The sequence below is a fragment of the Streptomyces sp. NPDC050418 genome (genome assembly GCF_044458745.1).
Taxonomy (GTDB): domain Bacteria; phylum Actinomycetota; class Actinomycetes; order Streptomycetales; family Streptomycetaceae; genus Streptomyces.
In genome coordinates, this window is the sequence record NZ_JBITIG010000007.1 from 461,542 (window position 1) to 519,212 (window position 57,671).

The following is a 57,671-nucleotide window of genomic DNA, read 5'->3' on the forward strand; positions in this document are numbered from 1 at the left end:
CCCGCCGCCACCCCACCACAGCCCACACCGCCAGCCACAGCACCAGCGCCGTGCCCAGCCCGATGGCCACCGCCGCCACGACCTGCATCCCGCCGTCGCGTGCCGTGCCGTCCCCCGTACCGCCCGCCTGGCCGTCCGCAGCGTCGACCTGGAAGATCCCGGGGTCGCCGGCGTACGCGGGCCCGTCCTGGGCCTCACCGTCCACGCCCACCCGCAGCGTCACGTCGAGCGGCCCGTCCCCGTACTGCTCGGCCAGTTCGGGGCTGAGCGTCAGCTGCAGGTAGTACGCGCCGGGGAACCGCATCCCCGTCACCTCGGACGCCGACGCCTGCCGGTTCCCGTACGCCACCGCCGGTGTCGCGTCGAGCACCGCGGAGACCCGCGATCCGCTCAACTGCGGCTGCTCCGCGGCCACTTCGGTCCGCGCGGGGTTGTGCAGCCCGAGCCGCAGCGCCGCCCGCACGACCCCCTTGCCGCCGGCCCCCGAGAACTCCGCACCGGCCACGAGCCGCTGTCCCCAGTCGACGGGCACCTTGTAGAAGAGCGTCCGCCCGGGCGCGACCCGCCCCTTCCACACTCCGGCCCCGACGGCGGCCGCGTCATGGAAGCTCGTCCCGCCCGCCCGCTCCTCACCCGCACCGTCCGGCAGACCACCGGCCCCAGCGCCGCCGCCCGCCTCACCGGCCCCGGGCGTCTCACTGGGCGCGGCCCCCTTCAGCGCGGGTTCGTTGACGAAGTCCAGCTCCAGGTCCCAGGGCGCACGCGAGGCGGTCCTGCCGCCCTCCGCCCGCTCCACGACCACGGTGTACGTCCCCGCCGCCCGGCACCGCGCGGGTCCGTCGTCCGCGAGCCGCTCCACGGAGGCAACCAGCGGCCGCGGATAGTCGGCGCTGCCGAACCCGCTGCTGTCCGACGCGCACCGCCCGCCGTCGGCGCTCTGCAGACGCACGTCGATCCCGTCCCCGAACGCCACCCGGTCATCGAGCGCGGGCAGCGCCACCACGGAGACGTACGCGGACGAGGCGCCGTCGAGCTCGACGCGGTAGTGCAGCTTCTGCCCGGGCCGGATCGTGCTGCGGTACGTGGTGTCGACGGCGAGCTCGGACGCCCCGCCCGGCCCGCTCGCGCCCTCCACCTCGCTCGTCCCGTCGGGGAACCCGTACGGATAGGGCTCGGCGGCCGCCACCGGGGTCTGCAGGACGACGGCGGCGATCACGGCCACCCCGGTCATCGCCGTACGCCCTCTGCCGCGCCGCATCGTCACAGTGCTCCTCGCCTTCGCCCGGGCCGCTCTCATCCTGCCGCGACGGCCGAGGCACTGTCAGCGCATCGGCACAGCACCGCCCCACTTCACATCCGCAACCCCGGGATTCCCGGAAGCGAACAAAACGGACGGTCCGTGACGAGAAAGGAACGGCTCGTAGTCACACTGGGCACACAAGTGCACCCCACGCAACACAAAGCCCCGGTCGCCAGCTGCGACCGGGGCAAGTGCAAAGAGACGCAATCGGACTCACGAACCGCTGGGCACGGAGTCAGTCGCCTCCGTCCACAGATCCTGCTCGGCGCGATCCGCCTGGATCTGGCGGTACACGAGGAGCCCGCCGATGGCGGCCAGTGCGACCAGGAGAAGCTTCTTCACCGCGCTACCTCGTCTTTCCTTGACGTAGAGGGACCTCTGGCGCCCGACTATACACACCGTCGATGGCCGCCCGGCGCCCTCGTGATGCACCCAACTCCCGCCCCGCGCACCGCAGTCGACCTGCACGGCAGCGCTTTCCGGGGCACTCGCGCGTCACCTCTACGGCCCTGTGATGTTCGACGCTTTCACCCCTCGTACGGGCAAAACGGGGCCCTCCAGGGCGAAAAGGGGCGACTCCGGGGCCGAACGGGTGGTGTTCATCTGAAGATCGGCGAATCACGGCGGCAGCTCCCCCACTTCAAGACCTGCGTACACATCATGAGGAAAGTACGCAAATCGTCCGACCCAAATGGGGCGGACGAACACTGGAACGACCGATCCGAAAGGGAGAGATCATGGCTGCCACCAAGGCCACGCGTCTGTGGTCCGCGCTCGTCAGCGCGCTTCTCGCGTTCTTCGCCTCACTGGGGCTCATCACCCCCCAGGCCGCCGCTGCCGTACCGCAGCAGACCGACGCCGGCAACCCGGCGACGACCGCACCGGCCACGCACACCGTGCCGGCGCCGCGCTCCGCGCGACCCTACGACCAGTCGAGACCGCCGACGATGAAGCAGCGCATCCGCGCCGAGGCGCACAACAGCTCGCCGTCGTCCCGCAGCCCGAAGATCCCGCGTGCCGAGGCCCGCTACCGCGCCGACGCCCGTGAGCACCACAGCGATGAGAAAAGCCCGGCAACTCTGTGAGCTACCGGGCTTCTTGACCCAAAGGGTCGGGCTGTGGGGCTAACAGGATTTGAACCTGTGGCCTCATCCTTATCAGGGATGCGCTCTAACCAACTGAGCTATAGCCCCGCCGCGCTTTACCGGGTGTGTCCCGCGCGCTGACCTCTGAAGATTAGCGCACGACGTGCCCAGTCCCAAAATCGATAGAACCGGCCACATCAGATGCGGCTACTCATCCTCCGCGAGCGTGAGCTCGATACCGCCCACGAAACCGGCGGAGAGGTTGTAGATGAACGCACCGAGCGTGGCAAGTGCCGTGGCGAGGACCACATCGATCACCGCAATGATCGAGGTGAACATCAGGACCCGCGGCAGCGAAAGAAACGACTGAAGATCAAAACCATTCGACTCGTTGGACCCCGTGGCCTCCGAGATCGTCCCGCCGACCGTGGAGAAGACGCCCATGGCGTCCATGACCATCCACAGGACGGCCGCAGCGACGATCGTGCAGATGCCCAGGGCGATGGAGAGCAGGAAGCTGACCTTCATGACCGACCACGGATCGGCCTTCGCGACCCGCAGCCGCGCCTTGCGCGTGCGCGGGGTCGTACGTGCGCCGGTCCGCGCACGACGTACAGCGCCCTCGGGAGGTGCGGGGTAGGCCTGCGGCGGGTGATAGGGACCGGTCTGCTGGCTCGGCTGACGTTCACCGGGCAGGGGCCCGGCAGCGTAATCGGCCTGAGCCGCGCCCTCGGAGGCGTACGCCTGAGGCCCTCGGGTGTCCGTCACTGTTCCCCCCTGCGCTGCATGTACAGACTCGGCGGGGCCACGGCCGCCTTCCGGTCCGGGTCCGTTCGTTCCGGCGCCCGTGGCTCCACTCACGTCCTGTACTCCTTGCGCTACTCGGTCTCGGGCGCCGTGCCCTCGTCCGTGCCTGCGGTCGTCTGACCCTCGGCCGGCTCGTCGACGTCTGCGTCGACTTCCTCGGCCTCGCGTCCTGCCTCGGCGTTGCGCGCGATACCGACCACGGCGTCGCGCTTGCCCAGGTTGATCAGCTGGACGCCCATGGTGTCACGGCCCGTCTCCCTGACCTCGTTGACTCGCGTACGAATCACACCGCCGCCCAGCGTGATGGCGAGGATCTCGTCGGTGTCCTCGACCACCAGCGCACCGACGAGCGAACCACGGTCCTCGACGATCTTGGCGGCCTTGATTCCGAGGCCGCCACGGCCCTGGACGCGGTACTCGTCGACGGCGGTCCGCTTCGCGTACCCACCGTCGGTTGCGGTGAACACGAACGTACCGGGCCTGACGACATTCATCGAGAGGAGTTCATCGCCTTCGCGGAAGCTCATGCCCTTGACGCCCGAGGTCGCACGGCCCATCGGGCGCAGCGCATCGTCCGTTGCGGTGAACCTGATCGACTGGGCCTTCTTGCTGATGAGCAGCAGATCGTCCTCGGCGGAGATCAGCTCGGCGCCGATCAGTTCGTCGTCCGAACCGTCCTGCGTCTCGCGCAAGTTGATGGCGATGACACCGCCCGAGCGGGGCGAGTCGTAGTCCTTCAGCGCGGTCTTCTTGACCAGGCCCGACTTGGTCGCGAGGACCAGGTAGGGGGCCACCTCATAGTCGCGGATCGCCAGGATCTCGGCGATCTGCTCGTCCGGCTGGAAGGCCAGAAGATTTGCCACATGCTGACCGCGGGCGTCGCGTCCGGCATCGGGCAGTTCGTACGCCTTCGCCCGGTACACCCGGCCCTTGTTCGTGAAGAACAGCAGCCAGTGGTGCGTGGTGGAGACGAAGAAGTGGTCGACGATGTCGTCTTCCTTGAGCTTCGCTCCGCGGACGCCCTTGCCGCCGCGCTTCTGCGAGCGGTAGTCCTCGGTCTTGGTGCGCTTGACGTAGCCGCCGCGGGTGACCGTGACGACGATGTCCTCCTCGGCGATCAGGTCCTCGATGGACATGTCGCCGTCGAAGGGCACGAGCGCGGAGCGGCGGTCGTCGCCGAACTTCTCGACGATCGCAGCCAGTTCCTCGCTGATGATCTGGCGCTGGCGCTCGGGCGAGGCGAGGATCGCGTTGTACTCGTTGATCTTCGCCTGGAGCTCGTCGTGCTCCTGCACGATCTTCTGGCGCTCGAGAGCGGCCAGGCGGCGCAGCTGCATCTCGAGGATGGCGTTGGCCTGGATCTCGTCGATCGAGAGCAGGTCCATCAGGCCGGTGCGGGCGACGTCGACCGTCTCGCTGCGCCGGATGAGCGCGATGACCTCGTCGATGGCGTCCAGGGCCTTGAGCAGACCGCGCAGGATGTGGGCGCGCTCCTCGGCCTTGCGCAGCCGGAACCTGGTGCGCCGGACGATGACCTCGACCTGGTGGTTCACCCAGTGCCGGATGAACGCGTCGAGGGAGAGCGTGCGCGGGACGCCGTCGACCAGGGCCAGCATGTTGGCGCCGAAGTTGGTCTGCAGGTCCGTGTGCTTGTACAGGTTGTTGAGGACGACCTTGGCGACCGCGTCGCGCTTGAGCACGATCACGAGGCGCTGGCCCGTCCGCGACGAGGTCTCGTCGCGGACGTCGGCGATGCCGCCGACCTTGCCGTCCTTCACGAGGTCGGCGATCTTCTGCGCAAGGTTGTCCGGGTTGACCTGGTACGGAAGCTCCGTGACGACCAGGCACTGGCGGCCCTGGATCTCCTCGACCGCGACGACCGCGCGCATCGTGATGGAGCCACGGCCCGTGCGGTACGCCTCCTCGATGCCCTTGCGGCCGACGACGAGCGCGCCGCTGGGGAAGTCGGGGCCCTTGATGCGCTCGATCAGCGCGTCCAGGAGCTCCTCGTGGGAGGCCTCCGGGTTCTCCAGGTACCACTGGGCCCCGGCCGCGACCTCGCGCAGGTTGTGCGGCGGGATGTTGGTGGCCATGCCGACCGCGATACCGGCGGAGCCGTTGATCAGCAGGTTCGGGAAGCGCGCCGGCAGGACCGTCGGCTCCTGGTTGCGGCCGTCGTAGTTGTCCGTGAAGTCGACGGTCTCCTCGTCGATGTCACGGACCATCTCCATGGACAGCGGCTTCATCCGGCACTCGGTGTACCGCATGGCGGCGGCCGGGTCGTTGCCCGGGGAGCCGAAGTTGCCGTTGGAGTCCACGAGCGGCATCCGCATCGACCACGGCTGGGCCAGGCGGACCAGGGCGTCGTAGATGGAGGAGTCGCCGTGCGGGTGGTACGTACCCATGACGTCACCGACGACGCGGGCGCACTTGTAGAAGCCCTTCTCGGGCCGGTAGCCGCCGTCGTACATCGCGTACAGGACGCGGCGGTGCACGGGCTTGAGGCCGTCCCGTACGTCGGGCAGCGCACGCGACACGATGACGGACATCGCGTAGTCGAGATACGAGCGCTGCATCTCGGTCTCGAGCCCGACGGGCTCGATGCGCAGGGTCTGGCCCGCGTCGCCCTCAGGGGTCACGGCGGGAGTGTTCTCGTCGGCCATTGCTGGTCAAAGTCCTTTCGGTGCGGTCAGCTGAGACCGACTCAGATGTCGAGGAACCGGACGTCCTTGGCGTTGCGCTGGATGAACGAGCGCCGGGCCTCGACGTCCTCGCCCATCAGCACCGAGAACAGGTCGTCCGCCTGCGCGGCGTCGTCCAGGGTGACCAGTCCGAGCACGCGGTGCTCGACGTCCATCGTGGTGACGCGCAGCTCCTCGGCGTTCATCTCGCCGAGGCCCTTGAAGCGCTGGATGGTGTCGTCGCGGAACCGCTTGCCGGCCTGCTTGCCGAGCTCGACCAGGGCATCGCGCTCACGGTCCGAGTACGCGTACTCGAAGTCGTCGCGCGACCACTTGATCTTGAACAGCGGCGGGCGCGACAGATACACGTGCCCGGCCTCGACCAGCGGCCGCATGAAGCGGAACAGGAAGGTCAGGAGCAGCGTGTTGATGTGCTGGCCGTCGACGTCGGCGTCCGCCATCAGGATGATCTTGTGATAGCGGAGCTTCTCGATGTCGAAGTCCTCGTGGACCCCGGTACCGAAGGCCGAGATCAGCGCCTGGATCTCCTGGTTCTGCAGGATCTTGTCGACGCGGGCCTTCTCGACGTTCAGGATCTTGCCGCGGATCGGCAGGATGGCCTGGTACTGCGGGTTGCGGCCCGACTTGGCGGAGCCACCGGCGGAGTCACCCTCGACGATGAAGATCTCGCACTTGGTGGGGTCGTTCGACTGGCAGTCGGAGAGCTTGCCCGGCAGCGAGGCGGACTCCAGGAGCCCCTTGCGGCGGGTGAGGTCGCGCGCCTTGCGGGCCGCCACGCGCGCGGTGGCCGCGGCGATGGACTTGCGGACGATGTCCGCGGCCTCGTTGGGGTTGCGGTCCAGCCAGTCGGCCAGGTGCTCGTAGACCGCCTTCTGCACGAAGGTCTTGGCCTCGGTGTTGCCCAGCTTGGTCTTGGTCTGGCCCTCGAACTGCGGCTCGGACAGCTTGACCGAGATGATCGCGGTCAGACCCTCGCGGATGTCGTCACCCGTGAGGTTGTCGTCCTTCTCGCGGAGCAGCTTCTTGTCGCGCGCGTACTTGTTGACCAGCGAGGTCAGCGCGGCGCGGAAGCCCTCCTCGTGCGTACCGCCCTCATGGGTGTGGATGATGTTGGCGAACGAGTAGACACCTTCGCTGTACTGCGAGTTCCACTGCATCGCCACTTCGAGCGAGAGCGCCTTGTCGGTGTCCTCGGCCTCAAGATCGATCACCGTGGGGTGAATGACCTCGCCCTTGCGGGAGTTGAGGTACTTCACGAAGTCGACGATGCCGCCTTCGTAGTGGTACGTGACCGACATGGCCTTGTCGTCGTCCGCGGAGTCCGCGGTGTCCGCACCGACCACGGCCTTCGCCGACTCACGCTCGTCCGTGAGCCTGATCGTCAGGCCCTTGTTGAGGAAGGCCATCTCCTGGAAGCGCCGCGAGAGCGTCTCGAAGGAGTACTCGGTGGTCTCGAAGATGTCCGGGTCGGCCCAGAACGTGACCGTGGTGCCGGTCTCGGTGGTGGCCTCGTGCCGCTCCAGGGGAGCGGTGGGGGCGCCCGACTTGTACTCCTGCGTCCAGCGGTAGCCGTCGGTGCGGATGTCGACCGCGAGCTTGTACGACAGGGCGTTCACCACGGAGACGCCGACGCCGTGCAGACCACCGGAGACGGCATAGCCGCCGCCGCCGAACTTGCCGCCCGCGTGCAGCACGGTGAGCACGACCTCGACGGCCGGCTTCTTCTCCACGGGGTGGATGCCCACCGGGATGCCACGGCCGTTGTCGATCACGCGCACGCCGCCGTCGGCGAGGATCGTGACGTCGATCGTGTCCGCGTGCCCGGCCAGCGCCTCGTCGACCGCGTTGTCCACGACCTCGTACACGAGGTGGTGCAGACCGCGCTCACCGGTCGAGCCGATGTACATGCCCGGTCGCTTGCGGACCGCGTCCAGACCCTCGAGGACGGTGATGGCGCTGGCGTCGTAGACGTTCGCGCCGGCGTCGGTGGACGGATTGTTCTCGTTGGGGTTGCCGGAATCGGCCACGAAGCGCCCTTTCTGGCACAGCACAAGCCAAGCTCCCGGCTTTCGTCGGGAGCGGCTGCGTCGTTCGTATATGACGGCGGTCTCCCGCGGGCCGCGTGAGGTACACGGGACGCGTGGAGACGTGGTGCAGCGTTCTGGCCCCGACCCCCCGATGGGGCGGGATTGTCTCCCAGTCTACCGGTAGCGCCGACAGTAATGGGGGCTTGCCGGGCCTTGAGTCCGCATGTGCCGTCCTGAACCGGTCTCGTACGACTCCCCATATGTGGAACGGGGCTCCAAGAGGCTCACACAGGCGCTCAGCGCTTCGGGCTGTCAACCCACCACTACGGTGAGGGACGGACCGCCGCCACGACGCGGATACGGCTACCCGTACGTATCGCCGGGACCCGTGCTTCCGGGGGCGCGCAGGGGTCCGTAGCGCCGGGCGGGACCGCCGGGGCCGAGCACCTTGATGAGGCGCACGGTGCCCTGGCCGAGGTCCTGGTTGAGGCGCGCGACCAGCTGCGGGGCGAGCAGCCGCAGCTGCGTGGCCCAGGCCGTCGAGTCGCACTGGACGGTCAGGACCCGGTCGTCCTCGTCGTACTTCTGCGGGACGCAGTGCTTGGCCAGGTCGTCGCCGACGATCTGCGGCCAGCGGCCCATCACGCCGCCGACGGCGGCCGGGGTCTCCCAGCCGCGCTCGCTGATCAGCCGGTTGATGGCCGCGCCGAGCGGCAGCGGGTCGCGGCCGTCGGCGCGCGCCCCGGACCTGAGGCCGCCGCGCCGGGCCTGCTTCTTCTGCTGTGCCTCGGCGCCGCGCGCCCGCGCCTGCTCCTTGGCGGCGCGCAGGGCGACCCGGGCGAGGTCGACACCGCTGGGTTCGGCGGGCTTGGGCTTGTCCTGGTTCTCCTCGGAGGAGGTCATACGCGGGTCACCTCGCCTTGCGCCACGGAGTACCGCACACCGGTCAGGATCCCGGGTACGTCGTCCTCGACCGCGGCCGTCACCAGGACCTGCTCACCGGGCGCGACCATCTCCGCGAGCCGCTCGCGGCGCCGCGTGTCCAGCTCGGCGAAGACATCGTCGAGGACGAGCACCGGCTCATTGCCCTCGGCCCGCAGCAGGTCGTACGAGGCAAGGCGCAGCGCCAGCGCGTACGACCAGGACTCGCCGTGCGACGCGTACCCCTTCGCGGGCAGGTCGCCGAGCTTGAGCTGCAGATCGTCACGGTGCGGACCGGCGAGCGTCACACCGCGCTCGATCTCCGACTTGCGCACGCCGGCGAGCGCGGCGAGCAGCTGCTCGTACAGCTCCTCACGGCTGGTCCCCGGACCCTCGGCGGACGGCTTGTACTCCAACGCCAGCGGGCCGCCGCCGGGCGCCAGCTGCTCGTAGGCCTTGTCGGCCAGCGGCTGCAGCGCGGCGATCAGATCGAGCCGCTGCGCGAGCAGCTCGGCGCCCGCGCGGGCCAGATGCTGGTCCCAGACGTCGAGGGTGGACAGGTCCATGGAGCGGCCGCCGTGCCTGCGGGCCATCGCGGCGGACTTGAGGAGTGTGTTGCGCTGCTTCAGCACGCGGTCGTAGTCGGAGCGCACTCCGGCCATCCGCGGGGAACGCGCCGTGACCAGCTCGTCGAGGAACTTCCGGCGCTCGCCCGGATCGCCCTTCACCAGGGCGAGATCCTCGGGCGCGAACAGGACGGTGCGCACTATCCCCAGCACATCACGCGGTCTGACCTGCGACGACCTGTTGATACGGGCCCGGTTCGCCTTGCCCGGGTTCAGCTCCAGCTCGACGAGCTGCTGCCGCTCGCCCTGGCGGACCTGGGCGCGGATGACGGCGCGGTCCGCCCCCATCCGTACGAGCGGGGCGTCCGAGGAGACGCGGTGGCTGCCGAGCGTGGCGAGATAGCCGACGGCCTCGACCAGGTTCGTCTTGCCCTGCCCGTTCGGGCCCACGAACGCGGTGACGCCCGGGTCGAGAGGCACCTCGACCCGGGCGTACGAGCGGAAGTCGGCCAGCGACAGATGCGTGACGTGCATGGTGGGCGCCGACCTCCCCCGGCTGCTGTGCACTGCTCGTGCACAGCTGTGGATTACTTCTTCTCGACCGCGTGGCCGCCGAACTGGTTGCGCAGCGCCGCGATCATCTTCATCTGCGGCGAATCGTCCTGCCGGGAGGCGAAGCGCGCGAAGAGGGACGCGGTGATGGCGGGCAGCGGGACGGCGTTGTCGATCGCGGCTTCCACAGTCCACCGGCCTTCGCCCGAGTCCTGTGCATAACCCTTGAGCTGGTCCAGGTGCTGGTCCTCGTCGAGCGCGTTGACCGCGAGGTCGAGGAGCCACGAGCGGATGACCGTGCCCTCCTGCCAGCTGCGGAAGACCTCGCGGACGTTGTCCACGGAGTCGACCTTCTCCAGGAGCTCCCAGCCCTCGGCGTAGGCCTGCATCATCGCGTACTCGATGCCGTTGTGGACCATCTTCGCGAAGTGGCCCGCGCCGACCTTTCCGGCGTGCACGGAGCCGAACTCGCCCTCGGGCTTGAGGGCGTCGAACACCGGCTGCACCTTGGCGACGTCCTCGGCGGAGCCGCCGTACATCAGGGCGTAGCCGTTCTCCAGGCCCCAGACGCCGCCGGAGACACCGCAGTCGACGAAGCCGATGCCCTTGGCCGCGAGCTCCTCGGCGTGCTTCTCGTCGTCCGTCCAGCGGGAGTTGCCGCCGTCCACGACGACATCGCCGGGCTCCAGCATCGAGGCGAGCTGGTCGACGGTCTCCTGGGTCGGGCCGCCCGCGGGGACCATGACCCAGACGACACGCGGGCCCTTCAGCTTGCCCACAAGCTCCTGCAGGCTGTGGACATCCGCGAGGTCCGGATTGCGGTCGTATCCGATGACGGTGTGGCCTGCGCGGCGGATGCGCTCGCGCATGTTGCCGCCCATCTTGCCGAGACCGACGAGACCGAGCTCCATCAGGTGTTCCTTTTGTGTCGCGTGGTGGGCTTTCGTGCTTTCGTACCTGCGTCCGAGCTTAATCCCGGACGCAGGTACCCACCTGCGGGGCCCCTGGGCCCATATGAGCGCTGCCGTGGACGGGTCAGCCGCTGAGGCGGACCGGCATGATCAGGTACTTGTACGCGTCGTCCGCCTCGGCGTCCACGGCCGGCTTGCCGCTGAGCAGCGCGGGCTTGGTGGACGTGGTGAAGGACAGCTGCGCGGCCGGCGAGTCGATCGCGCTGAGACCGTCGAGCAGGAACGTCGGGTTGAACGCGATGGAGATGTCGTCGCCGTCGAGCTGGGCGTCCACCCTTTCCACAGCCTGTGCGTCGTCGGACGAACCGGCCTCCAGGATCAGCACGCCCTGCTCGAAGCTCAGGCGCACCGGCGTGTTCCGCTCGGCGACCAGGGCCACGCGCTTGACTGCCTCGACGAACGGGGCGGTCTCGATGATCGCGACCGAGTTGAACTCCGTCGGGAACAGCGTCTTGTACTTCGGCAGATCGCCTTCGAGCAGACGCGTGGTCGTACGGCGGCCCGCGCCCTCGAAACCGATCAGGCCCTCGCCCGCACCCGAGCCGGACAGCGAGATGGTGACGCTGTCGCCGCTCGTGAGCGCCTTGGCGGTGTCCAGGAGCGTCTTGGCGGGCACCAGGGCGACCGCGGAGGCGTCCGGCACCTCGGGCTTCCACAGGAACTCGCGGACCGCGAAGCGGTAGCGGTCGGTGGAGGCGAGCGTGACCGTGTCGCCCTCGATCTCGATGCGCACACCCGTCAGGACGGGGAGCGTGTCGTCGCGCCCGGCGGCGATGGCCACCTGGGCTGCGGCCGAGGCGAAGACCTCACCGGGGACGACACCGGTCGCCGACGGCATCTGCGGCAGCGCCGGGTACTCCTCCACCGGGAGCGTGTGCAGCGTGAACCGCGAGGATCCACAGACCACCGTCGCCCGTACACCGTCTGTGGAAATCTCCACCGGACGGTTGGGCAGTGCCCTCGTGATGTCGGCGAGCAGGCGGCCGGAGACGAGCACCGTGCCCTCCTCGTCGACCTCCGCGTCCACCGAGACGCGGGCCGAGACCTCGTAGTCGAAGCCGGAGAGGCTGAGAGCGCCTTCCTCCGCCTTGAGGAGAAGGCCGGCCAGGACAGGCGCCGGCGGGCGGGCAGGGAGGCTGCGAGCCGCCCAGGCCACCGCCTCCGCCAGTACGTCGCGCTCTACCCGGATCTTCACCGTAAGCCGCCTCCTGCTGATGCCTGGCTGCTCGCCCTGCTGGTCTGTCGTCGCTGTCTTGGTGGTTGGCCCGTCCCCAAGGTGGGGAGAACGCCGGGGACCAGTCTGACGCACCGCACTGACAGCTGGTGCCTGTCGGGGTCAAGTCGTGACGAGCGGGCAGAGGTCGACGAGCCTCGAGTTGTGCACAGCCCCCACTTCAAATCGATTCCCAGCCTCTCTCTACTTGGTCGTAGTAGTAGGGCCTGTGGAAACCGTGGATAACCTCGTTTGCGCAGGTCAGCGCCCAAATTTTATCCACCGTGCCTGTGGGCGGAGCCCGTGGATAACTCCGGTGAACTGTGGAGAACAGAAAGTTCTGCACAGCCCATGCACAGGACAGGGCTACTTCTCCCCAGGTTCGTCCCCAGCTTTTGCCCGGTTGCCCACAGGCCCCCTCGGCAGCTTTGTGTGACGCCTTTCACTCGACCCGGTGAGAGGGTGCGTTGCGTTGCCGAACAGTGGACAGACTTGTGGAGAAGCTGCGAGATCCTGGGGACAAGCACCGGTTTCCTGTGGGCGAGCGGTGGACAACTTCATCCACAGTCTGTGGGCGGCGCGATCATCCACAGCCTGTGGAGATCCGTTGTCCACGAATCCACAGGCTGCTGACCTGGGTTGATGCCCTGTCAGCGAGCGCGCCTGTGGACATGATCTGGATAACTCGACAGTCCCCAGGGTGTGGATGCCCGATTCCGTGCACTTCTGTGGAGAAACAGTCCTGCAGATGGGCTATTCGAACAGCCGCGATGGACGATGCGATGGGCGGGAAGCGCCTTCGCTGCGGCCGCAAACGCCGAAGGGCGCCCCGGGAGGTGCTCCCGGGGCGCCCTTCGGGCCGTAACTCCGCTGCTGTCAGCCGTTCTTGATGCGGTTGGTGAGCTCGGTGACCTGGTTGTAGATCGAGCGCCGCTCGGCCATCAGAGCGCGGATCTTGCGGTCCGCGTGCATCACCGTCGTGTGGTCGCGGCCGCCGAACTGCGCGCCGATCTTCGGCAGGGAGAGGTCCGTGAGCTCGCGGCACAGATACATGGCGATCTGGCGGGCCGTCACCAGGACGCGGCTGCGCGAGGATCCGCACAGGTCGTCCACCGTGAGCCCGAAGTAGTCGGCGGTGGCGGCCATGATGGCGGTCGCCGTGATCTCGGGCGCGGAGTCCTCGCCGCCGGGGATCAGGTCCTTGAGGACGATCTCCGTGAGGCCGAGGTCGACGGGCTGCCGGTTCAGCGACGCGAAGGCGGTGACGCGGATCAGTGCGCCTTCGAGCTCACGGATGTTGCGCGAGATCCGCGAGGCGATGAACTCCAGGACCTCCGGCGGGGCGTTGAGCTGCTCCTGCACCGCCTTCTTGCGGAGGATCGCGATACGGGTCTCCAGCTCGGGCGGCTGGACGTCCGTGATCAGGCCCCACTCGAAGCGGTTGCGCAGCCGGTCCTCCAGGGTGACCAGCTGCTTGGGCGGCCGGTCACTGCTCAGCACGATCTGCTTGTTCGCGTTGTGCAGCGTGTTGAAGGTGTGGAAGAACTCCTCCTGCGTCGACTCCTTGTCCGCGAGGAACTGGATGTCGTCGACGAGCAGGATGTCCATCTCGCGGTACCGCTTGCGGAAGCTGTCGCCCTTGCCGTCGCGGATCGAGTTGATGAACTCGTTGGTGAACTCCTCGGAGCTCACGTACCGCACACGCGTGCCGGGATAGAGGCTGCGCGCGTAGTGCCCGATCGCGTGCAGCAGGTGCGTCTTGCCGAGGCCCGACTCCCCATAGATGAAGAGGGGGTTGTACGCCTTGGCCGGTGCCTCCGCGACGGCGACCGCGGCCGCGTGCGCGAAACGGTTCGAGGCGCCGATGACGAAGGTGTCGAAGAGGTACTTCGGGTTCAGGCGCGCGGTCGGCTCACCGGGTCCGGGGGCCGGCGCGGGCTTCGCGCCGAGCGGACCGGGTGCGCCGCCGGTACCGCCGGGGGTGCGCCCGGTGCCCGGCCCCTCCGGCAGAGCGGGCCGCTGCTGCTCGTACCTCTGCTGCCGCTGCTTCTCGTACGGGCTGCGCTCGCTCTCGTACGAGGGCCGCTCGGTGTCGTACGGGGAACGGCCGTCGTCGTACGGCGGGCGCTCGGAGCGGTAGTCGTGCGAGGACTGGGGTGAGGCGTACGGGTCGCGCTCCGGGTAGCCGTCGCGGCTGTCGCGCCCGTCGCGCCCGTCGCGGTCGGGGGACTTGTAGGTCTCCCGGTCCGGGGACTGGTACGCGTCGCGGTCCGGGGCGGTGTAGTTGTCGCGCTCCGGCGCGCCGCCGTACGTGTCCCGCTCGGGGAAGCCGAGGCGGGGCTGCTGCCAGCCGTAGTCGTCCTGCTGACCCGGGCGCGGCCAGGCGCCGGGCTCGCGGCGCTGGTAGTCGGGGTAGGTCGGGCGGACCGTGGGCAGCGGGTCGTTCTCGTCGCGGCGCTCATCCCGCCGGTCGTCGCGGCGCTCGTCGTGCCGGTCCTCACGACGGTCCTCACGCCGTTCGTCGCGCCGGTCCTCACGGCGGCCGTAGTTCTCGTACGCCTGGCCGGTCTGGCCCATGCCGGGGAGCGCGCCCGGGAGCTCGGGCTCCTCGAAGCGCTGGGGGGTGTGGGCGGCCGGGGGTGCCTGCGGGGCGGGGGCCGGGGCCGGCGGGAGCTCGCCCATCGACTCGTCCACGGTGATCGCGATACGGATCGGACGGCCGCACTCGCGGCTCAGGGTCTCGCTGACGACCGGGGCGAGGCGGCCCTCCAGCCGGTTCTTGGCCATCTCGTTCGGCACGGCGAGCAGGGCCGTGTCCGCGACCAGCGCGAGCGGCTGGCAGCGCCGGATCCACTGCGCGTCCTTGGCGTCCACACCCTGCCCGTGGCCGTCGCGCCCCTCGCCCAGCAGCTGTTCCAGGACTCGTGGCCAGACTGCGGCAAGATCGGCAGGTACGTCAGCCACAGGGCACGCTCTCTCACGAGGGTCACGAGTCACGATGTCCCACGAAGGTGTGGTTCGTGGGAGGGTTTGGGTCAATCCGAGTCCAGCCACGGTAGTCAGGGCGACGGCTGCGGTTCAAGTTGTTGTCCACAGGCTGTGCACAGTGTCGGTTCCCGCCGGGCTGTCGCCGGTCGAAGGTCCGCTGGTTTGACCGGATGGCGTAGCCCCGCGTACCGTAACCAGGTCGAGTTGTCGATGGCTGCTGCCGCCTGCCTCCGATGGGCGTAGATCACCAACAGTGATCACTAGCGGTGCACTCGGGCGTGATCGCGAGCTACTCGTGGGCGCACGGTGACAGCCAGACGACATCGTCCACCGATTGACTTTTCTGGAGCCCCCGAGTGAGCAAGCGCACCTTCCAGCCGAACAACCGCCGCCGCGCGAAGACCCACGGCTTCCGTCTGCGGATGCGTACCCGTGCCGGCCGCGCCGTCCTGGCGTCCCGCCGCAGCAAGGGCCGCGCCCGCCTGTCGGCCTGATTCCGCAGGTCATGTCGTCGTGCTGCCTACCGAGCATCGGCTGAGGCGGCGCGAGGACTTCGCGACCGCGGTACGACGGGGTCGTCGGGCAGGCCGCCCGACGCTCGTCGTCCATCTACGCAGCGGAGCTGACCTTCTTAACGAAGGGGACCCGCACGTACCGGGGGAGAGTACTCCCCCGCCGCGTGCGGGTTTCGTCGTGAGCAAAGCCGTGGGCGTGGCGGTCGTACGCAACAAAGTGAAGCGCCGCCTGAGGCACCTGGTGCGCGAACGGCTGAGCGAGCTGCCCCCCGGTAGCCTGGTAGTCGTACGAGCGCTGCCCGGAGCGGGCGACGCCGACCATGCACAGCTGGCCCGGGACCTGGACGCCGCGTTCACGCGGCTTCTGTCAGGGGGCGCGCGATGAAATACCCACTGCTGGCTCTGATCAAGCTCTACCAGTGGACCATCAGCCCACTCCTGGGGCCGGTGTGCAAGTACTACCCGTCGTGCTCCCACTACGGCTTCACGGCCATCGACCGGCACGGCGCGATCAAGGGCACAGGGCTCACCGCCTGGCGCATCCTGCGCTGCAACCCGTGGTCGCACGGTGGTGTTGATCATGTACCACCGCGCAAGCGGCCGCGATGGCACGAAATGCTGCGCAACGCCTGGCGCAACCGGGGCGGGAAGGCCCCCACCGAGACTCCGTCCCACGCTCAAGGAGCCTGATTAGTGGACACGATTGCCAGCCTCTTCAGCTTTATCACCGTTCCTGTCTCGTACGTCATCGTCTTTTTCCACACCCTGTACGGGAAGGTCTTCGGCCCGGATTCGGGCTGGGCCTGGGGACTGTCCATCGTCTCCCTGGTGATCGTGATTCGTATCGCCCTGATCCCGCTCTTCGTGAAGCAGATCAAGGCGACTCGTGGCATGCAGACGCTGCAGCCCGAGATGAAGAAGATCCAGGAGCGCTACAAGAACGACAAGCAGCGCCAGTCCGAAGAGATGATGAAGCTGTACAAGGAGACGGGTACCAACCCGCTCTCCTCGTGCCTTCCCATCCTTCTGCAGTCGCCGTTCTTCTTCGCGCTGTACCACGTGCTCAACGGCATCGCCACGGGCAAGACCGTCGGTGCGATCGACGACCGTCTCCTTGAGAGCGCCCGTCAGGCGCACATCTTCGGCGCGCCGCTGGCCGCCAAGTTCACGGACAGCGCCGCGAAGCTCGAATCCCTGGGCGCGACCACCACGAACGTCAAGATCGTGACCGCGGTCATGATCGTCCTGATGTCGGCCTCGCAGTTCTTCACGCAGCGCCAGCTGATGACGAAGAACGTCGACATGAGCGTGAAGACGCCGTTCATGCAGCAGCAGAAGATGCTGATGTACGTCTTCCCCGTCATGTTCGCCGTCTTCGGCATCAACTTCCCCGTCGGTGTCCTCGTCTACTGGCTGACCACCAACGTGTGGACCATGGGCCAGCAGATGTACGTCATCCGGCAGAACCCGACGCCGGGCTCGAAGGCGCAGGCCGCCTTCCTGGAGCGTCTGACGACCAAGCTCGTGAAGAACGGCGGCGAGAAGGTACGCCGCGGTGAGCGCAACATCATCAAGGCGATCGTCGCCAAGGGCCGCGACCGCAACGACAACGAGCGCAAGTTCATCAACGGTCTGAGCAAGGCCGGCCTGGCCGCCAGCGCCGAAGGCCTCGTATCGAAGAGCGACAGCGCCGTGGCCGTCCTCGACGGTGATGAGTCGACCGGCACCGGTGGCGGGACGGCGCGGCGTCAGCAGCCCAAGCGGCAGTCGAAGTCGCAGCGTCAGTCCGGCGCCGGCGCCGGCGGCGGCCAGGCGGTCTCGAAGAGCGACGAGACCAAGACCTCGCTGACGAAGTCCGACGACACCGCGGACGCCAAGCCCAAGACCCCGGCCAAGCCGGCCGGCGCCAAGCAGCAGCCCGGTACGGGTGCGCGCAGCAAAGCCAAGTCCGGACAGCGCAAGGGCCAGCAGCGGCCCAAGCACCCGTCCAAGAAGTAAGAAGGAGTACCTCCGTGACGGACGGCACCACCACCGAGGCCGCTGCCGAAGCAGGCGACACCCTCACCCGCCTTGAGCAGGAAGGTGAGATCGCGGCGGACTACCTCGAAGGTCTGCTCGACATCGCCGATCTCGACGGCGACATCGACATGGACGTCGAGGCCGACCGCGCCGCGGTGTCGATCATCAGCGACTCCGGCTCGCGCGACCTGCAGAAGCTGGTCGGGCGGGACGGCGAGGTCCTGGAGGCGCTCCAGGAGCTGACCCGCCTCGCAGTCCACCGCGAGACCGGCGACCGCAGCCGCCTCATGCTGGACATCGCGGGCTACCGGGCGCAGAAGCGTGCCGAGCTCACCGAGATCGGCGCCAAGGCCGCGGCCGAGGCGAAGAGCTCCGGCGAGCCGGTCAAGCTGCAGCCGATGACGCCCTTCGAGCGCAAGGTCGTGCACGACGCGGTCAAGGACGCCGGTCTGAGCAGCGAGTCCGAGGGCGAGGAGCCGCAGCGCTTCGTCGTCGTCCTGCCTGCCTGACCGTTCTACGGTTTTCCCGGCCCCGTCTGTTCGCAGACGGGGCCGGTCTTTGTCAGCCTTGATACTGAGCCCCTGGGCGCGGTCAGCGCGCACGGTACAGCGGTACGGAAGGACGGTTCCCGTGACGGAGACGTCAGAGCTCCCCCCGTCGGAGCTTCCCCCGGCGCCCGAGCAGGCCCGCGCGGTGTTCGGCGAGCGCTTCGACGACGCCGTCCGGTACGCGGAGCTGCTCGCCGACGCGGGCGTCAAGCGTGGTCTGATCGGCCCGCGTGAGGTGCCCCGGCTGTGGGAGCGCCACCTGCTGAACTGTGCCGTGCTCTCCGAGGTGGTGCCCGAGGGCGTCACCGTCTGCGATGTCGGCTCCGGTGCAGGGCTGCCCGGTATCCCCCTCGCGCTCGTCCGCGAGGACCTCAAGATCACGCTCCTCGAACCGCTGCTGCGCCGTACGAACTTCCTCACCGAGGTCGTCGAGCTGCTCGGCCTCGATCATGTGACGGTCGTCCGCGGCCGCGCCGAGGAGGTCATGGGCAAGATGCCGCCCGTGCATGTCGTCACCGCACGCGCCGTGGCCCCCCTCGACCGCCTCGCCACGTGGGGCATCCCGCTGCTGCGGCCGTACGGCGAGATGCTGGCGCTCAAGGGCGACACCGCCGAGGAGGAGCTGGGCGGGGCGAAGGCCGCGCTGGCCAAGCTCGGTGCCGAGTCCACCTCGGTGCTGCAGGTCGGCGAGGGCGTCGTGGACCCGCTGTCCACGGTCGTACGGGTCGAGGTGGGCGAGAGCCCGGGCGGTGTGCGGTTCGCGGCGAAGCGGGCCAAGGCCGCGCGGGTGGGACGGTCGCGGCGGCGTCGCTGACGTAGACGGGATGTCGTTCACGTACGCGCGGGCGTCGCTGACGTACGCAAGGTTGACGTTTTGGCGCGCTGATCCGTCCTGATGACGAGCCATAGGCCACACAAGCTGCCAAACGTACGCACGTCGGAGTGTCGGCACCTGACGTCTGCGGCTGCTCGGCATCGTGTTTCACGTGAAACGTCGCTCACTGCTGCAGGGGATCATCAGCCGTAGCCGAAGTGCTGCGCCTCGTGACCGCAAACCCCCCGTGAGGGGGACGGAGTTCTCCACAACGGAGGATTCATCCACAGAAGACCGGGCCTCGCTGGTTCACGACCCCGATGGCATGGGAGGCTCTGTTCATTGCGAGCCTGAAGTCGAGGAGAGTGAATCCTTGCGGTCCGACGCCAACATCGCGGGACCGATGACCGATCCGGTCCCCGGTCCCCGTACCGAGTCAGCGGGGGAGGACGTTTCACGTGATGTTTCACGTGAAACACCGCCCCCGATGGACGACACCCCGATTGGTCGTGCTGCCCAACTGGCGGTCGAGGCCCTGGGCCGAGCCGGCGAAGGGCTGCCACGCCCTGACCAGACCCGTGTCATGGTCGTCGCCAACCAGAAGGGCGGCGTCGGCAAGACCACGACCACGGTCAACATGGCCGCGTCGCTGGCCCTGCACGGCGCCCGCGTGCTGGTGATCGACCTGGACCCGCAGGGCAATGCCTCCACGGCGCTCGGGATCGACCACCACGCCGAGGTCCCCTCCATCTACGACGTACTGGTGGAGAGCAAGCCGCTCTCCGAAGTCGTCCAGCCCGTCCCGGATGTCGAAGGGCTCTTCTGCGCCCCGGCCACCATCGATCTCGCCGGTGCGGAGATCGAGCTGGTGTCCCTCGTGGCGCGCGAGAGCCGGCTGCAGCGGGCCATCCAGGCCTACGAGCAGCCGCTGGACTACATCCTCATCGACTGCCCGCCGTCGCTGGGTCTGCTCACGGTCAACGCGATGGTGGCGGGCAACGAGGTGCTCATCCCGATCCAGTGCGAGTACTACGCGCTGGAGGGCCTGGGGCAGCTCCTGCGCAACGTCGATCTCGTCCGAGGGCACCTCAACCCTGCCCTGCACGTCTCGACGATCCTCCTCACGATGTACGACGGCCGGACCCGCCTTGCCTCCCAGGTGGCGGACGAGGTGCGCAACCACTTCGGCAATGAGGTGCTGCGGACGAGCATTCCCCGGTCGGTGCGTATCTCGGAGGCCCCGAGCTACGGCCAGACGGTGCTGACTTACGATCCGGGTTCCAGCGGTGCGCTCTCGTACCTCGAAGCCGCCAGGGAAATGGCCCTGCGGGGCGCTGGTGCGGGCGCACAGAATGATCAGCAGAGCATGGCGGAGGGAATCCAGTGAGCGAGCGACGTAGAGGACTGGGGCGCGGGCTTGGCGCGCTGATTCCTGCGGCTCCGACTCCGGAGAGCTCTCCGGCCGCCGGGGGTGCGTCGGCGGCTCCGTCCGGTGGGCCGGTGCTCACCGCGGAGCGCGGGGTGGCCGCCGCGAAGGTGGCGACGCTGCCGCCGGGCAATGTTTCACGTGAAACGGAGCCCCTCGTCGAGGCCGAGCCGGTGGCTCCCGAGGCGCGTCCGGCCGGGGCGCACTTCGCCGAGGTGCCCTTGGACTCCATCTCCCCGAACCCGCGCCAGCCCCGTGAGATCTTCGACGAGGACGCGCTGGCCGAGCTGGTGACCTCCATCAAGGAGGTCGGGCTCCTCCAGCCGGTCGTCGTACGGCAGTTGGGCGCCGAGCGCTATGAGCTCATCATGGGTGAGCGCCGCTGGCGTGCGTCCCGTGAGGCCGGTCTGGAGAGGATTCCCGCGATCGTGCGGGAGACGGAGGACGAGAAGCTTCTTCTCGACGCCCTCCTGGAGAACCTCCACCGGGCGCAGCTGAACCCGATCGAAGAGGCCAACGCCTACGAGCAGTTGCTGAAGGACTTCAACTGCACGCACGACCAGCTGGCCGACCGGATCGGACGCTCGCGTCCGCAGGTCTCCAACACGCTGCGTCTGCTGCGGCTCTCGCCGGCCGTACAGAAGCGGGTGGCCGCCGGGGTGCTCTCCGCGGGGCATGCGCGTGCGCTGCTCGCCGTGGAGGACACCGAGGAGCAGGAGCGCCTCGCGTACCGGATCGTCGCCGAGGGTCTCTCGGTGCGTTCGGTCGAGGAGATCGTGCAGCTGATGAGCACGGACCCGAAGAAGGCGCCGAAGGCCAAGGGGCCGCGGGCCGGGACCCGGGTCTCGCCCGCGCTCACCGCACTGGGGTCGCGGCTGTCTGACCGCTTCGAGACCCGGGTGAAGGTCGACCTGGGCCAGAAGAAGGGCAAGATCGTCGTCGAGTTCGCCTCGATGGAGGATCTGCAGCGGATCCTCGGCACGCTCGCCCCGGACGAAGGGCCCGTGCTGGAGGGTGCTCTGCCGGACGGCGACGACGCCGAGAGCTGAGCGTTCCGACCGCGCGGGGAGCGGGTCGTGTCCGGAGTGTCCGGAACACGGCCCGCTCTTTGGTTTGTTGGCGTTTCGCCGCAATCGCTGGGTGGATACGATGCGTTCGGGTAGGGCGCATCCACCCCAGACAGGACCTGGCAGTACCTCTAGGGAGAGGGAGGCGGGGGCCATGCGTACGGTGAGCCGCACCGGGTTGGTGACTGCGGGGCTCGGCCTGGGAGCGGTCGGCGGATTCGTCGGCAGCCTCCTCAGGGAACGGAGCGCGCTGACCGCCGCCCGCGCGGCGGGCGAAGGAAGTGAGGAACTGCCGTCATGGGGCGTCGGCTCGTACCGCTCACGCTGGACAATCTCCCGGACCTCCCCAAGCGCTGCCGAGGGTGTGTCTTCTGGGAGCTGGATCCGGTCAGCGGCCAAGCCGCGGTAAGAGCGGGAACTCCCGAGCTGGAGAAGGAAGCCTGGATCTCCGCGGTGCTTCTGGAGTGGGGATCGTGCGGCCGTGTGGTCTACGTGGACGAGGTCCCGGTCGGCTTCGTGCTCTATGCGCCACCCGCCTACGTACCGCGCTCGACCGCGTTTCCCACGAGCCCTGTATCGCCCGATGCCGTCCAGCTGATGACGGGCTGGATCACTCCGGGGTACCAGGGGCAGGGGCTCGGTCGCGTCATGGTGCAGACGGTCGCCAAGGATCTGCTGCGGCGGGGCTTCAAGGCGATCGAGGCCTTCGGGGATGCCCGCTGGAAGGAACCGGCGTGTGTGCTGCCCGCTGACCATCTGCTCGCGGTGGGCTTCAAGACCGTACGGCCGCATCCAGTGCATCCACGGCTGCGCCTTGAGCTGCGGACGACGCTCTCCTGGAAGGAAGACGTGGAGCTGGCACTCGACCGGCTCCTGGGCGCCGTGCAGACGGGGCGTAAGGAACCGGTGCTGCGGCCGCTGTGAGCGTGTTTCACGTGAAACATCGAGGGGCGGGGAGAGCGCGAGGAGCCCGGAGACGAGTGAGGGGCGGGAGACCGATCGGTCTCCCGCCCCTCAGTGCGTGTGCTGACGCGTCAGGCCTTGGTGGCCTCATCGCCGATGAAGTCCTCCAGGTCGCGCACGATCGCGGCCTTCGGCTTGGCGCCGACGATCGTCTTGGCGACCTCGCCGCCCTGGTAGACGTTGAGCGTCGGGATCGACATGACGCCGTACTTCGCCGCCGTCTGCGGGTTCTCGTCGATGTTCAGCTTGACGATCTCGATCTTGTCGCCGTGCTCGGCGGCGATGGCCTCGAGGGACGGCGCGATCTGGCGGCACGGACCGCACCAGGCGGCCCAGAAGTCCACCAGGACGGGCTTGTCGCTCTTGAGCACGTCCTGCTCGAAGGAATCGTCGGTCACGTTCTTGAGGGTGCCGGCCACGCTGGGCTCCTTAACTCGGTACTGCTGTGGGGGAAGTGGTGAGGACGTTTCAGACGGCTGCCGCGGCGGCGGTCTCGTTGTCCGCGAGGGCAGCGAGGAAGCGCTCGGCGTCCAGGGCGGCGGAGCAGCCGGTGCCGGCCGCCGTGATCGCCTGACGGTAGGTGTGGTCGACGACATCGCCCGCCGCGAAGACACCGGTGAGGTTGGTGCGCGTGGAGGGGGCGTCCACCTTCAGGTAGCCCTCCTCGTCCAGGTCCAGCTGGCCCTTGAACAGCTCGGTGCGCGGGTCGTGGCCGACGGCGATGAACAGCCCCGTGACGGGCAGCTCGGAGGTCTCGCCGGTCTTGGTGTTGCGCAGGGTCAGACCGGAGAGCTTCTGCTCGCCGTGGACCCCGGCGACCTCGCTGTCCCAGGCAAACTTGATCTTCGGGTCGGCGAAGGCGCGCTCCTGCATCGCCTTCGAGGCGCGCAGGCTGTCGCGGCGGTGCACGATCGTCACGGACTTGGCGAAGCGCGAGAGGAAGGTGGCCTCCTCCATCGCGGTGTCGCCACCGCCGACCACGGCGATGTCCTGGTCCTTGAAGAAGAAGCCGTCGCAGGTGGCGCACCAGGAGACACCGCGGCCCGACAGCGCGTCCTCGTTCGGCAGGCCGAGCTTGCGGTGCTGCGATCCGGTCGTGACGATGACGGCCTTGGCGCGGTGCACGGTGCCGGCCGTGTCCGTGACGGTCTTGATGTCACCCGTGAGGTCGACGGCCACGACATCGTCCGGGATCAGCTCGGCGCCGAAGCGCTCGGCCTGGCCGCGCATGTTGTCCATGAGCTCCGGGCCCATGATGCCGTCCTGGAAGCCCGGGAAGTTCTCCACCTCGGTGGTGTTCATCAGCGCACCGCCGGCGGTGACGGCGCCCTCGAACACGAGCGGCTTCAGCGACGCGCGCGCGGTGTAGAGCGCCGCCGTGTAACCGGCGGGCCCGGAGCCGATGATGATCACGTTACGGACGTCGCTCACGGGTTGATTCCTCGTCTCTGCGGACTGACTGCCTACTGCCTCAGGGGAGTCCTGTCGGGACTCTCACCCCACCCAACGGATCCTACGGGGCTTGCATTCCCGTCCGGACCGCGTCCGTGGTGTGTTCCTGGGCAGGCAGCCCGTCAGTTGCGAGGGTAGGCGGTTTCGAGGAGCACCTTGCCGCGCGCGGTGGACTGGTCCTGCTTGAGGCAGGAGGCGTCCACGACATAGGCGGAGACCTGGCCCGGCTCCGAGGCATGCGGCATCACCACGAGGAAGGCCTGCGTCCCCTTGTAGGTGCCGTTCTCACCGGCGAGCGGCGGTTCATCGCGGTCGATGCCTCGCGCGATGCACTCCGGAATCGACGGAACGTCCTTGATCCGGGGTGACGTGGAGTTCGATTCCACCGAGGGCGAGCCGTCCTCCGGCGGGATCTGGCCCGGCGGGGACTCGCCGCCGCTGGAGGTCCGCGCGTGCAGCAGTGTGGCGACCCGCTCCTCCAGCGGGTCGCCGGAGAACTTCTCGGCGGCCTGCGTCGTCGGCCCCTCACCGTTCTCCGGGAGCAGGACGAGCGTCCCCAGGCCGACGACCGCAACCGCCGCGAGGGCGCCGAGCGTCACGGCGGCCACCCGACGGCGCCTGCGCGGAGCACCACCCCGGCCTGGCCCGGTGGCCCCGCGCGGGTGCCCCGCGGGCCGCTGGATTCCTACGATGGCCGCCTCGCCCGCCGATGTTTCACGTGAAACATCGGCCTGTGAAACCGCGCCCTGTGAAACCGCGCCCTGTGAAACGTCGGGCCGTGAAGCGTCCCCCTGTGAAACCGCACTCACCGTTTCACGTGAAACATCGAGCGGAGGCACCTCGGCTGCGAGCGCCGCATCGATCCGCGCCGCCACCTCGTCCGGCATCCGCGCCTCGACGGGAAGCGAGCCGAGCAGTCCCTGGAGCTCCTCCAGCGAGGCCTGGACGTCGGCGCACTCGGCGCAGCCGTCCAGATGCCGCCGTACGGCAGCTGTGCGCGAGGGCGTGAGGAGCCCTTCCGCGAGATCGGAGAGCTCCGAGACTTCCGGGTGCTCGGCTGTGTCCGCCGTGCCGGTCGTGGATGTCACGCTCGCCCACCTCCGCCCTTCACGGCTGCCGAATCGTCCGTTCCCGTATCCCGTGCTTCTGCTGCCGGTGGGACGGATGTCCCCTCGGTCCGGTTCCGTCCGGACCCCGGCCTCTCCGTGATTCTTTCGCCGCTGTCTCTCGCCGCACCGGCGTTCTTGCCGCCCGCGTCTTTGCTGCCGTTCGCCCGGAGATGGCCGAGGAGCGGCAGCAGACGGGCGCGGCCACGGGCGCAGCGGCTCTTCACCGTGCCGGTGGGGACGTCGAGGATGCGCGCGGCCTCCGCGACGGGGTAGCCCTGCATATCCACCAGGACGAGCGCCGCACGCTGTTCGGCGGGCAGGGTGCCGAGGGCAGCGACCAGCTCACGGTGCAGATCCTGGCGCTCGGCGGGCGCCTCGGCCGACTCGTGGGGTTCGAGGAGCTGCTCGAACCGCTCGGTGTCGTCCATGGGCGAGGTCTTGCGGGACGCGGCCTTACGGGCGCGGTCCAGGCAGGCGTTCACGGTGATGCGGTGCAGCCAGGTGGTGACCGCCGACTGGCCGCGGAAGGTGTGGGCGGCGCGGTAGGCGGAGACGAGCGCGTCCTGGACGGCGTCCGCGGCCTCCTCGCGGTCCCCCAGCGTGCGCAGGGCCACGGCCCACAGCCGGTCCCGGTGCCGCGCGACGATCTCACCGAACGCCTCGGTGTCGCCGGCGACATGGCGGGCCAGGAGGTCCTGGTCGCTCATCTCGCCGTGCACGTGGCCGTTGTCGCCCACGTGGAACCCCCTCCCCCCGGAGTGCCTCAGCCGCTGAACTTCACGTCCGTGATGCCCTGCTTGTAGCCCGCCGTGCTGTATCCGTCCCCGCCGGCGTGCGGCAGCGCGGTCAGCCAGACGACCACGTACCGCGTCTTCACCGGCTCCTTCGCCGTCACCTTCGCCGAGGTCTCGTGCGTCCGGGTCTCGGAGCCGATCCGTTTCAGACCGTTCACCGTGCCCGGAGTGAGCGAGTCGGCCGCGTACAGCGAGAGCGTGGTGTGGTCACCGCCGTAGCGGAGCTTTATCGAGGCGGTCGAGACGGACTGCTCAGAGCCGAGGTCGTACACGATCCCGACCCCCGGCTTTATCTTCATCTCCGGTCCGTCGATGAAGGACTTGGTCCGCCAGTACGAGGAGCCGTCGCCGTCGTACGTCTTGCCGACCTCGCCGGGCGCCTGCGGGGTACCCGAGACGGAGAGCTCCGCGGCGTCCTTGATGCTCAGCGGCTTCGGCGCACCCTGCTTGCCCTCGCCGCGCTGCTCGGTCTGCTCGCTCGTGCCCGGGTCGCCCGAGCCGCCGCGCTCCATCAGGGCGTCCGCGAGCTGCCAGCTGCCGAGGCCCAGGGCCGCGATGAGGAGCGCGGAGACGCCCCACTTCAGGGCCTTGCCCGTACGGCTCTGCAGCGGCGCGGGCGGAGTCGGCACCGGCTGGGTGACGCCGGGCTGAGCGGTGCGGCCGTAGGTGCCCTTCTGGTACGTCGTGCGCTGGTACTCGGGCGCGGCGGTGAACGCGGGCTCCGGCGGCTTGATCCGCGGCAGCTCGGTGACCGCCTTGGCCAGCTCCTCCGGCGTCGTGCACGGCTGCTCCAGACGCGATGCCGTGGCGCCGTCGTTCACCAGCGCGCGCATCGCGAGGTCCGACAGACCGCGGTGGACGCCCGCACGGACCTGGTCCGGGGAAATCCTCCCCGCGCCCTTCGGCAGCCCGCTCAGCCCGTACGCGTCGACCTCGTAGGGCCAGCGCTGCGTCAGGGAGGCGTAGAGGAGCGCGCCGATCGCCTCGGTGTCGTCGCGCTGGGGGGTGTCGGACTTGATGCCGCGCAGGGCGGCGTTCACCGCGAGGCCGCGGATCCGGTACTGGCCCGTGGAGCTGCGCAGCACCGCGCTCGGCGTCAGCCGCAGATGCGCGAGCCCTTCGCGGTGCGCGGCCGCCATGGCCTGGGAGAGCTGGCTGACGAGCTGGTAGGCGTCATGCGGCTCCAGCGGCCCGGAGGCCAGCAGGGAGGTCAGCTCGGTGGCGTCGGGGAGCCACTCGTGGACCACGTACACCAGGTCGTTCTCCTCGACGGCGTCGAGGACCTGGACGAAGCGCGGGTCGCCGAGCAGCGCCGAGGACCGTGCCGCGGAGAGCACGGAGCGGGCGCGGGGATGGTCGGCCGGGAGGAGATGGACGCCGACCGCCCGGCGCAGCTTCTCGTCGACGGCGCGCCAACTGCTGAATCCGTCCAGACGAGTGACACATTCCTCGAGCCGATAGCGTCTGGCGAGCTTGTGTCCGCTGTGCAGTTCGGGGGTGCGGACCTGCGGCGGTGCCGCCTCGTCCGTCTCGGTGGCCCCCTCGTCGGCAGCCGTCTGCTGGTTGTTCTCCGCCTCGTCGGCCGTGGCCTGCTCCGTCTGTGCGGTCAGCGGCTCTTCCCCGCCGCCTGCTGCCACGTCGACGGCAGCCGTGCTCCGTTCCGCCACCGTCGTTCCTGCCTCCCCATCCGTTGCACGCTGTCCGACGTCAAGCCCAATTGTGCCCACACTCCGGTGCTATGCACGACACGCGGGCACCGCCGAGGGTTGCCCTTCAGCGATCAGGTTCACCGAGTGTTCAGCGACCGAGACGGCCACGGACCATTCCGACCATCGCGTTCATCTCCTCGATCCGCATCCGGCGCGCGGCGACGAAGAACACTCCGAGCAGTACGGCGAAGCCGACGACCAGTGCGGTGAGCGAGCCGAGGGCGCCATTGCCCAGGGCCTGCATGATCGCGTACCCAGCCGCGCCGCCGAGAATCGCGGCGGGTACGGATGCGATGCCGAGCCGGGCGTACGTGCGCAGCACATGCGCTCCGTCGAGGTCCCCGCCGAGCTTCACCCGCAGCCGCTTCCAGGCCACGCCCACGCCGATCGCGTACGCGATGCCGTACGAGGCTGCCATACCGGTGACCGCCCAGCGGTCGGGCAGCAGGAAGTAGCAGGCGGTCGAGGCCACCGCGTTGACGGCGGCCACGATCACGGTGTTGTAGAAGGGCGTCCGGGTGTCCTCGTACGCGTAGAAGGCGCGCAGGACGACGTACTGCACCGAGTACGGGATGAGGCCGAGGCCGAAGGCCATCAGCATGTAGCCCATGGAGGTCGCGGCGCCGCCGCCCGCCGAGCCGAACATCAGGGTGCACATGGGCACGCCGAGCGCGACGAAGGCGAAGGAGATCGGCACGATCGCGACGGCCGTGGTGCGCAGGCCCTGCGAGATGTCGTCGCGGACCGCGCCCGCGTCGTTCTCGTGGGCCGAGCGGGAGATCCGCGGCAGCAGCGCGGCCATCAGGGAGACCGTGATGATCGCCTGCGGCAGGCCCCAGATCAGCTGGGCGTTGGCGTACGCGGCGAAACCGGTGCCGTCCTTGACGCTGCCGGAGGCGGTGGCGAGCTGCGTGACGACGATCGCGCCGGCCTGGTTGGCGAGCACGAACAGGAGCGTCCACTTCGCGAGCTTGGCGGCCTTGCCGAGCCCGTGGCCCTTCCAGTCGAAGCGCGGCCGTACCTTGAAGCCGGCCTCGCGCAGATACGGGATCATCGCGAGCGCCTGGACGACGAGGCCCAGGAGCACACCGACGCCGAGGAGGCGTACGGCCTCCGGCGGGATCGTGTCGACCGTCATCTCGCTGAACTCGGCGGTCCCGTAGACCCACAGGAACATGCCGAGCATGGCGATGATGATCACGTTGTTGAGGACCGGGGTCCACATCATCGCGCCGAAGCGGCCGCGCGCGTTGAGGATCTGGCCCATCACCACGTGGATGCCCATGAAGAAGATCGAGGGCAGGAAGAAGCGGAGCAGCGTGACGGCGACGTCGTTCGCGGCCGGGTTGTTCGCGACTTCCACCGACAGCGCGCGGATCAGCAGCGGCGCGGCGAACATGCCCGCCACGGTGAGGGCGGCGAGCGCGGCCATCACCAGGGTCAGGAGGCGGTTGGCGTACGCCTGGCCGCCGTCCTCGTCGTCCTTCATGGCCCGGACGAGCTGCGGTACGAAGACGGAGTTGAGGCCGCCGCCGACGGTGAGGATGTAGATCATCGTGGGCAGCTGGTACGCGACCTGGAAGGTGTCCGCGAGCAGACCGAGGCCGAGGGCCGAGGCGATCAGGATCGAGCGGACGAAGCCGGTGAGGCGCGAGACCAGGGTGCCCGCGGCCATCACCGCGCTGGACTTCAGCAGGCTGGAGGCCCGGCCGCCCTTGGCCGCCGCGGGGGCGGGCGCGGCGGGTGGCGGGGGTGAGGCCGGGGCGGGGATCAGCGGATCGGGGCCGGGGCGGCCGGGGACGCCGTGTACGTCGGGCTGCGGGGTGGCGTAGCCGTTCGGCTGCTCGCCGCCGGGGGCGCCTCCGTAGCCCTGGGGGCCCTGGCGGTGCGTGCCGTGGCCCGGGGTGCCGTACGCGCCATGCTGCTCGCCGTTCGGCCCGCTCGGCTGCTCCTGGTCGCGGTAGAGCCCGCCGCTCCCCTGCTGGTCCCGGTACAGGTGCGCGAAGGCGTCGGGCGCCGGTCGCTCCTCGCCCGCCTGCGTCACCAGATCGTCGACGCCCACGAACTGCGTCGTGCGCGCATCGTCCCCGTACGGGAACTGGCGGGACAGACCGTCCGGCTCGGGCGCCGGGGTCTGAGCCCAGTAGCGCGGGTCGGGCGCGTGCTGCGCGGCGGGCGGCTGGGCGTAGAGCTGCTGCGGGTCGGGGTACGTGCCGGGGGGCGGTGGCGGGTGTGCGGCGCGGTCGTAGAGCGCCTCGGTCACCGGGTCCTGCGCCGCGAGGTCCTGCGCGCGGTACGGGTCCTGGTCATAGGCGTCCTGGACGTACAGGTCCGGGGCCGGCTGCTGGAGGTCCGGGGTGGGCTGCCCGGGCGGGAGCTGCTGCCCGCCGGTCGGATCGCCGCCGCCCGCGCCCTGGCCGCGGTCACCGTCGTACGGCGCGTTCATGCTTACCCCACCTCATCGGTCCCACGGCCCACCGGCCACATCATCGCTCAACGGTCCACTCTCTCACCCGTCCCGGACGGGTCCGTGCTTTCCGCGGAGGTGTCCGGTGTCGGGTCACTCGGCTGCTCGGGTTCCGGGGCGGCCTCGGCGTCGGAGTCGCCGGAGTCGTCGGCGTCGGGATCATCGGTGTCCGGGCCGCCGCCGTCCGCCGGGCCGTCGGTGGGTCCGGCGGTGGGGCCGTCGGCCGGGCCGTCCCCGGTGCTGCCGCCGCCCTCCGCCGTACCGCCGTTCTGCTCCTCGGCCTTACGGGCGGCGATCTTCTTGCGGCGCTGGTACATGCGGAAGCCCGCCAGGACCAGGAGCAGGAAGCCACCGGCGATCACCGCGAGCACGGTCGGCGGCACCTCGGTGACCTTCACGCTGAACGGGATCGAGTCGCCGTACTGCCGTCCGTCCTGCGTCACGAGCCGGGCGACCACGTCGACCGGGCCGCTCGCGTTCGCCGAGGTGGAGAACTTGAAGGACTGCGCATGGCCGCCGGCGACCTCCACCTCCACCTCTGCGACCTTGCCTCCCTCGATCTGCAGACGCTTGGGCTGCGTCGAGATCAGCTGGAGCCGGAGGTTCTTCACGCCCTGGGCCAGGTTGTTCTGGACCGTCACGGGGATCGTCGCGCTGCGCCCGGAGAGCTTGGCCTCCGACTTGTCGATGAGGACGACCTGCTCGGTGAGCTCCTTGAGATAGTCGCCCACCCCGACGCGGTATTCGAGGGCCTCCTTGGGCATCCCGCGCCACGACGTCGACAGCGCGCGGTCGATGGACCGGCCGAAGGGGACGACGACGCGCTCGGGGCGGGTCAGGATGACCTTGAACTCGTCGAGGCGCTCCTGGATCTCCTTGATCTCCTTGAAGCCCGACTGCGGCATCTCCTGCTTGCGCAGCGACGCCGGGTACGCGCTCGCGGCGGGCACCTCGGTGGTGGCGCCGGCGTCCGGCTTCTCCTTCGCCGCGGTGATCAGGTTCGCGGCGCCGGACCAGGTGTCGGACTGCAGCGCCCGGATCGCCCTGGCCATCGTGCTGACCTGGGCGGCGGTGGGCATCCGCTGCGGGGCGACCACGAGGCTGCGCTGCTTCTCCGGGTCCTGCAGATTCACCATCAGGCTCTGCGCCAGGAACTCCTGGACGGCGAGCGTGGACCGCTCCGCGCTCGTCATGTCGCCCTGGAACGCCTTGGACAGCCGCGAGTCCGCGACCACCGCCGTCGTACCGTCCCCGATGGGGCGCGCGGCCGTGGGCGTGTACGGCAGATTGCCGGTCTCGCGGAAGCTGTCGCTGCGCGCGATCACATTGCTCGCGCCCGCCGACGTGGCGACATTGACGATCGACGGGTCCACGGCGCCCTCGGCCGGCCACGCGAAGTCGGTGTTCGGCGTGATGTGGAGGACCGTCTCGAGCGTCGCCACCGCCGCTTCGGTGGCGTCCTTGAGGTGACTGAGCGATCCCTGCGGGCCCTTCACGGCCGCGCCGCCATGCGCCATCGAGGCCAGATCTGGGTCGCCGAACGGCAGGACGACGACCTTCTCGTCCTTGACCGCCTTGGACAGCGAGTTCAGCCAGCTCCGGGCGATCTTCTGGTTGTCCTCGTCGCCCGCGACGACCTTCCCGTCCGGGCCCTCGACGTTGTACGGACGCGTCATCAGGTCCGCCGACGCCACGAGGTCCGGGTCGATCACCCACGTCACGGGCAGCGTGGTGCCCTCCGAGACCATCCGCTCCAGGCGGCCGCCCGGCGAGATCTCCTTGAGGAGGTCCTCGTCCTTGAATACGGGCGTCTGGTTCTCGTCCGAGTCGGAGCGGGCCGTCAGATGCGTACGGGCGATCAGCGGCCACATGTAGCTGTACTCGGTCCGCGTGTCCGCGGCCTCCGGCTGCCACGGCAGGAACGTGCGCTCGATGCCCAGGATCTGGTCGAACTGCTGGGTCTCGGTGCGGCCGGTCAGCGTCACGGCCAGCTGGTAGACACCGTCGCCGCCGAGCTCCAGATCCTTGACCGGGATGCTCAGCCGGAAGTCCTCGGTGACGCCGGGCGCGACCTTCTTGAACTCCTGCAGATACTCGTCGCCGCCGGCCGGTACGCCCTCGGTGCCCGTCACGGTGGCGCCCGCGTCGGCCGCCGCGTCGATCTGGGAGCGGCCGTTCAACGTGGGGCCCACCCGCAGCGCCATGGAGGCGTCGGTGACCGCCCGGGAGCTCTCGTTCCTGATCCGGCCCGAGATCGTCAGGGTGTCGCTCTCGGTGGGGATCTCCGGCAGGAAGGAGTTGATCGACACGGAGACGGTGCGAGGGCCCGTCGGCTCGGCCTTCGTACCTGCCTGACGCTCGGGCTGCGCGGACACGGCCGCACCCGCCGCCGGGGCGGCGAGCAGTCCGGCCAGCAAGGGAAGTCCCACCAGGGAGGCCGCTGTGCGCCGCAGCCACCGGCGGGCAGGTGAGGGACTCATCCCCTGGAAGTCTGCCGCCTCGGCCACGCGCTCGCCCGTCCCTCGTCGTCGTCAGTGGTAGTCAGTGGTCGTCCTACAGAGTCCTTTACGCCTCCGCATGGTAACGATGCGGACTGTGGCCGAGTGCCGGGGAGTGCGCCACATGATCGCCGTGCAGGTCACAGCGGCGCGGGCGGCGATGTTCCACGTGAAACATCGACGCCGGGCCGTCCGGCGCGGAAACAGGGAAGCCCGGGCCGTCGCGGCCACGTACCCTTTTCTGTTGTGCCGAACGCCAATGAAGACAACCTCAATGCCCTGAGCCAGGTGCAGCGCCGCGCGGTGAGTGAACTGCTGCGGGTGTCCCCTGTCGCCGACGATCTCGCCCGCCGCTTCCAGGAGGCCGGGTTCACCCTCGCCCTGGTCGGTGGCTCGGTGCGCGACGCGTTGCTCGGGCGGCTCGGCAACGACCTGGACTTCACGACCGACGCCCGCCCCCATGACGTACTCAAGATCGTCCGTCCCTGGGCCGACGCCGTCTGGGAGGTCGGGATCGCCTTCGGCACCGTCGGCTGCCAGAAGAAGGGGAAGGCCGGCGATGTCGAGCAGGACTTCCTGATCGAGATCACCACCTACCGCTCCGAGGCGTACGACCGGACCTCGCGCAAGCCCGAGGTCTCCTACGGCGACTCGATCGAGCAGGATCTCGTACGCCGCGACTTCACCGTCAACGCGATGGCGGTGGAGCTCCCCGCGAAGGAGTTCGTCGATCCGCACGGAGGGCTCGAAGACCTCGCCGCGCGTGTTCTGCGCACGCCCAGCACGCCTGAGGAGTCCTTCTCGGACGACCCGCTGCGGATGATGCGCGCCGCGCGCTTCGCCGCGCAGCTGGACTTCGAGGTGGCGCCCGAGGTCGTGGCCGCGATGACGGCGATGGCGGAGCGCATCGAGATCGTCTCGGCCGAGCGGGTACGGGACGAGCTGAACAAGCTGCTGCTGTCCGCGCACCCCCGCAAGGGCCTCACGCTGCTCGTCGAGACGGGCCTGGCCGCGCACGTGCTGCCGGAGCTGCCGGCGCTGCAGCTGGAGCGCGATGAGCACCACCGGCACAAGGACGTCTACGAGCACTCGTTGACGGTCCTCGAGCAGGCGATCGATCTCGAAGAGGACGGCCCCGACCTCACGCTGCGCCTTGCGGCGCTGCTGCATGACATCGGCAAGCCGAAGACGCGGCGCTTCGAGAGCGACGGCCGGGTCTCGTTCCACCACCACGAGGTGGTCGGCGCGAAGATGACGAAGAAGCGGATGCTCGCGTTGAAGTACTCCAACGAGCTGGTGAAGGACGTCACCCGGCTCGTGGAGCTGCATCTGCGCTTCCACGGCTACGGCACGGGCGAGTGGACGGATTCGGCGGTACGCCGCTACGTACGCGACGCCGGACCGCAGCTCTCGCGCCTGCACAAGCTGACCCGCTCGGACTGCACGACGCGCAACAAGCGGAAGGCCACGGCGCTCTCGCGGGCGTACGACGGTCTGGAGGAGCGGATCGCGCGGCTGCAGGAGCAGGAGGAGCTGGACTCGATCCGGCCGGACCTGGACGGCAACGAGATCCAGGACGTGCTTGGTGTCGGTCCGGGCCCGGTGATCGGGCAGGCGTACAAGTTCCTGCTGGAGCTGCGTCTGGAGAACGGGCCGATGGAGCGGGATGCGGCTGTGGCGGCGCTCAAGGAGTGGTGGGCCGCGCAGGACGCGTAAGGCGCAGGCTGACGGGAACGGGGTCATGTTTCACGTGAAACATGACCCCGTACCGCATGCCGAAGGGGCGATGTTTCACGTGAAACATCGCCCCTTCGTTGTACGTACGCCCAGTTGCTACTTCGTGATGGGCGTGAGGCAGAGCGAGAAGGAGTCGCCGTCACCGGACTCCGTGTACTGCGCCTGGCCCGGCTTGCAGGTACCGCCGGCGCCGTCATTCTTCTCGACGACCTTGTACTTGGCCTTGGAGTCGCCGCAGTCGACGACCTCGAGGTCCACGTTCGTCTTGCTGTCCTCGTTGGCGATGCTCATGCAGTCACCGACGGCCGCCGTGTTGGCGTCGTCGCGGCTGGCTATCCAGCCGCCGATGATGACCGCGGCACCGACGACGACGATCGCGATGTTCTTGTACTTCTTCCAGTTCGACCGCGCGGGCGCCGGCGGCGGAACCGGGGCGCCGCCCTGGTTCATGTACGGCGACTGCTGCTGGGGATCCCCCTGCGGAGCCTGGCCGTAAGGGTTCTGGCCCTGGGCGAACGGGTTCTGGCCCTGCGGCGGCGGAGTGGTCACGGGAGGGTCCCCCTCGAACGAATGCCTTGTGGCGTGGAATTGACTCCGGTGACGCTATCCGGAACCTGTGATGTCTCTGTAGTCCAGAGAGACTTCGTGGCACTGATGTGACACTTACTGCATCTCAGACCGGTACATAGCGGCAGTAGTCGCCCCGTAGAGCAACGCCACTGTGATGACCAAGGGGACGGACTTGCCGTCCGGCGGCAGCACCAGCGCCGCGACGCCCGCCGCGCCGACGAACGCGACATTGAACAGCACGTCGTACACCGAGAAGATCCGGCCACGGTAGGCGTCCGCCACCTCGGCCTGGACCGTCGTGTCCGTGGCGATCTTCGCGCCCTGAGTGACGAGACCGAGGACGAAGGCGGCGATCAGTATCGGCACGGGCGCGAAGGGCAGCCCAAGTGCCGGTTCCAGCACGGCCGCCGCCCCCGCGCACACTGCGATCCAGCCGGCCGCACCGAACCGCCCCACCGCCCACGGCGTCACCACCGCCGCGGCGAAGAACCCCGCCCCGGACACGAGGACGGCGACCCCGAGCAGCGCGAGCCCTTCGGACTCGCTGGACGTCCACGCGTACCGGCAGAGCATCAGGACCATCACCGAGAGCGCCCCGTAGCAGAAGCGCATCGCCGTCATCGCCGCCAACGCCCGTGCCGCGGGCCGTCGTTCGGGCGCGAGGAGGTGGCGTACGCCGTCCCGGAGGCCGCGCGCGGTGGAGGCGACGGCGGCTCCGAGGCGGGGCTGTACGAGCGCGGGGTCGGGGCCGAGGAGGTCGCGGGTGAACCGTACGGCCACGAGTGCGGAGCAGAGATAGAGGAGCGCGCCGAGCAGCACCACCGCCGCATCCGAGTCCGCGACGAGCAGCCGGACCACGAAGGCAAGGCCGCCGCCCGCCGTGGCCGCGAGCGTCCCTGCCGTAGGAGAAAGGGAGTTGGCAACGACGAGGCGCTCGCCGTCGACGACGCGCGGCAGGGCGGCCGAGAGACCGGCCAGGACGAAGCGGTTGACGGCGGTGACGCAGAGGGCCGAGGCGTAGAAGAGCCAGTCGGGGACGCTCAGCAGGATCAGCACGCCCGTCACACAGGCGAGGACGGCCCGCAGCAGGTTCCCGTAGACGAAGACCTGCCGGCGCGGCCAGCGGTCGAGCAGGACGCCGGCGAACGGGCCGATGAAGGAGTACGGCAGCAGCAGCACCGCCATCGCGGAGGCGATGGCCGCGGCCGAGGTCTGCTTCTCCGGCGAGAAGACCACGTACGTGGCGAGCGCGACCTGGTAGACGCCGTCGGCGCCCTGGGAGAGCAGTCGTACGGCGAGCAGGCGGCGGAAGTCCCGGAAGCGGAGCAACATGCGCAGGTCACGTACGACAGGCATGAGGCAAAGCCTCACACAACGCGAAGGCCCCCGGGGGGATTTCCCGGGGGCCAGGCGATCAAGCGGGTGGACGTTTCACGTGAAACGTCCGGGGAGGCGCGGTGATCAGCGCTCGACCTCGCCCTTGATGAACTTCTCGACGTTCGCGAAGGCCTCGTCGTCGAAGTACTGCACCGGCGGGGACTTCATGAAGTACGAGGAGGCCGAGAGGATCGGGCCACCGATGCCCCGGTCCTTGGCGATCTTCGCGGCGCGCAGGGCGTCGATGATGACACCGGCCGAGTTCGGGGAGTCCCAGACCTCGAGCTTGTACTCCAGGTTCAGCGGGACGTCGCCGAACGCGCGGCCCTCGAGGCGGACGTACGCCCACTTGCGGTCGTCGAGCCACGCGACGTAGTCCGACGGGCCGATGTGCACGTTCTTCTCGCCGAGCTCACGGTCGGGGATCTGCGAGGTGACGGCCTGGGTCTTCGAGATCTTCTTCGACTCGAGGCGGTCGCGCTCGAGCATGTTCTTGAAGTCCATGTTGCCGCCGACGTTGAGCTGCATGGTGCGCTCAAGACGGACACCGCGGTCCTCGAAGAGCTTCGCCATCACACGGTGCGTGATGGTGGCGCCCACCTGGGACTTGATGTCGTCACCGACGATCGGCACGCCGGCCTCGGTGAACTTGTCCGCCCACTCCTTCGTACCGGCGATGAAGACCGGCAGCGCGTTGACGAAGGCGACCTTGGCGTCGATGGCGCACTGCGCGTAGAACTTCGCCGCGTCCTCGGAGCCGACGGGCAGGTAGCAGACGAGAACGTCGACCTGGCGGTCCTTGAGGATCTGGACGACGTCGACCGGGGCCTCGGCGGACTCCTCGATGGTCTGGCGGTAGTACTTGCCGAGACCGTCGTACGTGTGGCCACGCTGGACCTGGACGCCGCTGTTCGGGACGTCGCAGATCTTGATGGTGTTGTTCTCGCTCGCGCCGATGGCGTCCGAGAGGTCGAGGCCGACCTTCTTGGCGTCCACGTCGAACGCCGCGACGAACTCCACGTCACCGACGTGGTAGTCGCCGAACTGCACGTGCATCAGACCGGGGACCTTGCTGTCCTTGTCGGCGTCCTTGTAGTACTCGACGCCCTGGACCAGCGAGGCGGCGCAGTTGCCCACGCCGACGATGGCTACGCGAACCGAACCCATTCCGGTTGCTCCCTGTGTAGTACGAGGTGTGGCCCACTCTCGGGCCTCACTTGGTGGTGTCGTCGGACGGATCCGGCCGGGTACTGCCCCCGTGCCGGGGCAGGCCGCCCGTTTCTCCTGATGTGTCCTGCTGAGCGTCGCTCCCGGGCCCGGACCTGCGGTCCCGCCCCGCTCGCTCGCTCTCGATGAGCTCGTTCAGCCAGCGCACTTCGCGCTCCACGGACTCCATGCCGTGCCGCTGCAGCTCAAGGGTGTAGTCGTCCAGGCGCTCGCGGGTGCGGGCGAACGAGGCGCGCATCTTCTCCAGGCGCTCCTCGAGCCGGCTGCGGCGCCCTTCCAGGACGCGCATGCGTACGTCCCGTTCCGTCTGTCCGAAGAAGGCGAAGCGGGCGGCGAAGGTCTCGTCTTCGTACGCGTCCGGGCCGGTCTGCGAGAGCAGTTCCTCGAAGCGCTCCTTGCCGTCCGCCGTGAGCCGGTAAACGATCTTGGCTCGGCGGCCGGTCAGGGACGCCGCGAGAGCATCCTCCGGCGTATTGCCCGGTTCCTCGATCAACCAGCCGTTGGCGACCAGCGTCTTGAGGCAGGGGTAGAGCGTCCCGTAGCTGAAAGCGCGGAAAACCCCGAGTGAAGTGTTGAGTCGCTTGCGCAGCTCATAGCCGTGCATCGGGGATTCACGGAGCAGTCCGAGGATGGCGAACTCGAGGATGCCGGAGCGCCTGCTCATACCTCGCCACCTCCGTACATTCCGGGTCCCCACGGACTCTTTATGCCGTGCTGATGTATCGACTCGATACATCAGCACGATAGAACGGCCCCTCGGATGCGACAAGAGGGGGGTGGGTGAACGGCGTCACATCAGAGGACCGTTCACCGATTCACAGCAGGCAAGTTGCCTGATTTGGGGTGAACTTCAGTGCCTGGTGGGTTTTGACGGTGCGTAGTCTGTGCGCCATGCATTTCACCGAGAGCCACGAGACCTCTGGGGGTCGGGGGACGCCTGGGGGCGTCGTGGCACCGGTTGATGCTGTGCGGATGAGCCCGGGGAGGGGCGCGTCCGTACTTCGGGGGGACTGGAACTCACCTGCCGCCTTCAGGCGTGGCTCACCACGCCTGCCCGAGGAGTAGTCGTTCGATGAGCGAGCACCGTCGCAAGCCTCCGCAGTCGCACGGTGGTGGACGTGCTGCGGCACGGCGTGGCATGACAGGTTCGTCAGGCCGTCGAGCAGCGCCGCGGGGATCCTCCGGGTCCCCTTCCTCGTACGGGGCTTCGGCTTCGTCGGGTATGTCGGATACATCCGGTGCGGATGAACGCCCTTGGGGCGGACGCGCCGAGGCGCGACGTGCCGCACAGCGTTCCGTGGGCAGCGGTGGCGGCGGAAGCCGGCGCAGGCCGCCCGAGGGCGGTGGCCGGGGCGGTCACGGCGGCGGCGGAGGGGGCCGTCGCGGCATGTCCGGTGACTCCGGCGGCCCGGGGCGCGGCCGCGGCCGCTACGAGCCCCGCAAGAAGCGGTTGATCGACTATCCACGCTCGGACCGGGACGGCCTGCAGCGGTTCATCCCGTCCTGGAAACAGGTCACGGGCTGCTTCATCGCGTTCTTCGGGATGCTGGTCGCGGTGGCGGGGATCGCCTACGCGATGGTGGAGATCCCGTCGGTCGACAAGATCAAGGGCAACGAGAGCAACGTCTTCTACTGGGCCGACGGCAAGACGCAGATGGCGTCCACCGGCGGCAAGGAGAACCGCCAGATCGTCGGCATCGACAAGATTCCCGGGCACATGCAGGACGCCGTGATCGCGGCAGAGAACGCCAGCTTTGAAGAAGACAGCGGTGTGGATCCGGCGGGTATCGCGCGTGCGGCGTTCAACATGGCCACCGGTGGTGAGACCCAGGGCGGTTCGACCATCACCCAGCAGTACGTGAAGAACACCTACCTGGACCAGAGCCAGACGCTCTCACGCAAGGCCAAGGAGCTCTTCATCTCCATAAAGGTCGGCTCGAAGATGTCCAAGGACGACATCCTGGCCGGCTATCTCAACGCGGCGTGCTACGGGCGCAACGCCTGCGGCATCCAGGCCGCCTCGCAGGCCTACTTCGGCGTGAACGCCCTCGATCTGAACCTTGCGCAGAGCGCGTTCCTCTCCTCGGTCCTCAAGGGCCCGAACCTGTACAACCCCGACGGCGGCGTGGGGGCGAATGCGGCCCCGAACCTCAACCGCGATCGGGTGGAGAAGCGCTGGAACTGGACCCTCGACCGGATGGTGGAAGTCGGGAGGCTGAGCCAGAAGGACAGGGACGCCGTCGACGAGTTCCCGAAGCTCATCGACCGGACCTCGACCTTCGCAGGCCAGACCGGCTATCTCGTCGACATCGCGAAGGCGGAAGCCGCGAAGAAGATGGACATCTCGCCCGAGGAGCTCGACAAGGGCGGCTACAAGATCTACACGACCTTCGACCAGAAGAACGTCAAGGCCCTGGAGAAGGCGGTCGCCAAGACCCGCAAGGAACAGGGCAAGCGGATGGACAAGCTGGTCCAGTTCGGCGGCTCGTCCATCGACCCGCGGAGCGGGCAGATCAAGGCCGTGTACGGCGGTGCCGGATACGACAAGGGCTACTACGTCAACAACGCGCGCACCACGGGTGTGCCGGTGGGGTCGACGTGGAAGCCGTTCGTGCTGGCGTCGGCCATGCAGGAGGGGACGTACAAGACCAACGGCGAGGGCATCTCGCCGATGAGTCTGTACAACGGCGATGACAACAGCGTCATCTACGACCAGGCCGGCGACCCGATCAAGGACGCCAAGGGCAGGCCGTTCCGCCAGCAGAACGAAGAAGACAACGTGAAGTACGGCGACATCACGTTGAAGTTCGCGATGGAGAAATCCATCAATGTGCCGTTCGCGCAGCTCGGCTGGGACGTCGGGCTCAAGCAGACCCAGGAGACGGCCAAGGACCTCGGCATCCCGGAGAGCAGCTTCGACAAGGGCAACCTGACCAACGTGTCGTTCTCACTGGGAACGTCCACGCCGGACGCCGTCGCCCTGTCGAGCGCGTACGCGACCTTCGCCGCCGCGGGTCAGCACTACGAGCCGTACTCCGTCACCAAGGTCGAGAAGGAGGGCAGGCTGCAGTCCGGGTTCAAGAAGCCCACACCGTCCCAGGCCCTCGAGCCGGACGTGGCCAACGGCATCAACGACGTCCTCAAGAACGTGGTCCAGAAGGGCACGGCCAAGCGCATCGCCGACATCGGCTTCCCGGCCGCGGGAAAGACCGGTACCACCGACGACAACCTCTCGGCCTGGTACGCCGGTTACACGCCCGAACTGTCCACGGCCATCGGTGTGTTCCGCTCCGACCCGGAGAAGGGCAAGCTCCTGCGCATCACCGGCGACGCCGGTGACTCGATCCATGGTGGTGAGGTCCCCGCGCAGGTCTGGAAGGACTACATGCTCGCGGCCACGAAGGGCGAGGAGCACAGCGACTTCGAGCCCGCCACCGACATCGGTGAGATCGTCGGCAAGCCCAGTCCCTCCCCGACCCCGACGCCCAGCGACGACGTCGACCCCGACCCGAAGCCGTCACACGGCAGGCCCGAGCCGACCGATCCGGTCGAGCCGTCCCCGTCCTGTGCCGACTGGGACCTGATCTGCCAGTCCGGCGGGAACAACAACGGCGGTACGGACACGGGCGGTGCCGACACCGGTGGTACCGACAGTGGAGGGACCACCGGCGGCGAATCCTCACCACCGCCCACCGACACCACCACCGGTGGTAACGGCAACGGTGGCGGTAATGGCAACGGCTGGTTCGGAGGAACCGGGTAGGACACGCAGGCCGGTGTGTTTCACGTGAAACACACCAAGGCTGCCCGTTTCACGTGAAACATCGGGCCGCCGCACCTCAGGGTGCGGCGGCCCTCGCCGTATCCACGGCGCCGTACGGCAGGATGAACTCCATGACTTTCCCGCGCACCAGCACGCGTCCGGACCCCCGTGAGGAGCCCGTGGCGCCGACGCGGCAGGACGAGGTCGCCGCAGCCGGCAGCGAGCTGATCGGCGGTCCGCTGGGCCGCAAAGCGCTGCTCGGGGCCCACTGGTGGACCCCCGTGCGCGTCATCGCGCTGATCGCGGTCGGGATGTTCGCGCTCGGCATGGTGCAGAAGCTGCCCTGCTACAGCGGCGGTTGGTTCTTCGGCGCGGGCGCGCAGTACACGCACGCCTGCTACTCGGACATCCCGCATCTTTTCCAGGGGCGCGGGTTCGCCGTGGATCTGGTGCCGTACTTCGACAAGATCCCGAGCGGTATCTCCGGCGGTATGGAGTACCTCGAATACCCCGTTCTCACGGGCGTGTTCATGGAGGTCGCCTCCTGGATCACCGGGATCCCCACCGGCGCCGAGGACTCCCTGCAGTACCGCGAGCAGGTCTACTGGCTCGTCAACGCCGGCATGCTGATGGTCTGCGCGGTCGTCATCGCCGTCTGTGTCGCCCGTACGCACCGCCGCAGGCCCTGGGACGGCCTCCTTGTCGCGCTGGCTCCCGCGGGCATGCTGACCGCGACCATCAACTGGGACCTGCTCGCCATCGCCCTGACCGCCGCCGCGATGCTGATGTGGTCGCGTTCGCGGCCGCTGGCGTTCGGCGTCCTGATCGGTCTGGCGACGGCCGCCAAGCTCTACCCCGTCTTCCTCCTCGGACCGCTGTTCCTGCTGTGCTGGCGGGCGGGCCGCTGGCGGGAGTTCGGCGTCGCGTTCACGGGCGCCGCGGGCGCCTGGCTGGCGGTGAACCTGCCGGTGATGATCGGCGCGTTCGACGGCTGGGCGAAGTTCTACACGTTCAGCCAGGAGCGCGGTACGGACTTCGGTTCGTTCTGGCTGATCCAGCAGCAGCGGATGACGACCCCGCTCAGCACCGAGACCGTCAACACCCTGGCCACGCTGCTGATGCTGGCCTCGTGCGGTCTGATCGCCGCGCTCACGATGACCGCGCCGCGCAGGCCGCGCTTCGCGCAGCTGGCGTTCCTCGTCGTGGCGGCGTTCATCCTCACCAACAAGGTCTACTCGCCGCAGTACGTGCTGTGGCTGATCCCGCTCGCCGCACTGGCCCGGCCCCGCTGGCGGGACTTCCTGATCTGGCAGGCCTGCGAGGTCATGTACTTCTTCGGGATCTGGATGTACCTCGCGTACACGACCAGCGGCGACAAGCACCAGGGGCTGCCGGAGGAGGGCTACCAGCTGGCCATCCTGCTGCACCTCCTCGGCACGCTCTACCTGTGCGCCGTGATCGTCCGCGACATCCTGATGCCCGAGCGCGATCCCGTCCGCAGGGACGGCTCGGACGATCCGTCGGGCGGCATCCTGGACCGGGCCATGGACGTCTTCACGTTCGGCCGCGCCGCCCACCCGCCGAAGCACGCCTCACATGGAGCCGACGGCACGTACGTGCGGTGGGGCGCGGCGGAGGAGAAGCGGCCGCTCGGCGGCCCGGCCCCCGAGAGTTCGCCCTGAGCGAACGGGAGTTGCTGCGCGTACGCCGAAGGGGCGGCCCCAACCGAGGTTGCGGGCCGCCCCTTCGCCGTACGGGAGGAATCAGCGGTCGACGATGCGGTCGAACTGCGTCGTGGTGTGCCGCAGATGGGCCACCAGCTCCTCGCCCACCTTGGGCTCCGCGGAGTCGCTCGGCACGAACAGGATCGAGACCTGCATGTGCGGGGGCTCGGCGAACCAGCGCTGCTTGCCGGACCAGACGAACGGCGACAGGTTCCGGTTGACGGTCGCGAGGCCCGCGCGGGCCACGCCCTTGGCGCGCGGCATGACGCCATGCAGCGCCTTGGGCGCCTCCAGGCCCACACCGTGCGACGTACCGCCGGCGACGACCACGAGCCAGCCGTCGGAGGCGGCCTTCTGCTGGCGGTAGCCGAAGCGGTCGCCCTTGGCGACGGGCGTGACGTCCAGGACCGCGCCGCGGTACTCGGTGGAGTCGTGGTCGCCCAGCCACAGCCGCGTGCCGATGCGGGCGCGGAAGCGGGTCTGCGGGAACTGCTGCTGCAGCCGCGCCAGTTCCTGCGCGGAGAGGTGGCTCACGAACATCGTGTGCAGCGGGAGACGGGCCGCGCGCAGCCGGTCCATCCAGCCGATGACCTCCTCGACGGCGTCCGAGCCGTCGGTGCGGTCGAGCGGCAGATGGATGCCGAAACCTTCCAGCCGGACATCCTCTATGGCCGCGTGCAGCTGCCCGAGCTCCTGCTCGCTGACACCGTGCCGCTTCATCGAGCTCATCACCTCGATGACGACGCGCGCGCCGACGAGGCCGTGCACGCCCTCCACGGAGGAGACGGAGCGGATGACGCGGTCCGGCAGCGGCACCGGCTCCTCGCCCCGGCGGAACGGGGTCAGGACGAGCAGGTCACCGCTGAACCAGTCCTTGATCCGGGCGGCTTCGTACGTGGTGCCGACGGCCAGCATGTCGGAGCCGAGCCGGGTCGCCTCCTCGGCGAGCCGCTCATGGCCGAAGCCGTAACCGTTGCCCTTGCAGACGGGGATGAGACCCGGGAACTGTTCGAGCACCTGCTTGTGGTGTGCACGCCAGCGCGCGGTGTCGACGTAAAGCGTGAGCGCCATGGCCGGACCCGGAACCTTTCTCGTGTCTGCGGTGTATCAAAGGTATGAAACGCAATTGCTCTCGGTCGGCCATGTTGCCGACTCGATACGTGAAGTCAGCGGCGCGACATGTAGATGTCGAGCGCCTTGTGCAGCAGCTTGTTCAGCGGGAAGTCCCACTCACCGACGTACTCGACGGCCTCGCCGCCCGTGCCCACCTTGAACTGGATGAGGCCGAAGAGGTGGTCGGTCTCGTCGAGCGAGTCGGAGATGCCGCGCAGGTCGTAGACGCTGGCGCCGAGCGCGTAGGCGTCGCGGAGCATCCGCCACTGCATCGCGTTCGAGGGCCGGACCTCACGGCCGATGTTGTCGGAGGCGCCGTAGGAGTACCAGACGTGCCCGCCGACCACGAGCATCGTCGCGGCCGCGAGGTTCACCCCGTTGTGCCGGGCGAAGTACAGCCGCATCCGGTTGGGGTCTTCAGAGTTGAGCGCCCGGAACTGCTGCTGGAAGTAACTGAGCGGACGGGGGCGGAACTTGTCGCGGACCGCCGTGATCTCGTACAGCCGCTGCCACTCGGCGAGGTCCTCGTAGCCGCCCTGGACGACCTCGACACCGGCCTTGTCGGCCTTCTTGATGTTGCGGCGCCACAGCTGGTTGAAGCCCTTCTGGACCTCGTCGAGCGAGCGGCCGGCGAGCGGCACCTGGAAGACGTAGCGGGGCTGCACGTCACCGAAGCCGGCGCCACCGTCCTCGCCCTGCTGCCAGCCCATGCGGCGGAGCTTGTCGGAGACCTCGAAGGCACGCGGCTCGATGTGCGTCGGCTCGATGTCGCGCAGGCGCTTGACGTCAGGGTTCTGGATGCCGGCCTTGATCGCGGGGGCGTCCCACTTCCGGATCACGACGGGCGGGCCCATCTTCACGGAGAAGGCGCCCTGCTGCTTGAGGTGGGCGAGCATCGGCTTGAGCCACTCGTCCAGGTTCGGGGCGTACCAGTTGATGACCGGGCCCTCGGGGAGGTACGCGAGATAGCGCTTGACCTTGGGGAGCTGGCGGTAGAGGACGAGCCCCGCACCGACGAGCTCACCCGTCCTGTCGTCGAACCAGCCGAGGTTCTCGGAGCGCCATTCGCTCTTCACATCAGCCCACGCCGGGACCTGGCAGTGGCTCGCCGAGGGCAGGCTCTGGATGTACGCCAGATGCTGCTCGCGGCTGATGGTCCTCAGGGTCAGGCTCATGCGGGGCGCTCCTCGGTCGGTGTGTCCCCAAGGGTTAGGGGTTCCGGCTCTCGCGCCGAAGCCTACTGCGCCGGTGTCGCGCCCCGAATGGGCGCATGCGGGCTCGGCCCGTCCGGTGTGCTGTCCGGAGGGCCGAGCCCAGGTCCATGGGGAGCGGCGGTACGCCGGGGCGTACGAGGAGTGCGGCCGCGCGTACGCGGTGTGCGGCGGGGTCAGCCGCCGATCACGCCGCCGAACAGGCCGCCGTGAGCCATGCCGAGGAAGAAGCCGACGGCCGAGGCGCCGAGCCCGATGATCAGCAGGGTCCGCTCGCGGGTCGTCGCGGAGATGAACTGCCCGTAGCCGCCCGTCAGGATCCCGATGAGACCCGTCCAGGAGCTGAGCAGATGGAGGTTGTGGAACTGCGCCGAGACGAAGGCCGTGAGGCCGAGCACCAGGGTCACCGCGAGCAGTGTGTCCTGGAGCGGGTGGGGTTTGCCGTCGGTCGCGAAGAGAGAGGTCGCGGTATTGGGTCGCATTGCCTGTGCCATGGGAGGCACCTCCTGGCATGAGCGGCGCATCGTAGCGCTGTGGACACCCGATGTGTACAGATTGCGGCTCTTTACCACCGGATTTCAACCGGAACGCATGAGGCAGGTACTCTGTAACGTCTGCAGCGGTGTCTGCCCAGGTCTCCTGGGCTTCCACGGCCGGTGCTCCGCCTCCGCGGGGCCCGATTGTCAGTGGCGACCGATACCGTTGCGAGCGCATCACAACCCTCCTGCCACGGAACGACCGTGGCCGCTGAGTCCAAAGGAGGTGGGTTACACATGCGTCACTACGAAGTGATGGTCATCCTCGACCCCGATCTCGAAGAGCGTGCCGTTTCGCCGCTGATCGAGAACTTCCTCTCCGTTGTCCGTGAGGCCAACGGGAAGGTGGAGAAGGTCGACACCTGGGGCCGTCGTCGTCTCGCGTACGAGATCAAGAAGAAGCCCGAGGGCATCTACTCGGTCATCGACCTGCAGGCCGAGCCTGCGGTCGTCAAGGAGCTCGACCGCCAGATGAACCTGAACGAGTCGGTCCTCCGGACCAAGGTCCTCCGCCCCGAGACCCACTGAACCTCCGGTTCAGCGGTATCGGGATCTGAGTAGCAGCAAGCAGCCAGCAGCAACCCGCCGAGAGGTATCTCCCATGGCAGGCGAGACCGTCATCACGGTCATCGGCAATCTCGTCGATGACCCCGAGCTGCGCTTCACCCCCTCCGGTGCGGCGGTCGCGAAGTTCCGTGTCGCGTCCACTCCCCGCACCTTCGACCGGCAGACCAATGAGTGGAAGGACGGCGAAAGCCTGTTCCTGACCTGCTCGGTCTGGCGTCAGGCGGCGGAGAACGTCGCGGAGTCGCTCCAGCGAGGCATGCGCGTCATCGTGCAGGGCCGGCTGAAGCAGCGGTCCTACGAGGACCGTGAGGGCGTCAAGCGCACGGTCTACGAGCTGGATGTCGACGAAGTCGGCGCCAGCCTGCGCAGTGCCACCGCCAAGGTCACCAAGACCAGTGGTGGCGGCGGCGCCCGTCAGGGCGGTGGCGGATACGGCGGCGGTGGCGGCCAGCAGGGCGGCGGCAACTGGGGCGGTGGCTCCGGTGGTGGTCAGCAGCAGGGCGGCGGAGCTCCCTCCGACGACCCCTGGGCGACCAGCGCGCCGGCCGGTGGCGGCCAGCAGCAGGGCGGCGGCGGTGGCGGCTGGGGCGGAAGCTCCGGCGGCAACGGCGGCGGCTACTCGGACGAGCCCCCCTTCTAGGCCTTCGGGCCGGGGTTGGGCTTACCCAAACTTCTTGATCACACAGGAGAAACACCATGGCGAAGCCGCCTGTGCGCAAGCCGAAGAAAAAGGTCTGCGCTTTCTGCAAGGACAAGGTCCAGTACGTGGACTACAAGGACACGAACATGCTGCGGAAGTTCATTTCCGACCGCGGCAAGATCCGTGCCCGCCGCGTGACCGGCAACTGCACGCAGCACCAGCGTGACGTCGCCACGGCCGTCAAGAACAGCCGTGAGATGGCGCTGCTGCCCTACACGTCCACCGCGCGATAAGGGAAGGGTGACCGAAAAATGAAGATCATCCTCACCCACGAGGTCTCCGGCCTCGGCGCTGCCGGCGACGTCGTCGACGTCAAGGACGGCTATGCCCGCAACTACCTGATCCCGCGGAAGTTCGCTATCCGCTGGACCAAGGGTGGCGAGCAGGACGTGGCGCAGATCCGCCGCGCTCGCAAGATCCACGAGATCCAGACCATCGAGCAGGCCAACCAGATCAAGGGCCAGCTCGAGGCCGTCAAGGTTCGCCTTGCCACCCGCTCCGGCGACGCCGGTCGTCTCTTCGGTGCCGTGACCGCGGCCGACATCGCCACGGCGATCGAGGCTGCCGGTGGCCCGAAGGTCGACAAGCGTCGTGTCGAGCTGGGCGCGCCGATCAAGGTGCTCGGTGCCCACGAGGCGTCCGTGCGTCTGCACCCCGAGGTTGCCGCCAAGGTGACCATCGAGGTTGTCGCCGCGTAAGCGCTGCGCTGGCTTTCAGCGTGTGAGGGGCCGTATCCGTTTCGGATGCGGCCCCTCTCGCTGTGTGCGGCCTATCCCGCCGGGGTGTTTCACGTGAAACGTGCCGCACCCGGGGGTGCTGTTTGGGGCTTCGCCCCTTGCCCCCTGTCGCGCCTTAAGGGCGCTCGTCCTCAAACGCCGGACGGGCTGGGAGTGCCCGTCAGCCGGGAACTCAGCGCGTTGCCCCCGTCACGATCCAGCGGCCCGAGCGGGTGCGGTGCCAGAGGGTCAGGAGGCGGACCGTCATCATCAGGGTCATCGCCAGCCAGAGGGTCATCAGGCCGCCGCCGATCGTGGGGACGAGCAGGGCGACCGGGGTGAAGACCGCCAGGGTGACGAGCATGGCGCCGGCGAGGTAGGGGCCGTCACCGGCGCCCATCAGGACGCCGTCGAGGACGAAGACGACTCCGGAGATCGGGACCGAGAGGGCCACCACGATCAGGGCGGGCAGCGCGGTGTCCTGGACGGCCGTGTCGCCGGTGAACAGGGGCAGGAAGAGCGGGCTGGTCACGACCACGAGCAGGCCGAGGACCACTCCCGAGACGATGCCCCACTGCACCATCCGACGGCAGGCGCCCCGGGCGCCCTCCTCGTCACCGGCGCCCAGGTAGCGGCCGATGATGGCCTGGCCCGCGATGGCGATGGCGTCCAGGGCGAAGGCCAGCAGGTTCCACAGGGAGATGATGATCTGGTGCGCGGCGATGTCCGTGTCGCCGAGCCGTGCCGCGACCGCGGTGGCGATCATCAGGATCGCGCGCAGCGAGAGCGTACGGACCAGGAGCGGTGCGCCGGCCTGGGCGCAGGCGCGGATTCCGGCGGCGTCCGGGCGCAGGGAGGCGTGATGCTTTCGGGCGCCGCGGACCACGACCACGAGATATGCGGCCGCCATCCCGTACTGGGCGATCACGGTGCCCCAGGCGGAGCCCGCGATGCCGAGGCCGGCGCCGTAGACGAGTCCCGCGTTGAGGGCGGCGTTGGCCGTGAAGCCCGCGATGGCCACGTACAGCGGGGTCTTCGTGTCCTGCAGGCCGCGGAGCACGCCCGTGGCGGCGAGCACGATGAGCATCGCGGGGATGCCGATCGCGGAGATCCGCAGATAGGTGACCGCGTAGGGAGCGGCGGTGTCGGAGGCGCCGAGGAGGTCGACGACCGAGGGGGCCGTGGGCAGGATGACGGCGAGGGTGGCGGCGCCGAGCAGTATCGCGAGCCAGATGCCGTCCATGCCCTGGCGGATCGCGGACTGCAGATCGCCCGCGCCGACCCTGCGGGCGACGGCCGCGGTGGTCGCGTACGCGAGGAAGACGAAGATGCTGACGGCGGTGAGCAGCAGGCTGGAGGCCACCGCGAGACCGGCGAGCTGAGCGGTGCCGAGGTGCCCCACGACGGCGCTGTCGACCATCACGAAGAGCGGTTCGGCGACGAGTGCGCCGAAGGCCGGGAGCGCGAGCGCGATGATCTCGCGGTCGTGGGCCCGGCGGGCCGCTTTGGAGGTCGAGGGAGCCTGTGTCATGGCCACCAATCTAATCTTCCACAGGTAATGGATGCAAGGGTATTGTGACTATTACGAACCGGCGGCGGGGGCCGATCTCGGCGCGTCGTCAGCCGGGATCTTGGGCCGACTGGGGAAGTTTTTCCCATGCACAGCGGGTGGACAAGGAAGTTGCAGGTCAGAGGGTGTTTGTGGAGAAGCCTGAGGGCTTGTTCACAGCACTGTCCACCGGGCCGTGCACAGGATTGGCGGGGTTCTCCACAGCATCCGGCCCGTTATCCACAGAGCCTGTGGATAACCAGATTGGCTGACGGTGCCCGGGGCCCTACCGTGGTCCGGCGCCCGCGTCTTTCTCCCGCCCGCGGACCCGGTGGATTCCGGTACCGGAAACCCCTCGGATCCGTCGCGTCGGAAGCGGAGTCGGGCCGTCGATTTGTCAGTGTCGTGCCGTAGGAATGAAGGGCACGGCGAGGTCCGCTCGGCGGACGGGAGGAGGTGGCCCGGTGAGTATTTCCGAGCCCTTGGACGACCCGTGGGCCGACAGCGGTCCGGGTGATCGTCTCCCTGCATCCCGCCGGCGCGGCGAGGGCGGCCGGGGCCGTGACGAGCAGCATGAGCGCGGCCGCGACGGCGGTTCGTGGGACGGCGGCTCGGCCTTCGAGCGCGTACCGCCGCAGGATCTCGACGCGGAGCAGTCGGTGCTCGGCGGCATGCTCCTGTCCAAGGACGCGATCGCCGATGTCGTCGAGGTCATCAAGGGCCATGACTTCTACCGGCCGGCCCACGAGACGATCTTCACCGCGATCCTCGACCTCTACGCGAAGGGCGAGCCGGCCGACCCGATCACCGTCGCGGCCGAGCTGGTCAAGCGCGGCGAGATCACCAAGGTCGGCGGCGCCCCGTATCTCCACACCCTCGTGCAGACGGTGCCCACCGCGGCCAATGCCGAGTACTACGCGGAGATCGTCCACGAGCGCGCCGTCCTGCGCCGCCTCGTCGAGGCCGGCACGAAGATCACGCAGATGGGATACGCGGCCGACGGCGATGTCGACGAGATCGTCAACAGCGCGCAGGCCGAGATCTACGCGGTCACCGAGCAGCGCACCAGCGAGGACTACCTGCCGCTCGGCGACATCATGGAGGGCGCGCTCGACGAGATCGAGGCGATCGGCTCCCGTAGCGGCGAGATGACCGGTGTGCCCACCGGCTTCAGCGACTTCGACTCGCTCACCAACGGTCTGCACCCGGGCCAGATGATCGTCATCGCGGCCCGACCCGCCATGGGTAAGTCCACGCTGGCCCTGGACTTCGCCCGCGCGGCCTCGATCAAGAACAACCTGCCCAGCGTCATCTTCTCCCTCGAAATGGGGCGCAACGAGATCGCGATGCGTCTGCTTTCGGCGGAGGCGCGGGTGGCGCTGCATCACATGCGGTCCGGCACGATGACCGACGAGGACTGGACGCGCCTGGCGCGCCGTATGCCCGAGGTATCCGCGGCCCCGCTCTACATCGACGACTCGCCGAACCTGTCGATGATGGAGATCCGCGCCAAGTGCCGCCGCCTCAAGCAGCGCAATGACATCCGGCTCGTGATCATCGACTATCTGCAGCTGATGCAGTCCGGTGGCTCGAAGCGTTCCGAGTCCCGTCAGCAGGAAGTCTCGGACATGTCCCGTAACTTGAAGCTTCTGGCCAAGGAGCTGGAAGTCCCGGTGATCGCGCTCTCACAGCTGAACCGTGGCCCGGAGCAGCGTACGGACAAGAAGCCGATGGTCTCCGACCTGCGTGAATCCGGCTCGATCGAGCAGGACGCGGACATGGTCATCCTGCTGCACCGCGAGGACGCGTACGAGAAGGAGTCCCCGCGCGCGGGCGAGGCGGACATCATCGTGGGCAAGCACCGTAACGGCCCGACCGCGACGATCACCGTGGCCTTCCAGGGCCATTACTCGCGGTTCGTGGACATGGCGCAGACCTGATCCGGGTCCGCGGCCCCGGATCAGGTCAGCCCGGTGCGTTCTCGGTTCAGGCCGGCTCGTTCAGGCCAGCTCGGCGACCAGGATCACGATGCCCGGGGCGGCCTGGCTCAAGGCCCCGCGCCAGAGCTTGGGTTCGGAGAGGGCGAGGATGATGCCGCCGCCGGTCATGAACGCGGCGACGTAGAGGATCAGCGAGCGGGCGACCGTCTCGTGGCCCAGGTGCAGTGCCACGAAGCCGGCGATCATGCCACCGGCCAGGAAGAGGTTGTAGAACCCCACGTTGAAGCGCCACAGCCGGACCTCGGGCGCGTCCGCGGTGCTCCCGGTGAGGAACTCGCGGACCCAGGCCTGCCGGCTGTAGAGGAAGCTCTCCAGCGGCCAGACGAAGATATGGACCGCCGCGGCGATCAGCGCGAACACCTGACTGACGATGTGCATGCCCGCATGGTCGTACGGGGGCGAAAGCCGCGGAAGCCCTCGCGCACCGAAACCGGTCCACATCCATCCGGTCGGCCGAGCGCGCGGAAACGCCCGGCGCGCTCGTGGCGAAATCGCCTCGACCCAGGCCCCGTTCACGCGATGGACTGTCCCGTATGACGTCATCCGGAAGCAGTTCAGCCACTCCCGCAGCCAGTTCGGACACCTCCGCAACGAGGTCGGGGAGCCCCGCCGCCTGGCAGGCGCTTCTCCCCTCGACCCGCCGCGCGCTCGACCACCGCGTGGCCGTCGCGCAGGCGGAGGGCCGGGCGCCCTCGGTCGTCGCCGCGGTCGCGCGCGACGGCGAGATCGTGTGGGAGGGCTCCGCGACCTCCGTCGACGGGCACGGGCCCGACGGCGATGTGCAGTACCGGATCGGGTCGATCACCAAGACCTTCACCGCCGTCCTGGTGCTGCGGCTGCGCGACGAAGGGCTGCTCGATCTCGGGGACCCGATCGGCAAGCATCTGCCGGACACGGGTGTCGACGAGGTGACCGTCGGTCAACTGCTCGCGCACACCGCCGGGTTGGCGGCCGAGACGCCAGGCGGCTGGTGGGAGCGGACGCCCGCGTCCGAGCGGCCGGAGCTCGCGGATGTGCTGGGCGAGGACCCGTACCGGCATCCGGTCGGCCGGCGGCACCACTACTCCAACCCCGGCTACACGCTGCTCGGCTCACTCGTCGCGAAGCTGCGCGGTGCGCCGTGGGAGGACGTGCTGCGGCGCGAGATCCTCGAACCGCTGGGTCTCACGCGCACCTCGCCGCAGCCCGAGGCCCCGTACGCGGGCGGCTGGGCGGTGCACCCGTGGGCGGACGCGCTGCTGCCCGAGCAGGTCGAGGACCTGGGGCTGATGGCGCCCGCCGGACAGCTCTGGTCCACGACGCGCGACCTGGCGCGCTTCGCGCTCTTCCTCGCGCAGGGCGACGAGCGGGTGCTGAGCGCCGAGACCGTACAGGAGATGCGCACCCCCGCGGCACCCCTGGAGGAGGGGGACTGGGACGCCTCGTACGGGCTCGGGGTGCAGGTCTTCCGGCGGGAGGGCGGTTCGCTGGCCGGGCACGGGGGCTCGCTGCCCGGATACCTCGCCTGCCTTCTGTTCAGCGCCGACGACGGGCTGGCCGCCGTGGCGCTCACCAACTGCACCTCCGGTCCGCTGATGGGTGCGCTCGCCGGTGAGCTTCTCCACCTGGTGGCGGAGGCGGAGCCGCGCTTCCCGGAGCCGTGGCGCCCGCTGCCCGAAGTCGACCCGCGGGTACTGGAGTTGGCGGGTCCCTGGTACTGGGGTACCCACGCCTTCGGGCTCCGGGTGCTCGCCGACGGGATCGAGCTGGGTCCGCTGGAGGGCCGCGGGCGCTCGGCGCGGTTCCGTGCGGAGGAGGACGGGACCTGGACCGGGCTCAACGGGTACTACGCGGGTGAGTCGCTGCGGCCGGTACGGCGGGCGGACGGCGCGCTGAGCCACCTCGACCTCGGCTCGTTCGTCTTCACACGGGAGCCGTACGAGGCGGGGGCGCCGGTGCCGGGCGGGGTGGATCCCGAGGGGTGGCGGGGGCTGAAGCCGCAGGGGGAGTGAGCGGGCTCGCGTGTCGAGCCTGAACCGGGCCGGGGGTCGTGTTTCACGTGAAACACGACCCCCGGCCTCGTACATCTCGCTGCTCAGAGCGTCAGTTTGAAGCCCACGTGGGAGGGCTCGAAGCCGAGCCGCTCGTAGAAGCGGTGCGCGTCGGTACGGGTCGCGTCCGAGGTCAGCTGCACCAACTGGCAGCCCTGGCGCCGGGATTCGTCCACCGCCCACTCGATGAACCGCGTCCCGAGCCCGCTGCCGCGCTCGCCGGAGTGGACCCGTACGCCTTCGATGACCGAGCGGGTGGCGCCGCGGCGGGAGAGACCGGGGATCACCGTCAGCTGCAACGTGCCGACGACCTCGTCCCCGCGGACCGCGACCATCACGTGCTGATGCGGGTCGCCGGCCAGTCGCTCGAAGGCCGTGCGGTACGGGGTGAGGTCGTCGGGGGACTCGCGCCGGGCGCCCAGCGGGTCGTCGGCGAGCAGGGCCACGATGGCGGGGATGTCCTGGGCGGACGCGGGGCGGATCTCGAGATCACTCATGGGGCGACCCTACGCACGGCCGCGACGGCCTACGCGGGCACCTTGAGCTCTTCGACCGCGCGCACCAGCGGCGCCAGCTCCGGCTGCCCGGCGGCCTCGTCGAGGGCCTCGCGCAGGGCCGCCTCGTTGGTGGGGCGGGCGGCGGTCAGGAGGGTGCGGCCCTCCTCGGTGACATCGGTGTAGATGCCGCGGCGGTCGGTGTCGCAGATGTAGCGCATCAGCAGCCCGCGGTCCTCCAGGCGGGCCACGAGGCGCGTGGTCGCGCTCTGGCTCAGCACCACCGCGTCGGCGACCTGCTTCATCTGCAGATGGCCGCCGGGGCCGCTGTGCTGCCGGCTCAGGACGTCGAGCAGCGAGTACTCGCGGACGCTCAGGTCATGGGCGCTCTGCAGGGCCTTCTCGATACGGGCCTCGATCTGGCCGTGGAGCAGCGAGAGCGCGCACCAGCTCTGCGCGAGGGCGGTCATCGCGGGGTCGGTGGCGGTCATGGCTCTCTCCTCCTCGTCGAGGTCTTCTCACCCAGGATAGGGCACGAGTGCAATAGCCCGCGCTTGCAATTAGTCAGCGTCTGCAATTATTGTGGACGCTCGTAAGGCGCTGGAGCAATCGTACGGCGCATCCAGCCGACCTGGCCTCCGGCCCGTTCCGGCGCACACCATGGAAGGTGAACCCCCATGCCTCTCGCACTCCTGGCCCTCGCGATCGGGGCCTTCGGGATCGGGACCACCGAATTCGTGATCATGGGGCTGCTCCCCGAGGTCGCCGCCGATTTCGATGTCTCCATCCCCCTCGCCGGCTATCTCGTCACCGGCTATGCCCTCGGCGTCGTCCTCGGTGCCCCGCTGATGACCGCGCTCGGCACCAAGGTCTCGCGCAAGCGGATGCTGATGCTGCTCATGGGCCTGTTCATCGTGGGCAATGTGCTCTCCGCCCTCGCTCCCGCCTTCGGCGTCATGCTGATCGGCCGGGTCGTGGCCTCGCTCGCCCACGGTGCGTTCTTCGGCATCGGCTCCGTCGTCGCGGCCGAGCTGGTCGCGCCCGAAAAGAAGGCCGGCGCCATCGCGATGATGTTCACCGGTCTGACCGTGGCCAACGTGGTCGGAGTCCCGCTCGGCACGCTCGTCGGACAGAGCGTCGGCTGGCGCGTCACCTTCGGGATCGTCGCCGCGCTCGGAGTCGTCGGACTGCTCGGTGTGGCCAAGCTGGTCCCGGACCTGCCCAAGCCCGAAGGCGTACGGCTGCGCCATGAGCTCGCCGCGTTCCGCAACGTCCAGGTGCTGCTCGCCATGGCGATGACCGTGCTCGGCTTCGGCGGTGTCTTCGCGGCGATCACCTACATCACACCGATGATGACCGAGGTCGCCGGCTACGCCGACTCCTCCGTGACCTGGCTGCTCGTCCTGTTCGGCCTGGGCATGGTGGGCGGCAACCTCATCGGCGGCAAGTTCGCCGACCGCGCGCTGATGCCGATGCTGTACGTGTCCCTCGGCGCCCTCGCCGTGGTCCTCGGCCTCTTCACGCTCACCGCGCACAACAAGGTCGCGGCCGCGGTCTCCATAGTGCTGGTCGGCGCGCTCGGCTTCGCCACGGTGCCGCCGCTGCAGAAGCGGGTGCTCGACCAGGCCGCCGGGGCCCCGACGCTCGCCTCCGCCGTCAACATCGGCGCCTTCAACCTCGGCAACGCGCTGGCCGCCTGGCTCGGCGGCGTGGTCATTGCGGCCGGCCTCGGCTACACGGCCCCGAACTGGGTCGGCGCGCTCCTTGCCGCCTCCGCGCTGGTCCTCGCCTTCGTCTCGGCCGCCCTGGAACGCCGCCGGCCGGCGGGCACCCGGGTCGTCGCGAGCGGCGCGCCCGCCGCTCAGGCCGCTGACCCCGCCGCTCAGGCCGCGGCTGCGGTCCCTGCCGGTCGCAGCTGAGCCCTTCCCCGTACTCCCGAACCAGAAGCCCCTCCCCGTACCCCCCGATTCACCAGAGCACCACCCCACACAGGAGAACCCATCATGAGCACCCCCCTCGCCCCCGCCCCGCTCTCCACCGCCGACGCGCAGTTCCTCGTGGACGCCGCGCATGAGGCCGCAGCGGGCGCCGGGGTCCCGGTGAGCGTCACCGTTCTCGACGCGGGCGGCCATCTGCTGGCCTTCCGCCGTGACGACCGTGCCGTTCTGATCGCCGGCGAGACCAGCACACGCAAGGCGTACACCGCGCTGCAGCTGAACGCCCCCACGGCCGACCTGGTCGAGGCCGTCCAGCCGGGCGCCCCCTTCCACACCCTTCCGACGGCCCTCGACCGTCCGCTGCTCTTCATCGCGGGCGGCATCCCGGTCCACCGCGACGGCCGGCTGATCGGCGCGATCGGCGTCGGCGGCGGCGCTCCCGAGCAGGACCACGGCTTCGCGACCGAGGCGCTGGCCAAGTCGGCGTGAACGCGTCCCCGCACGCGGGCTGAGAACGCTCGGGCGCGTCTCAGCCCGCGGCCACCGTCAGCGGTGCGAACCGCCGCTTCCAGTCGCCCGGCAGCTCGGGGATCCCGCGGGTCATCACCGCGTTGAAGGTGATCGGCGCCACGCCCTGGGACTTGATCCAGGTGAGGAGTTCCTCGTGGCGTACGTCGATGTCGGTGCGCAGGTCACGGTCGGTGCCCGCGGCGAGCGAGGCCACCAGGGACTTGGCCGTCTCCGTGTCCTGGGCGACCAGCGGGCCGATGACATGGGTGTCCATGTTGGGCCAGGCCGCCGCGTAGCCGATGAGCTCGCCGGACGGGGACTCCGCGACCCTCAACTGGTCGGCGAACGCGGGCAGTCGCGTCAGCATGTGGGTGCGGTCGGGGCCGAAGACCTCCGCGTCAAGACGCAGCAGCGCCGGGAGGTCCTCGGCGGTCGCCGCGCGGGTGGGGACGGAAGGGGCCGGTCCCGACGCACGGAACGGACCGCGCACCATCTCGGCGCGGCCGACGGTCTTGAAGCCGAGCTCCTCGTAGAGCGGCTGCCCGTTCGGCGTCGCGTGCAGCGCGATGGGGGAGGCCTCCAGGAGCGCGAGGATCTCCTGCATCAGGCGGCGGCCCACGCCCTGGCGGGCGTGCCGCCCGGCTACGAGGACCATGCCGATCGCCGCCAGCTCGGGCCGCTCCGAGGTGCCGTACGACGTGACCGTGCAGGCGGCCACCAGGCCGCCTGCGGGGTCATCGATGCCGTAGCCCTGTCCGGCGGAGAGGAGCAGGCCCCATTTGTGCTCTTCGCGGGGCCAGCCGCGGTCCTCGGAGAGGTCCGCGCAGAGCTTCACATCGCGCGGGGTGAGACGGCGTACGGGCAGGTCAGCAAGGGAAGGTGTCGACACGGAGGTCAGGCTGGCTGACGGACGGTCTTCGCGTCCAGTGTTTTCCGGCTGCCGGGGCGGTGCTTTCGGCCACTGTCCCTGTCCCTGTCCCTGTCCCTGTCCCTGTCACCGCCCTGCGCCCTGAGCCGGCGCCCGCGCTTCGTCAGGCCCCACGGCTTGAGCACCGAGATCACCGTCATGAAGACATACGCGGTGAGCGAGACGACCGGACCCATGATCAGGTCGGTGGGGTCGGGCAGCGCGCCGCCCGCGGCGACGATCTCGGCGTTATGCGTCACGCCGGGCCGCAGGGCGAAGACGGAGGCCAGGGTCGTGGCCAGGGTCAGCCAGAACTTGACGTAGACCCAGCGGTGCCGGGCCAGTCCCCATTTGGTGCCGAAGGACAGCAGGAGACCGCTCAGCAGGGTGAGCAGTGCCAGCGGGAGGACCAGCCAGTCCGCGAAGATCCGCATCGAGCGGACCGCGGCCTCCGTGGTGGCGGCGGAATCGGTGGTGATCGCCGCGGCGG

The 57,671-nt window shown here is 69.1% G+C and carries 51 protein-coding genes and 1 tRNA gene (1 of these 52 running past the window's edge); 21 read left to right on the top strand and 31 right to left on the bottom strand.

Annotation, left to right across the window (positions count from 1 at the left end; translation table 11 throughout):
- Positions 1-1,258 (bottom strand): hypothetical protein (locus ACIBI4_RS19885; RefSeq protein ID WP_399205225.1); only part of this gene is annotated, 1,258 nt, incomplete at its 3' end.
- 255 nt (positions 1,259-1,513) lie between these two features.
- Positions 1,514-1,642, bottom strand: coding sequence for a DLW-39 family protein (locus ACIBI4_RS19890; protein WP_007824483.1), 129 nt, complete (start codon positions 1,640-1,642; stop codon positions 1,514-1,516).
- A gap of 395 nt (positions 1,643-2,037) precedes the next feature.
- Here ACIBI4_RS19890 and ACIBI4_RS19895 point away from each other — a divergent pair, with 395 nt between their 5' ends.
- Complete coding sequence (locus tag ACIBI4_RS19895; protein WP_399205226.1) at positions 2,038-2,385, top strand: DUF6344 domain-containing protein; 348 nt, start codon at positions 2,038-2,040, stop codon at positions 2,383-2,385.
- 34 nt (positions 2,386-2,419) lie between these two features.
- On the opposite strand, the gene ACIBI4_RS19900 is transcribed toward ACIBI4_RS19895, so the two are convergent.
- The 9 genes from ACIBI4_RS19900 to dnaA all read right to left on the bottom strand — a co-directional run bounded on the left by ACIBI4_RS19900 (position 2,420) and on the right by dnaA (position 15,108).
- Positions 2,420-2,493, bottom strand: a tRNA-Ile gene (locus ACIBI4_RS19900).
- Positions 2,494-2,592: 99 nt separating this feature from the next.
- Positions 2,593-3,246, bottom strand: coding sequence for a DUF3566 domain-containing protein (locus tag ACIBI4_RS19905; protein ID WP_399205227.1), 654 nt, complete (start codon positions 3,244-3,246; stop codon positions 2,593-2,595).
- Positions 3,247-3,263: 17 nt separating this feature from the next.
- Complete coding sequence (gene gyrA, locus ACIBI4_RS19910; RefSeq protein WP_399205228.1) at positions 3,264-5,855, bottom strand: DNA gyrase subunit A; 2,592 nt, start codon at positions 5,853-5,855, stop codon at positions 3,264-3,266.
- Between the two features lie 41 nt (positions 5,856-5,896).
- Complete coding sequence (gene gyrB, locus ACIBI4_RS19915) at positions 5,897-7,945, bottom strand: DNA topoisomerase (ATP-hydrolyzing) subunit B (RefSeq protein WP_399205229.1); 2,049 nt, start codon at positions 7,943-7,945, stop codon at positions 5,897-5,899.
- A gap of 339 nt (positions 7,946-8,284) precedes the next feature.
- Positions 8,285-8,824, bottom strand: coding sequence for a DUF721 domain-containing protein (locus ACIBI4_RS19920; RefSeq protein WP_399205230.1), 540 nt, complete (start codon positions 8,822-8,824; stop codon positions 8,285-8,287).
- Positions 8,821-9,942: a DNA replication/repair protein RecF gene (gene recF / locus ACIBI4_RS19925; protein WP_399205231.1), complete on the bottom strand. Its 1,122-nt coding sequence runs from the start codon at positions 9,940-9,942 to the stop codon at positions 8,821-8,823. The genes ACIBI4_RS19920 and recF overlap by 4 nt, the downstream gene beginning before the upstream one ends.
- Positions 9,943-9,995: 53 nt before the next feature.
- Positions 9,996-10,871 (bottom strand): phosphogluconate dehydrogenase (NAD(+)-dependent, decarboxylating), encoded by an 876-nt coding sequence (gene gnd, locus ACIBI4_RS19930; protein WP_399205232.1) that lies wholly within the window; start codon positions 10,869-10,871, stop codon positions 9,996-9,998.
- A 124-nt stretch (positions 10,872-10,995) separates the two neighbouring features.
- Positions 10,996-12,126 carry a DNA polymerase III subunit beta gene (gene dnaN, locus ACIBI4_RS19935; RefSeq protein WP_399205233.1) on the bottom strand — a complete coding sequence of 377 codons (1,131 nt, stop codon included), beginning with the start codon at positions 12,124-12,126 and terminating at the stop codon, positions 10,996-10,998.
- Positions 12,127-13,020: 894 nt separating this feature from the next.
- Entirely contained in the window at positions 13,021-15,108 is a 2,088-nt protein-coding gene (gene dnaA, locus ACIBI4_RS19940; protein WP_399205234.1) for a chromosomal replication initiator protein DnaA, read from the bottom strand.
- 380 nt (positions 15,109-15,488) lie between these two features.
- Here dnaA and rpmH point away from each other — a divergent pair, with 380 nt between their 5' ends.
- The 9 genes from rpmH (at position 15,489) to ACIBI4_RS19985 (ending at position 22,445) form a co-directional block, all read left to right on the top strand.
- Positions 15,489-15,626 carry a 50S ribosomal protein L34 gene (rpmH, locus tag ACIBI4_RS19945; RefSeq protein ID WP_016644655.1) on the top strand — a complete coding sequence of 46 codons (138 nt, stop codon included), beginning with the start codon at positions 15,489-15,491 and terminating at the stop codon, positions 15,624-15,626.
- A 19-nt stretch (positions 15,627-15,645) separates the two neighbouring features.
- On the top strand, positions 15,646-16,032 hold the full coding sequence (gene rnpA, locus ACIBI4_RS19950) for a ribonuclease P protein component (RefSeq protein WP_399205235.1): 387 nt from the start codon (positions 15,646-15,648) through the stop codon (positions 16,030-16,032).
- Complete coding sequence (gene yidD, locus ACIBI4_RS19955) at positions 16,029-16,337, top strand: membrane protein insertion efficiency factor YidD (protein WP_052578308.1); 309 nt, start codon at positions 16,029-16,031, stop codon at positions 16,335-16,337. The genes rnpA and yidD overlap by 4 nt, the downstream gene beginning before the upstream one ends.
- A 3-nt stretch (positions 16,338-16,340) precedes the next feature.
- Positions 16,341-17,645, top strand: a complete 1,305-nt coding sequence (gene yidC / locus ACIBI4_RS19960) for a membrane protein insertase YidC (RefSeq protein ID WP_399205236.1) — start codon at positions 16,341-16,343, stop codon at positions 17,643-17,645.
- Between the two features lie 14 nt (positions 17,646-17,659).
- A complete protein-coding gene (locus ACIBI4_RS19965; RefSeq protein ID WP_399205237.1) occupies positions 17,660-18,175 on the top strand; it encodes a protein jag in 516 nt (171 codons plus the stop codon).
- A 121-nt stretch (positions 18,176-18,296) separates the two neighbouring features.
- Positions 18,297-19,028, top strand: a complete 732-nt coding sequence (gene rsmG / locus ACIBI4_RS19970) for a 16S rRNA (guanine(527)-N(7))-methyltransferase RsmG (protein ID WP_399205238.1) — start codon at positions 18,297-18,299, stop codon at positions 19,026-19,028.
- 325 nt (positions 19,029-19,353) lie between these two features.
- Positions 19,354-20,415 carry an AAA family ATPase gene (locus tag ACIBI4_RS19975; RefSeq protein ID WP_399205239.1) on the top strand — a complete coding sequence of 354 codons (1,062 nt, stop codon included), beginning with the start codon at positions 19,354-19,356 and terminating at the stop codon, positions 20,413-20,415.
- Positions 20,412-21,503 (top strand): ParB/RepB/Spo0J family partition protein, encoded by a 1,092-nt coding sequence (locus ACIBI4_RS19980; protein WP_399205240.1) that lies wholly within the window; start codon positions 20,412-20,414, stop codon positions 21,501-21,503. Before ACIBI4_RS19975 ends, ACIBI4_RS19980 begins: the two co-directional genes overlap by 4 nt.
- 315 nt (positions 21,504-21,818) lie before the next feature.
- Positions 21,819-22,445 carry a GNAT family N-acetyltransferase gene (locus ACIBI4_RS19985; RefSeq protein ID WP_399205241.1) on the top strand — a complete coding sequence of 209 codons (627 nt, stop codon included), beginning with the start codon at positions 21,819-21,821 and terminating at the stop codon, positions 22,443-22,445.
- A 110-nt stretch (positions 22,446-22,555) separates the two neighbouring features.
- Here the strand turns inward: ACIBI4_RS19985 and trxA are convergent, their stop codons facing one another.
- The 7 genes from trxA to ACIBI4_RS20020 form a co-directional block, all read right to left on the bottom strand.
- Positions 22,556-22,903, bottom strand: a complete 348-nt coding sequence (gene trxA / locus ACIBI4_RS19990) for a thioredoxin (RefSeq protein ID WP_399205242.1) — start codon at positions 22,901-22,903, stop codon at positions 22,556-22,558.
- A gap of 49 nt (positions 22,904-22,952) precedes the next feature.
- Positions 22,953-23,915 carry a thioredoxin-disulfide reductase gene (gene trxB / locus ACIBI4_RS19995; protein WP_399205243.1) on the bottom strand — a complete coding sequence of 321 codons (963 nt, stop codon included), beginning with the start codon at positions 23,913-23,915 and terminating at the stop codon, positions 22,953-22,955.
- A 143-nt stretch (positions 23,916-24,058) separates the two neighbouring features.
- Positions 24,059-25,024, bottom strand: coding sequence for an anti-sigma factor family protein (locus tag ACIBI4_RS20000; RefSeq protein WP_399205244.1), 966 nt, complete (start codon positions 25,022-25,024; stop codon positions 24,059-24,061).
- Positions 25,021-25,752 (bottom strand): RNA polymerase sigma factor SigM, encoded by a 732-nt coding sequence (gene sigM, locus ACIBI4_RS20005; protein WP_399205310.1) that lies wholly within the window; start codon positions 25,750-25,752, stop codon positions 25,021-25,023. Before sigM ends, ACIBI4_RS20000 begins: the two co-directional genes overlap by 4 nt.
- A gap of 56 nt (positions 25,753-25,808) precedes the next feature.
- Positions 25,809-27,506 (bottom strand): protein kinase family protein, encoded by a 1,698-nt coding sequence (locus tag ACIBI4_RS20010; RefSeq protein ID WP_399205245.1) that lies wholly within the window; start codon positions 27,504-27,506, stop codon positions 25,809-25,811.
- A gap of 130 nt (positions 27,507-27,636) precedes the next feature.
- Entirely contained in the window at positions 27,637-29,994 is a 2,358-nt protein-coding gene (murJ, locus tag ACIBI4_RS20015; protein ID WP_399205246.1) for a murein biosynthesis integral membrane protein MurJ, read from the bottom strand.
- A 47-nt stretch (positions 29,995-30,041) separates the two neighbouring features.
- Positions 30,042-32,495 (bottom strand): DUF6049 family protein, encoded by a 2,454-nt coding sequence (locus tag ACIBI4_RS20020; RefSeq protein WP_399205247.1) that lies wholly within the window; start codon positions 32,493-32,495, stop codon positions 30,042-30,044.
- Between the two features lie 264 nt (positions 32,496-32,759).
- On the opposite strand from ACIBI4_RS20020, the gene ACIBI4_RS20025 reads away from it, so the two are divergent.
- Positions 32,760-34,229 carry a CCA tRNA nucleotidyltransferase gene (locus ACIBI4_RS20025; protein WP_399205248.1) on the top strand — a complete coding sequence of 490 codons (1,470 nt, stop codon included), beginning with the start codon at positions 32,760-32,762 and terminating at the stop codon, positions 34,227-34,229.
- A gap of 117 nt (positions 34,230-34,346) precedes the next feature.
- Here the strand turns inward: ACIBI4_RS20025 and ACIBI4_RS20030 are convergent, their stop codons facing one another.
- The 4 genes from ACIBI4_RS20030 to ACIBI4_RS20045 all read right to left on the bottom strand — a co-directional run bounded on the left by ACIBI4_RS20030 (position 34,347) and on the right by ACIBI4_RS20045 (position 38,088).
- Positions 34,347-34,799 carry a hypothetical protein gene (locus ACIBI4_RS20030; RefSeq protein ID WP_399205249.1) on the bottom strand — a complete coding sequence of 151 codons (453 nt, stop codon included), beginning with the start codon at positions 34,797-34,799 and terminating at the stop codon, positions 34,347-34,349.
- Between the two features lie 114 nt (positions 34,800-34,913).
- Positions 34,914-36,176 (bottom strand): MFS transporter, encoded by a 1,263-nt coding sequence (locus ACIBI4_RS20035; RefSeq protein ID WP_399205250.1) that lies wholly within the window; start codon positions 36,174-36,176, stop codon positions 34,914-34,916.
- Between the two features lie 105 nt (positions 36,177-36,281).
- Positions 36,282-37,364, bottom strand: a complete 1,083-nt coding sequence (locus tag ACIBI4_RS20040; protein ID WP_399205251.1) for an inositol-3-phosphate synthase — start codon at positions 37,362-37,364, stop codon at positions 36,282-36,284.
- 46 nt (positions 37,365-37,410) lie between these two features.
- Positions 37,411-38,088, bottom strand: coding sequence for a helix-turn-helix transcriptional regulator (locus tag ACIBI4_RS20045; RefSeq protein ID WP_399205252.1), 678 nt, complete (start codon positions 38,086-38,088; stop codon positions 37,411-37,413).
- 408 nt (positions 38,089-38,496) lie between these two features.
- Between ACIBI4_RS20045 and ACIBI4_RS20050 the strand changes: the two genes are divergently transcribed.
- Together ACIBI4_RS20050 and ACIBI4_RS20055 are read left to right on the top strand one after the other, a co-directional pair.
- Complete coding sequence (locus ACIBI4_RS20050; RefSeq protein ID WP_399205253.1) at positions 38,497-41,187, top strand: transglycosylase domain-containing protein; 2,691 nt, start codon at positions 38,497-38,499, stop codon at positions 41,185-41,187.
- Positions 41,188-41,318: 131 nt separating this feature from the next.
- Positions 41,319-42,869, top strand: a complete 1,551-nt coding sequence (locus ACIBI4_RS20055) for a glycosyltransferase family 87 protein (protein ID WP_399205254.1) — start codon at positions 41,319-41,321, stop codon at positions 42,867-42,869.
- Positions 42,870-42,950: 81 nt separating this feature from the next.
- On the opposite strand, the gene ACIBI4_RS20060 is transcribed toward ACIBI4_RS20055, so the two are convergent.
- The 3 genes from ACIBI4_RS20060 to ACIBI4_RS20070 form a co-directional block, all read right to left on the bottom strand.
- Positions 42,951-43,982 carry an alanine racemase gene (locus ACIBI4_RS20060; RefSeq protein ID WP_399205255.1) on the bottom strand — a complete coding sequence of 344 codons (1,032 nt, stop codon included), beginning with the start codon at positions 43,980-43,982 and terminating at the stop codon, positions 42,951-42,953.
- Positions 43,983-44,077: 95 nt separating this feature from the next.
- On the bottom strand, positions 44,078-45,199 hold the full coding sequence (locus ACIBI4_RS20065) for a lipid II:glycine glycyltransferase FemX (protein WP_399205256.1): 1,122 nt from the start codon (positions 45,197-45,199) through the stop codon (positions 44,078-44,080).
- A gap of 212 nt (positions 45,200-45,411) precedes the next feature.
- On the bottom strand, positions 45,412-45,729 hold the full coding sequence (locus ACIBI4_RS20070; protein WP_399205257.1) for a hypothetical protein: 318 nt from the start codon (positions 45,727-45,729) through the stop codon (positions 45,412-45,414).
- A gap of 279 nt (positions 45,730-46,008) precedes the next feature.
- Here ACIBI4_RS20070 and rpsF point away from each other — a divergent pair, with 279 nt between their 5' ends.
- From rpsF to rplI, 4 genes are all read left to right on the top strand, one after another.
- Positions 46,009-46,299, top strand: coding sequence for a 30S ribosomal protein S6 (gene rpsF / locus ACIBI4_RS20075; protein WP_028804085.1), 291 nt, complete (start codon positions 46,009-46,011; stop codon positions 46,297-46,299).
- 73 nt (positions 46,300-46,372) lie between these two features.
- Positions 46,373-46,978, top strand: coding sequence for a single-stranded DNA-binding protein (locus tag ACIBI4_RS20080; RefSeq protein WP_399205258.1), 606 nt, complete (start codon positions 46,373-46,375; stop codon positions 46,976-46,978).
- 56 nt (positions 46,979-47,034) lie between these two features.
- Entirely contained in the window at positions 47,035-47,271 is a 237-nt protein-coding gene (gene rpsR / locus ACIBI4_RS20085; protein WP_006381652.1) for a 30S ribosomal protein S18, read from the top strand.
- Positions 47,272-47,289: 18 nt separating this feature from the next.
- Positions 47,290-47,736, top strand: a complete 447-nt coding sequence (gene rplI, locus ACIBI4_RS20090; protein ID WP_399205259.1) for a 50S ribosomal protein L9 — start codon at positions 47,290-47,292, stop codon at positions 47,734-47,736.
- A gap of 211 nt (positions 47,737-47,947) precedes the next feature.
- Here rplI and ACIBI4_RS20095 read toward each other — a convergent pair whose 3' ends face one another.
- The gene (locus ACIBI4_RS20095) at positions 47,948-49,285 is read right to left on the bottom strand and encodes an MATE family efflux transporter (RefSeq protein ID WP_399205260.1); all 1,338 of its coding nucleotides are present in this window, start codon (positions 49,283-49,285) and stop codon (positions 47,948-47,950) included.
- A gap of 482 nt (positions 49,286-49,767) precedes the next feature.
- Between ACIBI4_RS20095 and dnaB the strand changes: the two genes are divergently transcribed.
- Complete coding sequence (dnaB, locus tag ACIBI4_RS20100; RefSeq protein ID WP_399205261.1) at positions 49,768-51,243, top strand: replicative DNA helicase; 1,476 nt, start codon at positions 49,768-49,770, stop codon at positions 51,241-51,243.
- A 60-nt stretch (positions 51,244-51,303) separates the two neighbouring features.
- Here the strand turns inward: dnaB and ACIBI4_RS20105 are convergent, their stop codons facing one another.
- On the bottom strand, positions 51,304-51,681 hold the full coding sequence (locus tag ACIBI4_RS20105; RefSeq protein ID WP_399205262.1) for a DUF1304 domain-containing protein: 378 nt from the start codon (positions 51,679-51,681) through the stop codon (positions 51,304-51,306).
- A gap of 281 nt (positions 51,682-51,962) precedes the next feature.
- Here ACIBI4_RS20105 and ACIBI4_RS20110 point away from each other — a divergent pair, with 281 nt between their 5' ends.
- Positions 51,963-53,294: a serine hydrolase domain-containing protein gene (locus ACIBI4_RS20110; protein ID WP_399205263.1), complete on the top strand. Its 1,332-nt coding sequence runs from the start codon at positions 51,963-51,965 to the stop codon at positions 53,292-53,294.
- Between the two features lie 83 nt (positions 53,295-53,377).
- Here the strand turns inward: ACIBI4_RS20110 and ACIBI4_RS20115 are convergent, their stop codons facing one another.
- Positions 53,378-53,830, bottom strand: a complete 453-nt coding sequence (locus ACIBI4_RS20115) for a GNAT family N-acetyltransferase (protein ID WP_399205264.1) — start codon at positions 53,828-53,830, stop codon at positions 53,378-53,380.
- A gap of 29 nt (positions 53,831-53,859) precedes the next feature.
- The gene (locus ACIBI4_RS20120; protein ID WP_399205265.1) at positions 53,860-54,318 is read right to left on the bottom strand and encodes a MarR family winged helix-turn-helix transcriptional regulator; all 459 of its coding nucleotides are present in this window, start codon (positions 54,316-54,318) and stop codon (positions 53,860-53,862) included.
- A gap of 186 nt (positions 54,319-54,504) precedes the next feature.
- On the opposite strand from ACIBI4_RS20120, the gene ACIBI4_RS20125 reads away from it, so the two are divergent.
- Together ACIBI4_RS20125 and ACIBI4_RS20130 are read left to right on the top strand one after the other, a co-directional pair.
- Positions 54,505-55,746 (top strand): MFS transporter, encoded by a 1,242-nt coding sequence (locus tag ACIBI4_RS20125; RefSeq protein ID WP_399205266.1) that lies wholly within the window; start codon positions 54,505-54,507, stop codon positions 55,744-55,746.
- An 84-nt stretch (positions 55,747-55,830) separates the two neighbouring features.
- Positions 55,831-56,253: a heme-binding protein gene (locus tag ACIBI4_RS20130; RefSeq protein ID WP_399205267.1), complete on the top strand. Its 423-nt coding sequence runs from the start codon at positions 55,831-55,833 to the stop codon at positions 56,251-56,253.
- 40 nt (positions 56,254-56,293) lie between these two features.
- On the opposite strand, the gene ACIBI4_RS20135 is transcribed toward ACIBI4_RS20130, so the two are convergent.
- Positions 56,294-57,163 carry a GNAT family N-acetyltransferase gene (locus ACIBI4_RS20135; RefSeq protein ID WP_399205268.1) on the bottom strand — a complete coding sequence of 290 codons (870 nt, stop codon included), beginning with the start codon at positions 57,161-57,163 and terminating at the stop codon, positions 56,294-56,296.
- Positions 57,164-57,168: 5 nt separating this feature from the next.
- Positions 57,169-57,671: the 3' portion of a DUF2269 domain-containing protein gene (locus ACIBI4_RS20140; RefSeq protein ID WP_399205269.1), read on the bottom strand. Its footprint extends 97 nt past the window's final position; 503 of the gene's 600 nt are visible here — the last part of the coding sequence; the start codon falls outside the window, past its right edge; the stop codon is at positions 57,169-57,171.

Coding starts and splice junctions, on each gene's coding strand:
- ACIBI4_RS19895 (WP_399205226.1), top strand. CDS start 2,038: ATGGCTGCCACCAAGGCCACGCGTCTGTGGTCCGCGCTCGTCAGCGCG.
- gyrA (WP_399205228.1), bottom strand. CDS start 5,855: ATGGCCGACGAGAACACTCCCGCCGTGACCCCTGAGGGCGACGCGGGC.
- ACIBI4_RS19920 (WP_399205230.1), bottom strand. CDS start 8,824: ATGACCTCCTCCGAGGAGAACCAGGACAAGCCCAAGCCCGCCGAACCC.
- recF (WP_399205231.1), bottom strand. CDS start 9,942: ATGCACGTCACGCATCTGTCGCTGGCCGACTTCCGCTCGTACGCCCGG.
- gnd (WP_399205232.1), bottom strand. CDS start 10,871: ATGGAGCTCGGTCTCGTCGGTCTCGGCAAGATGGGCGGCAACATGCGC.
- yidD (WP_052578308.1), top strand. CDS start 16,029: ATGAAATACCCACTGCTGGCTCTGATCAAGCTCTACCAGTGGACCATC.
- ACIBI4_RS19975 (WP_399205239.1), top strand. CDS start 19,354: ATGGGAGGCTCTGTTCATTGCGAGCCTGAAGTCGAGGAGAGTGAATCC.
- ACIBI4_RS19985 (WP_399205241.1), top strand. CDS start 21,819: ATGGGGCGTCGGCTCGTACCGCTCACGCTGGACAATCTCCCGGACCTC.
- sigM (WP_399205310.1), bottom strand. CDS start 25,752: ATGAGCGACCAGGACCTCCTGGCCCGCCATGTCGCCGGCGACACCGAG.
- murJ (WP_399205246.1), bottom strand. CDS start 29,994: ATGAACGCGCCGTACGACGGTGACCGCGGCCAGGGCGCGGGCGGCGGC.
- ACIBI4_RS20020 (WP_399205247.1), bottom strand. CDS start 32,495: ATGAGTCCCTCACCTGCCCGCCGGTGGCTGCGGCGCACAGCGGCCTCC.
- ACIBI4_RS20035 (WP_399205250.1), bottom strand. CDS start 36,176: ATGCCTGTCGTACGTGACCTGCGCATGTTGCTCCGCTTCCGGGACTTC.
- ACIBI4_RS20040 (WP_399205251.1), bottom strand. CDS start 37,364: ATGGGTTCGGTTCGCGTAGCCATCGTCGGCGTGGGCAACTGCGCCGCC.
- ACIBI4_RS20045 (WP_399205252.1), bottom strand. CDS start 38,088: ATGAGCAGGCGCTCCGGCATCCTCGAGTTCGCCATCCTCGGACTGCTC.
- ACIBI4_RS20050 (WP_399205253.1), top strand. CDS start 38,497: ATGAGCGAGCACCGTCGCAAGCCTCCGCAGTCGCACGGTGGTGGACGT.
- ACIBI4_RS20055 (WP_399205254.1), top strand. CDS start 41,319: ATGACTTTCCCGCGCACCAGCACGCGTCCGGACCCCCGTGAGGAGCCC.
- ACIBI4_RS20060 (WP_399205255.1), bottom strand. CDS start 43,982: ATGGCGCTCACGCTTTACGTCGACACCGCGCGCTGGCGTGCACACCAC.
- ACIBI4_RS20065 (WP_399205256.1), bottom strand. CDS start 45,199: ATGAGCCTGACCCTGAGGACCATCAGCCGCGAGCAGCATCTGGCGTAC.
- ACIBI4_RS20070 (WP_399205257.1), bottom strand. CDS start 45,729: ATGGCACAGGCAATGCGACCCAATACCGCGACCTCTCTCTTCGCGACC.
- rpsF (WP_028804085.1), top strand. CDS start 46,009: ATGCGTCACTACGAAGTGATGGTCATCCTCGACCCCGATCTCGAAGAG.
- ACIBI4_RS20080 (WP_399205258.1), top strand. CDS start 46,373: ATGGCAGGCGAGACCGTCATCACGGTCATCGGCAATCTCGTCGATGAC.
- rpsR (WP_006381652.1), top strand. CDS start 47,035: ATGGCGAAGCCGCCTGTGCGCAAGCCGAAGAAAAAGGTCTGCGCTTTC.
- rplI (WP_399205259.1), top strand. CDS start 47,290: ATGAAGATCATCCTCACCCACGAGGTCTCCGGCCTCGGCGCTGCCGGC.
- ACIBI4_RS20095 (WP_399205260.1), bottom strand. CDS start 49,285: ATGACACAGGCTCCCTCGACCTCCAAAGCGGCCCGCCGGGCCCACGAC.
- ACIBI4_RS20105 (WP_399205262.1), bottom strand. CDS start 51,681: ATGCACATCGTCAGTCAGGTGTTCGCGCTGATCGCCGCGGCGGTCCAT.
- ACIBI4_RS20115 (WP_399205264.1), bottom strand. CDS start 53,830: ATGAGTGATCTCGAGATCCGCCCCGCGTCCGCCCAGGACATCCCCGCC.
- ACIBI4_RS20120 (WP_399205265.1), bottom strand. CDS start 54,318: ATGACCGCCACCGACCCCGCGATGACCGCCCTCGCGCAGAGCTGGTGC.
- ACIBI4_RS20125 (WP_399205266.1), top strand. CDS start 54,505: ATGCCTCTCGCACTCCTGGCCCTCGCGATCGGGGCCTTCGGGATCGGG.
- ACIBI4_RS20130 (WP_399205267.1), top strand. CDS start 55,831: ATGAGCACCCCCCTCGCCCCCGCCCCGCTCTCCACCGCCGACGCGCAG.